We start from the raw sequence: 57671 nt of genomic DNA on the forward strand, positions 1-57671 counted from the left end.
GCTGAAAGAAACGCGCGTACCGGCATTGACACCCAACTTCGCGGCATCCGCCGGGTTGAGCTTGATGTACGGCTGCGGCATACGGGTCTGGAAGACCGGCGCACGCTGGGACATTTCGTCACTGCCAAACAGATGGTAGTACGGCGCGATACGCCACTGACCATCCTGAGCCTGGAAGCTCGCCGGAACGGTAGTGAAGTAATCCATACCATCCGCAGAAGCTTCGATCAGGCGCACGCCCGGATCGCCATGACGCAGTTTACCGCCCACTTCATCCTGGAACTTGTTCCACGCCTGTGGGGAGTTCCAGCCCGGAGCCCAGGCAAACGGAATTTGTGAACGCGGCGCAGACGGCTGGTTGTTCCCTTCCATAGAGAAGGCGAACATGGTGTCTTTGTCCTGCGGTTGGCGCGGTTCGTGTACGCTGATGTTGGCGCGCATTGCGGTACGACCGCTGTAGCGGTGCGGTTCACGCGCCAGCTTCTGTCCACGGATACGGAAGCTTGCGTCCGGCGCGGCATCTTTAATGCCTGCCAGCTGCGGCAACTTCTCAACGACCGCGTCGATAACGTGGTCGAGCTGCGTCCAGTCCACTTCACGGCTCTGCACGGTGCTGTGCAGCGAGTGCAGCCAGCGCCAGCTTTCCAGCATTACGGTGTTGCTGTCGTAGTAGGATGGGTCATAGACCTGGAAGAAACGCTGGGCGCGGCCTTCGTTGTTAATCACCGTACCATCGCTTTCGGCGAAGCTTGCAGCGGAAAGCACCAGATGGGCGTTTTCCATAATTGCCGTACGCTGATGGTCAACGACCAGTACCAGCGGCGCTTTCGCCAGAGCGGCATCAACGCGAGCAGCTGAAGCATGGCGATGCAGGTCATTTTCCAGCACCACAACGGCGTCAGCGCGGCCTGTTTCCAGCTCGGTCAGCGCATCGTCAAGGGAACCACCGCCAATCATGCCGAGGCCCATGCTGTTAACCGAGCGAGCAATCATGGTGATGCCGACATCTGCGCCACGGCCTTTCAGCGCCTTCGCCACGTTGGCAGCCGCCTGAATCACTTCGGCACTACCGGCGTTAGTGCCGGAAATAATCAGTGGTTTCTTCGCCCCGGCCAGTGCCTGAACGATAACGTCAATTTTGTTCTGCAGGTCACGGTCGATACCGTCAACCGCCGGCGCGTTGTTATCCAGCGCATGAGCGATAGCGAAACCTAAACGCGCCTGATCTTCAACCGGTGCACGATAGGTCCAAGCGGCGATATCATCCAGGCGGGTGTTATCGACATTGGTAACGAACAGCGGATGCTTAGCACGCTGGCCGATGTTAAGGATTGCTGCGATCTGCCAGTCAGCCACTTTCTGTGCCGCCGCCATTTCACGCGCTTTACCTTTCACCGCCTGACGCACTGCCAGCGCAACGCGTGCGCCGGTCTGGGTAACATCTTCGCCCAGCACCAGAACCGCATCATAAGATTCGATTTCGCGCAGTGCCGGAGTATGAATCCCGCCGTCACGCAGCACGCTCAGTGCCAGTTGCAGACGTTCCTGCTCGCCCTGGGCTATACCGGTATAGAAGTTATCCGCACCGACCAGTTCACGCAGCGCGAAGTTACTTTCAACGCTGGCGCGCGGGGAGCCGATACCAATCACTTTCTTCGACTGACGCAGAATATCTGCCGCGCCCTGCATCGCCTGCTCGGCGTTCAGCGTGATCAGGTCATCGCCACGACGCTGTACCGGCTGACGTGGACGGTCTTTCAGGTTCACGTAACCATAGCCGAAACGACCACGGTCGCAGAGGAAGTAGTGGTTAACGGTACCGTTGTAGCGGTTTTCGATACGACGCAGTTCACCGTAACGCTCACCCGGGCTGGTGTTACAGCCAATGGAACACTGCTGGCAGATGCTCGGGGCAAACTGCATATCCCATTTACGGTTATAACGCTCGGAGTGCGTTTTGTCGGTAAACACGCCGGTCGGACAAATTTCTACCAGGTTACCGGAGAATTCGCTTTCGAGCGTACCGTCTTCCGGACGACCGAAGTAGACGTTGTCATGTGCGCCATACACGCCCAGATCCGTGCCATCGGCGTAATCTTTGTAGTAACGCACGCAGCGATAGCAGGCGATGCAGCGGTTCATTTCGTGAGAGATGAACGGCCCCAAATCCTGGTTGCGGTGTGTACGCTTCGTGAAGCGGTAGCGACGGAAGCTATGACCTGTCATGACGGTCATATCCTGAAGGTGGCAGTTACCGCCCTCTTCGCAGACCGGGCAGTCGTGCGGGTGGTTGGTCATCAACCACTCGACGACGCTTTCGCGGAACTGCTTCGCTTCTTCGTCATCAATAGAAATAAAGGTGCCTTCGGTGGCCGGTGTCATACAAGACATCACCAGGCGACCACGCGTGTCTTCCGCGTTCTGATATTGCTTCACCGCACACTGGCGGCAAGCACCGACGCTGCCCAGCGCCGGGTGCCAGCAAAAGTATGGAATATCAAGGCCGAGAGACAGACAAGCTTCCAGCAGGTTGTCCGCTCCATTGACCTCATATTCTTTGCCGTCTACATGAATCGTAGCCATAGTCAGCATGCTTCCAGTTGGCTCGGTCGTAACCGAGCGTTAATCGAATTTCTTTTCCGCTTTATCCTTCAAGCTGCCTCGGCGTTGGCTTCCCTCGCCACCCCAGTCACTTACTTTAGTAAGCTCAGGGGTTCTCTCGGTTGCCGCCTTGACGCAGCTTGAATGCTTTCGCGTAAAACGTTTACCAGCGCTCTTTCAGCAGGTTCGGCTGAATACCACCAATAGCGTGGGTATTGCTGAAGGTCTGCTTGATGCCAGCTTCGAATTCTTCGCGGAAATATTTAATGGCGCTCTGTAGCGGTTCCACCGCACCCGGTGCGTGTGCACAGAAGGTTTTACCCGGGCCGAGGAAACGACACAGTTGCTCAAGTGTCTCGATATCCCCAGGCTGGCCTTCGCCACGCTCCAGCGCACGCAGAATTTTCACACTCCACGGCAGACCATCACGGCACGGCGTACACCAGCCACAGGACTCGCGGGCAAAGAACTCTTCGAGGTTACGCACCAGCCCAACCATGCCAATCTCGTGGTCAACCGCCATCGCCAGCGCGGTGCCCAGACGGCTACCGGCTTTACCAATGCTTTCGAATTCCATCGGCAGGTCGAGGTGTGCTTCAGTCAGGAAGTCAGTCCCCGCGCCGCCCGGCTGCCAGGCTTTGAACTTCAGGCCATCGCGCATGCCGCCCGCGTAATCTTCGAGGATTTCACGCGCGGTAGTGCCGAACGGCAGCTCCCACAGTCCAGGATTCTTCACGCGACCAGAGAAGCCCATCAGTTTGGTGCCTGCGTCTTTGCTCTTCGAAATGTTCTGGTACCACTCCACGCCGTTTGCGAGGATAGCCGGTACGTTACACAGGGTTTCGACGTTGTTAACGCAGGTCGGTTTACCCCATGCACCAGAGCTCGCCGGGAACGGCGGCTTGGAGCGCGGGTTCGCACGGCGACCTTCGAGGGAGTTAATCAGTGCAGTTTCTTCACCGCAGATGTAACGCCCTGCCCCGGTGTGCACAAACAGTTCGAAATCGAAACCGGTGCCCATGATGTTTTTGCCAAGCAGACCGGCTTCGGTCGCTTCGGCAATCGCGCGGCGCAGATGCACAGCCGCTTCGATATATTCACCGCGCAGGAAGATGTAACCACGGTACGCTTTCAGCGCAAACGCGGAGATCAGCATGCCTTCCACCAGCAGGTGCGGCAGCTGTTCCATCAACAAGCGGTCTTTATAGGTGCCGGGTTCCATTTCATCGGCGTTACACAGCAGGTAACGGATGTTCATGGATTCGTCTTTCGGCATCAGGCTCCACTTCAGACCAGTAGAAAAGCCCGCGCCGCCGCGCCCTTTCAGGCCAGCGTCTTTTACCTGGTTGACGATTTCATCCGGTGACAGCCCGGTCAGGGCCTTACGCGCACCTTCATAACCGTTTTTGCTACGGTATTCGTCCAGCCATACAGGCTGTTTGTCATCACGCAGACGCCAGGTCAGCGGATGCGTTTCGGGAGTACGGATAATGTCTTTCATTTATACCGCTCCAGCAGTTCGGGAATGCCTTCCGGGGTCAGGTGAGCATGAGTATCTTCATCGATCATCATATTCGGCCCCTTGTCGCAGTTCCCCAGGCAACAGGTCGGCAGCAGCGTAAAGCGACCATCAAAGGTCGTCTGCCCCGGCTTGATGTTGAGTTTTTTCTCAAGCGCAGCCTGGATCCCCTGGTAGCCATTGATATGGCACACGACGCTGTCGCAATAGCGGATCACGTGGCGACCGACCGGCTGACGGAAGATCTGGCTGTAGAATGTCGCAACACCTTCGACGTCGCTTGCCGGGATACCCAGCACGTCAGCGATCGCGTAGATCGCCCCATCCGGCACCCAGCCACGCTGCTTCTGAACGATTTTCAGCGCTTCAATGGACGCCGCACGCGGGTCTTCGTAGTGGTGCTTCTCGTGCTCAATCGCTTCACGCTCAGCCGCACTCAGCTCAAAAGCCTCGGTTTGTGGTTGTTGGTTCTCGTGCATAATTAGCGGTCCACATCTGACATAACAAAATCGATACTACCCAGATGGACGATCAGGTCGGACACCAGGCTGCCACGTACCGCTACCGGGATCTGCTGCAGGTGCGCATAGCTCGGGGTACGGATACGGGTACGATAACTCATGGTGCTGCCATCGCTGGTCAGGTAGTAACTGTTGATACCCTTGGTCGCTTCCACCATCTGGAAGGACTCGTTTGCCGGCATAACCGGTCCCCACGAAACCTGCAGGAAGTGGGTAATCAGGGTTTCGATATGTTGCAGCGTGCGCTCTTTCGGCGGCGGCGTCGTCAGCGGGTGATCCGCTTTGAACGGGCCTTCCGGCATGTTATTGAGGCACTGCTCAAGGATGCGCAGACTCTGGCGCAGCTCTTCAACTTTCAGCATCACGCGGGTATAGCAGTCGGACACACCGCCGCCAATCGGGACTTCAAAGTCAAAGTTTTCGTAGCCAGAGTACGGACGCGCTTTACGCACGTCGAAATCAATACCGGTCGCACGCAGCGCAGCACCGGTACAGCCCCAGTCCAGCGCTTCTTTCTTGCCGTAAGCGGCAACGCCCTGCGAACGGCCTTTCAGGATGGTGTTACGCAGTGCGGCTTTCTCGTAAGAATCCAGACGTTTTGGCATCCAGTCGAGGAAATCACGCAGCAGTTTGTCCCAACCGCGCGGCAGATCGTGTGCCACACCGCCGATACGGAACCAGGCCGGGTGCATACGGAAACCGGTGATCGCTTCCACGACGTCGTAGATTTTCTGACGGTCGGTAAAGGCGAAAAATACCGGAGTCATCGCGCCGACGTCCTGAATGAACGTGGAGATGTACAGCAGGTGGCTGTTGATACGGAACAGTTCAGACAGCATGACGCGAATCACGTTGACGCGATCCGGTACGGTAATACCCGCCAGCTTTTCGACTGCCAGCACGTACGGCATTTCGTTCACGCAGCCGCCGAGGTACTCGATACGGTCAGTGTACGGAATATAGCTGTGCCAGGACTGACGTTCGCCCATCTTTTCAGCGCCACGGTGGTGGTAGCCGATGTCAGGTACGCAGTCGACGATTTCTTCGCCATCAAGCTGCAGGACAATACGGAACGCACCATGGGAAGACGGGTGGTTAGGACCGAGGTTGAGGAACATAAAGTCCTCGTTTTCGGTGCTACGCTTCATGCCCCAGTCTTCAGGTTTGAAGGTCAGCGCTTCCATTTCCAGATCCTGTTTGGCTTTAGTCAGCTCAAACGGATCAAATTCGGTCGCACGCGCCGGGTAGTCTTTACGCAGCGGATGGCCTTCCCAGGTATGCGGCATCAGCAGACGCGTCAGGTGCGGGTGACCTTCGATGTCGATGCCAAACATTTCCCAGGTTTCACGCTCATACCAGTTGGCGTTCGGGAACAGTTTGGTGAAAGTCGGTACGCGCAGATCGTTTTCAGACAAAGCCACCTTGAGCATGATATCGCGATTGCGTTCAATGGAGATCAGGTGATAGAAAACGGAAAAATCCGCGGCGGGTAACCCTTCGCGGTGCGTACGCAGACGTTCGTCCATGCCGTGTAAGTCAAACAGCATGACGTAAGGTTTCGGCAGTCTCTTTAAGAAATCGCCAACTTCGAGTAACTGTTCACGCTTGACCCAGACAACGGGTACCCCGGTGCGAGTCGCCTGAACGGTAAAGGCATCCGGCCCAAAACGGTTGCGCAGTTCGCCAATGACCGGGTCATCAAGGTGATCCCGTGTTTGCCATACGGCGTCTTGCGCGGTTAAGTCGGTCATATTGTTCACCATTGCAAATGGTCCGTGGTGGTCGGCAGTGCTTCGCGCTATTTATGTAGTGGTAAGCGAAGGAAGTGCTGCTGCCGACAGGCGCAAATTAAATCTCGTCTGGTGTACGAAGATTCGTTACAGCAATACGTTCGCCGCGTTTACGCTCGCGTTCTGACTGCATATTGGCGCGATAAACGCCCTGATCGCCAACCACCCAGGAGAGCGGACGGCGTTCTTTGCCAATGGAATCTTGCAGCAGCATCAGTGCCTGCATGTACGCTTCCGGACGCGGCGGGCATCCCGGGATGTACACATCGACCGGAATAAATTTATCAACGCCCTGCACTACCGAGTAGATATCGTACATACCGCCGGAGTTGGCGCAGGCGCCCATGGAAATAACCCATTTCGGTTCCAGCATCTGATCGTAGAGGCGCTGAATAACCGGGGCCATTTTGGTAAAGCAGGTTCCGGCTACAACCATCAGGTCAGCCTGACGCGGCGATGCACGCAATACTTCTGCACCAAAACGGGCCACGTCATGCACGGCGGTAAACGAGGTCACCATCTCTACGTAGCAGCAGGAAAGGCCAAAGTTATATGGCCAAATTGAGTTTTTACGGCCCCAGTTAACCATGTCATGCAGCTTGCCCATGAACACGTTTTTGTTAACTTCCTGCTCCAGGGGGTCGGTTACGATCTCCTGTTTTTGCAGGGGGTAACGGTCGTTCTCACCGTTAGGATCTATGCGGGTGAGCGTATAATCCATCTTAATGCCTCGCGGTTAGCGTTGACGATTAGCGATACTGTTCGTTTCCGGGTTCATACGCTCGCGGCGTGAACGCGCGGGCGTCCAGTCCAGCGCGCCAATACGCACCAGATAAACCAGACCTGCCAGTAACACAAAAATAAAAATTGCAGCTTCCACAAAGCCAATCCAACCGCTTTCACGGATAGAGGTTGACCATGCGAACAGATACAGCGCTTCAACGTCGAAGATAACGAAGAACATGGCTACCAGATAAAACTTGGCAGACAGGCGCAAGCGGGCGGTGCCGACCGAGTCGATACCTGATTCAAACGGCACGTTTTTAGATCTCGCGCGTGCGCGACCACCTAAAAACCAGCCGCCGACGAGCATCAGGCAGCACAGGCCAATGGCGACAATAAGAAAGATAGCGAATGCCCAGTGATGAGCGATGACTTCAGTGGATGTTGACATACTCATTGCTTACTCATCAAAAGTAGCGCCAAATTCTCTGCTCTTTTCGGCAGATGAACGCCACATCGATTCATGGGGAGGAATAAAAAAAACCTTACAATCACTGTGAAAAATCATTTTAGACAGCTAATTGATGGGGTTTTTTACTCCTTTCTATAACCTTTTGTCAACTTTAACAAAAGTTTCCTCACATTATTTTACACAACTCCAACACCATTAACATAAAGTGCTATTTAGACCCATTTCGATCGCGTCATCGGTCATTTTTAATGTTGTTGAATCGTGTCCGTAGTGAAGTAAAAAAATGATACCCGTCTATTTTGACAGGAATTCACACAGATGCCTCCCCCTAAATGGGAGTATTTTCTTGATCTGTGACACGCTTTTGTTAATTCACCATAAAAAACAGCAACAATTTCTCTAGTTTTTTAACATGAAAATGAATAGCGCCTCGAGTGATTGTTTTTTGCACTATTTGTAGGTGATTTTTTTACCTACTGATTTTGTTAAGTTTTGGTATACAAAATGCCATCTCCGACCATTATTTGCATAAAAAAAGAGCCGCTGGATGTTTTTTCATCACCAGCGACTCTTTTTTGCACTTACATTTTATAACGATTATTTATGGTACATCACTCAAAGTCGCCTTCGACAATCAGCGAATCGTCTCCCCCTTCAGGGGTAAACTGGTTGTATTGCCAGGGATTTTGATAGGTCTGCATCGACTTAAAAATCACCTGAGCCAGCTCATTTTGTGATGCAGGGTCGCAGCACAGCAAGTACTCCGTTTCCGGCAACGGTGGCAATCCGTCCGCCGCGCCCAGTACGCGTAAATCCGGGCTCATCATTTCTACAGGACGGGCAGTCACGCCCAACCCCGCCTTCACTGCCGCACGAACAGCCGCTAATGTTGAAGCAACATAGGCCAGACGCCACGGGATCTGTGCAGCGTTCAGCGTTGCCAGTACCATATCGCGGAACGGACTCGGATCATCCAGCAGCACCAGCGGCACTGGCTCACCTTTTTGTAAAATATATTCGGCCGCACAATACCAGTGAGTAGGTGAGGTACGCAGATTCAAACACTCAAAATCGCCTGGCCGGTTGGTTGTCACCACCAGATCAACGTCTTGTGACTTCAGCATATCCACCATGTAAGCGTTGCGTTTCACTCTGACATCCAGCGCAAGCTTCGGATAAACCGAACTTATCCGGTTCAGCAGAAAAGGAAGGATAGTATCCGCTGACTCATCAGAAGCGCCAATAGTTAACACTCCCTGAAGATTGTTAAACATCAATGATGAGCATGCCTCATCATTAAAACGCAATATTTTTCTGGCGTAACCCAGCAACTGAATCCCATGCTCGGTCAGTAGTTTGTTACGTCCATGGCGCGCGAACAACTCTTTCCCCACAAGTTGTTCGAGACGTTGCATTTGCTGACTCACCGCAGACTGAGTGCGACATACCGCAGCTGCCGCAGCCGCGAAGGTATTCAGATCGGCAACGGCAACGAAGGTTCTCAGCAGATCGAGATCGAGGTTAATTATCGGACGATTTGCATTTATCATAATTTTTCACTTACTCGCGGGTCATACCGGGTTAATGCTGTGCATTCAGAAACAAACAACTCCATTTGTAATGGGCCTCCCTCGCAGTTTCACCAGGTGTAACCAGGTGAAAATAAGGATGTATTTGCTTTAACAAACGAAACAATTCCCTTTCAGCGCTATATAATACCCGTGACACTCATCGGAATATAGCAACGAGAAAGAGTCATTTTTTTAGCTGTTGGATGATTCTGACTAATGGAAAACATGTAAATTTTGTAAATTTGAAAAATAGTTAACGAACACTAATTTACACATTAAAAACTAACTTTTCAGTATGTTAGAAACTCTTAACTAACATTAGAATTATCGCAAAACACAAGTTGCGTACCATTTCATGGGACTTATCTTAACCTAAAACCACTATATTTATAAGTGTTATCGCGAATTAATCGAAGCAAAAAGGTGATAACTCAGACTGGCAGTTTTCGTATTATTAACGCGTTCAATAAATACTGTTTAAATATTAAATAATAATTAATTAAGAATGCCACCATTCATTAATTATACTTAACAATAGATTCACACCGCGTCGTTGTCAGATCAGGCCGATAACAGTTTGTCAGGCTCAAACCTCAGTATTTTCGAATTGCGCAATACAGCAGATACTCCCGACCGCGCCCCGTTTTGCACATCTCACTATTTTTACCAAAACAAATCACCATCCCCGAGCCGCCACCTCGAAACATATAACCACAAAATCAAAAATATCAAGATTATAATTCCATATTAATTTCATTATTTAGTTATTAACAGTTAATTATAACATCGCAACTTTCGAAATCTTCTACTAAAGACCCTTCAAAACTCACCGTCGGGGGAGTACATTGTTCTGTGCTGACTTCCACGGCAGGGAGTGGCATTCACAGCTAAAAAGGTCAAGATTCATGTCCCCCATTGAAAAATCCAGCAAATTAGAAAATGTCTGTTATGACATTCGTGGCCCGGTTCTGAAGGAAGCAAAGCGCCTGGAAGAAGAAGGCAATAAAGTTCTGAAACTCAACATCGGCAACCCTGCGCCATTCGGGTTTGAAGCACCAGATGAAATTCTGGTCGATGTGATCCGCAATTTGCCTACCGCACAAGGGTATTGCGATTCAAAAGGTCTTTATTCAGCCCGCAAAGCGATCATGCAGCATTACCAGGCCCGCGGGATGCGCGATGTTACCGTGGAGGACATTTATATCGGTAACGGCGTTTCTGAATTAATCGTTCAGGCGATGCAGGCGTTGCTGAACAGTGGGGACGAAATGCTGGTTCCTGCACCTGATTACCCGCTGTGGACAGCGGCAGTATCGCTCTCTGGCGGTAATGCCGTGCACTACCTGTGTGATGAATCGTCAGACTGGTTCCCGGACCTTGATGATATTCGGGCAAAAATCACCCCGCGCACACGTGGGATCGTCATCATTAACCCAAACAACCCTACCGGCGCCGTTTACTCTAAAGAGCTGCTGATGGAGATTGTTGAGATTGCTCGCCAGAACAACCTCATTATCTTTGCTGACGAGATTTATGACAAAATTCTCTATGATGATGCCGAGCATCACTCAATTGCGGCAATGGCCCCGGATCTGCTGACTATTACCTTCAATGGCCTGTCAAAAACTTATCGTGTTGCGGGGTTCCGCCAGGGTTGGATGGTACTGAACGGACCGAAGAAACATGCCAAAGGGTATATTGAAGGTCTTGAAATGTTGGCCTCCATGCGTTTATGCGCCAACGTTCCAGCGCAACACGCCATTCAAACCGCGCTGGGTGGATACCAGAGCATCAGCGAATTTATCATGCCAGGCGGACGTTTGTATGAACAGCGCAACCGGGCCTGGGAATTACTTAATGATATTCCGGGCGTCTCCTGCGTGAAGCCACGCGGCGCGCTGTATATGTTCCCGAAAATTGATGCCAAACGCTTCAATATTCACGACGACCAGAAGATGGTTCTCGACTTTCTGCTGCAGGAAAAAGTCCTGCTGGTTCAGGGAACGGCTTTCAACTGGCCGTGGCCGGATCATTTCCGTATCGTCACACTGCCGCGTATTGACGATATCGAAATGTCGTTGAGTAAATTTGAGCGTTTCCTGTCAGGGTATCGCCAGCTGTAACCACGCAAAGTGCTACCGGGTTTGCATCCGGTAGCACTCTCTGCGCAAAATACCGTTACTGAAGTCACTGAGTAAGGGTCGTTATGAAGCAGAGCCACTTTTTTGCCCACCTCTCCCGTCTGAAACTCATTAACCGCTGGCCGCTGATGCGCAACGTGCGCACCGAAAACGTGTCTGAACACAGTCTGCAGGTTGCCATGGTTGCTCATGCGCTGGCCGCGATCAAAAACCGTAAATTTGGTGGTCAGGTAAATGCTGAGCGTATTGCCCTGCTGGCGATGTATCACGATGCGTCAGAGGTGTTAACCGGCGATCTCCCTACCCCAGTGAAATATTTCAACTCGCAGATTGCTCAGGAATATAAAGCGATAGAGAAAATTGCCCAGCAAAAACTGGTCGATATGGTTCCCGATGAGTTGCGCGATATTTTTGCACCGCTCATTGATGAACATGCATTAAGTGAAGAAGAAAGATCGATTGTTAAACAGGCCGATGCCCTGTGCGCGTATCTGAAGTGCCTGGAAGAACTCTCAGCCGGTAACAACGAGTTTCTGCTGGCGAAAACACGTCTGGAAAAAACGCTGGAGTCACGACGCAGCGAAGAGATGGACTACTTTATGGACATGTTTGTCCCAAGCTTTCACCTTTCATTAGATGAAATCAGCCAGGATTCACCACTTTAAACGATTTTGCCGGATGGCGGCTAACGCCTTATCCGGCCTACAGGTAGGCGTGATATCCGTAGGCCTGATAAGCGCATCGCCATCAGGCGTTTACTGCGGCGGTCAAAACGGGAACAGCATCGGGATCATCACCACGCACACTGCCATGACAATCACCGTAAACGGTACGCCAATCTTCACGAAGTCGCTAAAGCTGTAGTTACCCGGCCCCAACACCAGCGTGTTAACAGGTGAAGACACCGGTGTCATAAAGGCGGCAGAAGCCGCCATCGCAATCACCATCGCAAAAGGATACGGCGAAACGCCCATCGACTTTGCCGCCGCCAGCGCAATCGGTGCCATCAGCACCGCTGTTGCGGTATTCGAGATAAATAAACCAATGGTCGCACACAGGACAAACAGACAACCCAGCATCATGTACGGGCCATATCCCCCACCGACGTCCATGAGTCCTTTTACCACCAGATCGACACCGCCGGTCTTTTGTAAAGCCAGCGCAAAAGGCATCATCCCGACGATCAAGATAATGCTTGGCCAGTGGATCGCCTTATAGGCGCTCTCTGCATCAATACACCGGAATTTCCCCATCAGCAGGCAGGCGATAATTGCGGCCACCGTATTGGGTATTTCATCCGTCAGCATTAACGCAACCATCAGAACCAAGCAGAAAATCGCGTGCGGTGCCTGGCTGTGCGCCGGAGACGCTTCACTGACTTCGACCGGCATGTTCAACACCACAAAGTCGCGGCCTTTTTTACCCAACGATGTGATAAGTTTCCAGTTACCCACGACCAGAATGATATCGCCCATCAGCAACGGTTCATCCACTACCGCGCCGTCCATCGCCGTACCATCACGCTTCACCCCGACGACATTCAGGCCGTAACGCGTACGAAACGCGATTTCCCTTACCGTTTTACCGATTAATTCTGATTCCGGGATCAACGAAATCTCAGCCATCCCCACATCAAGCGCCTGTTCGGAAAAATACTCGCCGCGCAGCACCATCGGCTCCAGCAATTGTTCACTGCAGAATTCGCGCAGATCAACATCAGCGGCGGACATATCAATGAGCAAAACGTCACGGGCACGGAACTCAGAGACCCCATTAACGTCCACAATCACGCGCCGAAAGCGACGCCAGCGCTCAACACCAATCACGTTCGCCCCGTAGCGCTCACGCAGCTTCAGGTCGTCAAGACGCTGGCCAATCATCGGCGAGCCGGGACGAATAGCCAGGCGGCGGGCGCGCCCCGTCAGACGATACTCTTTGATAAGATCGCGAAAGGTCCGGCGTTTCCAGCCATCCCCCTGTTGCCCGGAGTCCTCACCTTTGAGCATAAAACGCATCAGCAGCATGTAAATGATGCCGAGCACCAGAACAACCAGCCCAAGCGGGGTCACGCTGAAAAAGCTGAAACCGTTGAGTCCCTCGCGCAGTAACTCACTGTTGACGACCAGGTTGGGCGGCGTCGCCACCAGCGTCATCATGCCGCTGATAAGCCCCGCGAAGCTAAGCGGCATCATCAGACGCGAGGGCGAGGTTTGCATGCGCATAGATACGCTTAAAACAACAGGAATAAAAATCGCGACTACGCCAGTGGAACTCATAAAGGCACCGAGCCCGGCGACGGTGATCATCAGCAAAACCAGCATTTTGACTTCACTACTGCCGGCCACCTTCACCAGCCATGCCCCCATCACCGTTGCCACCCCGGTACGCACCAGGCCGTCACCAATGATAAATAAAGCCGCAATCAAAATAACGTTAGGATCGCTGAAACCCGAAAAAGCCTCTGAGATGCTCAGTGTTCCACTCAGAACAAAGGCAATGATGACCAACAGAGCAACTGCATCCATACGCACTCTGCCAGTGGCAAACAAAACGACGGCAATCGCCAACAATGAGAGAACCCATATCAATTCACCGTTCACAACATATCCTTGTTAAATGAGAGGGATAGACTGATTCTGCCATAAAAAAGCCCCAACAATCTGGGGCTAAATCATGATCAGGTATTTCTTACTACGACCACATTTCCGTTGGGTTGCTTGGTCACGGAAATCTGTTCCAGACTGGTCAACGAAAAGTCGACCTCATCCAGGCGCGGCGTGTCCGCAGGCGCATTGACCGCGATCACATGACACCCAGCCGCCAGTCCTGAAAGCACACCAGCGGGCGCATCTTCCACCACTGCACATTCCTGCGGCGCCAGGCCCAGAAGCTGAGCGCCTAACAGATACGCGTCTGGCTCTGGTTTCCCTCTTTTTACCCGCTCGGCGGTGACAAACACTTCTGGAGCAGGAAGCCCAGCAACACGATGGCGCGCCCGTGCGACCGGCATAGAGCCTGAGGTCACAATCGCCCATGGAATACCCGCTTTATTGAGATGGTTGAGTAAATCAACAGCCCCAGGCAGCGCGGTGATCCCAGCGGTTTCCGTCGCTTCGATCTGCTCCAGACGGGTAAACTCCGCGGCGATCTCTGCCTCAGATTTGCCCACCATAAAGTGTCGTAGAGAGGTAATGGCCTGCTTGCCATGAATAAATCCGAGCACCTCGTCGTGATCGAGGCCAAAACGATCGGCCCAGTTGCACCACGCGCGTTCTACTGCGGGTAAGGAATCGACCAGCGTTCCATCCAGATCAAACAGAAAACCTTTGCACTGCACGCTCGCCCCCTCAGGCATTAATGATTTGGTTAATTTCATTCGCGCTCAGGTGATACTGGCGCGGGCAAGAGTGCCAGACGTTCAACATACGCTGATATTTTTCCCACATCGGGGTCTGGGCGTTGAAGCCATGCGTACCCGCATCAAAGTGGGTATAGCGACCTTCCACATTGACCATAAAGCGAACGTATCCGAGGAAACGGGCTTCCGTTGCGGCGTCAAAACCGAGGAAGGTCACGCGGCGTTCATCAATGGCCTGTGCATCCTTAAGATTAGTCCAGGACACATGTAATGCGTGATACATCTCCATAATATCGATAATCGTACGGCAGGTTTCTTCCGTCAGCTCACCAAACTCACGATCCAGCTCGCGCATCTGCAAACCGTAACCGCGTTCAATAATCGTCTGCAAACGACGATAACGCTCGGCGTTAGTGGGATCGAGCATAGTCATCATTTTGTACTGATTCGACAAAATCAGACGTTGAGCGTTGGTCATTTCCATTTGGGACTCCTGTATCACTACTACTGCGATGAAAAAAAAGAAGGCATCTTGTGCCTTCTTTTATATGCGTAATCAGGGGTCAATTACAAATCATCGAGGAAAGTTTTATCCAGTTGTTTGAAGGCACGCTTAAGCGTGTCAGCCAGCGCCTGGTAATCAGGCTTCCCTTCAACCGGCGATAACGCCTGTCCGGCTTCTTGTAATTTCCCCCGAACTTCGTAGAACCAGTTGAGAATTGAAGGCGGCAGCGGTGTCACGGAACGTTTACCCAACCACCACATGCCCTGCATTGGCAGGCTCAGCGCAAATAGCGCCGTTGCCACAGCCGGTCCCAACTGACCACCCAACGCAATTTGCCAGCATAACGTGAAGACGGCGATAGGCGGCATAAAACGGATTGCGTAACGTGTCATACGGATCACGCGGTTCTCTACAAACACGGGCGCGAGGCGCTTTTCCATTGGCCACGTCTTCGCGTAGTGCTGCCCCCGGCGGAACAAGCTAAAAAAATTGACGGAACGATTATCCGGTGTCGACATGGCGGTTACCTCAACTTCACATATAAAAATTAAAAAATTTGTGCAAAACAACAACTACAAAGGACATCGTTCAAAACATTTTGTCTTTGATACCCACATTCAGGTATCCTGTGCCGGCCTGTAAGGCCTTTAGTCCAAAATCATTGAGTCGTCAAATTGACACATAGTATGCCATTGGCTGAAAAATACGCAAAATGACATAGACTCAAAGGTATTTATTCCATCGTGCCCAAAAAGACCCTGGCGCATGATGTTAATCATAAACGTCGGTGTCATCATGCGCTACGCTCTATGACTCCCTGACGTTTTTTTAGCCACGTATCATAAATAGGTACTTCCATGTCGAGTAAGTTAGTACTGGTTCTGAACTGCGGTAGCTCCTCACTGAAATTTGCCATCATCGATGCAGTAAACGGTGAAGAATACCTTTCTGGTTTAGCCGAATGTTTCCATCTCCCAGAAGCACGTATCAAATGGAAAATGGATGGCGGTAAACAAGAAGCGGCTTTAGGTGCAGGCGCCGCTCACAGTGAAGCGCTGAATTTTATCGTTAATACTATTCTGGCACAAAAACCAGAACTGTCTGCTCAGCTGACTGCGATTGGTCACCGTGTTGTTCACGGCGGCGAAAAATACACCGGCTCTGTAGTTATCGACGATTCCGTTATTCAGGGTATCAAAGATGCAGCCTCTTTTGCACCGTTGCACAACCCTGCACACCTGATCGGTATCGCTGAAGCGCTGAAATCCTTCCCGAATCTGAAAGACAAAAACGTGGCCGTATTCGACACCGCGTTCCATCAGACTATGCCGGAAGAATCTTACCTCTATGCCCTGCCGTACAGCCTGTACAAAGAGCATGGCATTCGTCGTTACGGCGCGCACGGTACCAGCCACTTCTTCGTGACTCAGGAAGCGGCAAAAATGCTGAACAAACCGGTTGATGAACTGAACATCATCACTTGCCACCTGGGCAACGGCGGTTCTGTTTCTGCAATCCGTAACGGTAAATGTGTTGATACCTCCATGGGTCTGACCCCGCTGGAAGGTCTGGTGATGGGTACGCGTTCCGGTGACATCGACCCGGCGATCATCTTCCACCTGCACGACACCCTGGGCATGAGCGTTGACCAGATCAACAAAATGCTGACCAAAGAGTCTGGCCTGCTGGGTCTGACCGAAGTCACCAGCGACTGCCGTTATGTTGAAGACAACTACACCACCAAAGAAGACGCTAAACGTGCAATGGACGTTTACTGCCACCGTCTGGCGAAATACATCGGTTCCTACACCGCGCTGATGGATGGTCGTCTGGATGCGGTTGTCTTCACCGGTGGCATTGGTGAAAACGCCGCGATGGTTCGTGAACTGTCTCTGGGCAAACTGGGCGTTCTGGGCTTCGAAGTTGACCACGAACGTAACCTGGCCGCACGTTTCGGCAAATCTGGTTTCATCAACAAAGAAGGTACCCGTCCTGCGGTGGTTATCCCAACCAACGAAGAACTGGTTATCGCGCAAGACGCGAGCCGTCTGACTGCCTGATTTCACACCGCCAGCCTAGCTGGCGGTGCTGTTTTGTAACCCGTCTAAATTGACGGTAACGAAAGAGGATAAACCGTGTCCCGTATTATTATGCTGATCCCTACCGGAACCAGCGTCGGCCTGACCAGCGTCAGCCTTGGCGTGATCCGTGCTATGGAACGCAAAGGCGTTCGTCTGAGCGTCTTTAAGCCTATCGCTCAGCCTCGTGCCGGTGGCGATGCGCCTGACCAGACTACCAGCATCGTGCGTGCTAACTCTTCTCTGCCAGCCGCTGAGCCGCTGAAGATGAGCCACGTTGAATCTCTGCTGTCCAGCAATCAGAAAGATGTGCTGATGGAAGAGATTATCGCGAACTACCACGCGAACACTAAAGACGCTGAAGTTGTACTGGTTGAAGGCCTGGTCCCAACCCGTAAACATCAGTTCGCGCAGTCTCTGAACTACGAAATCGCGAAAACGCTGAACGCGGAAATCGTCTTCGTCATGTCTCAGGGTACCGATACCCCGGAACAGCTGAACGAGCGTATTGAACTGACTCGCAGCAGCTTCGGCGGCGCGAAAAACACCAACATCACCGGCGTAATCGTTAACAAACTGAACGCACCGGTTGATGAGCAGGGCCGTACTCGCCCGGATCTGTCTGAGATTTTCGACGACTCTTCCAAAGCGAAAGTGATCAAAGTTGATCCGGCTAAACTGCAGGAGTCCAGCCCGCTGCCGGTTCTGGGCGCGGTGCCGTGGAGCTTCGATCTGATCGCCACCCGTGCAATCGATATGGCGCGTCACCTGAACGCCACCATCGTGAACGAAGGCGATATCAATACCCGTCGCGTGAAGTCTGTGACTTTCTGCGCACGCAGCATTCCGCACATGCTGGAACACTTCCGCGCAGGTTCTCTGCTGGTGACTTCCGCTGACCGTCCGGACGTGCTGGTTGCTGCATGCCTGGCAGCGATGAACGGCGTGGAAATCGGCGCCCTGCTGCTGACTGGCGGCTATGAAATGGACGCGCGCATCACTAAACTGTGCGAACGTGCATTCGAAACTGGCCTGCCGGTATTCATGGTCAACACCAATACCTGGCAGACCTCTCTGAGCCTGCAGAGCTTCAACCTGGAAGTTCCGGTTGACGATCACGAGCGTATTGAGAAAGTTCAGGAATACGTTGCTAACTACATCAACGCCGACTGGGTTGAATCTCTGACCGCAACGTCTGAGCGCAGCCGTCGTCTGTCTCCACCAGCGTTCCGCTACCAGTTGACCGAACTGGCGCGTAAAGCGGGCAAACGCGTTGTTCTGCCAGAAGGCGACGAACCGCGTACCGTTAAAGCGGCGGCTATCTGTGCTGAACGTGGTATCGCAACCTGCGTACTGTTGGGTAACCCGGATGAGATCACCCGCGTTGCGGCGTCTCAGGGCGTTGAGCTGGGCGCTGGCGTTGAAATCGTTGACCCGGAAGTGGTTCGCGAAAGCTACGTTGCACGCCTGGTTGAGCTGCGTAAGAACAAAGGCATGACCGAAACCGTTGCCCGCGAACAGCTGGAAGACAACGTCGTTCTCGGTACCCTGATGCTGGAACAGGACGACGTTGACGGACTGGTTTCTGGTGCCGTTCACACCACAGCGAACACCATTCGTCCACCGCTGCAGCTGATCAAAACTGCACCGGGCAGTTCTCTGGTATCCTCCGTGTTCTTCATGCTGCTGCCGGATCAGGTTTACGTCTACGGCGACTGCGCGATCAACCCGGATCCAACTGCAGAGCAGCTGGCAGAAATCGCGATTCAGTCCGCTGATTCCGCAACTGCTTTCGGTATCGAACCGCGCGTTGCGATGCTCTCCTACTCCACCGGTACCTCTGGTGCAGGTAGCGACGTAGAGAAAGTACGTGAAGCGACTCGTCTGGCACAGGAAAAACGTCCTGACCTGATGATCGACGGCCCGCTGCAGTATGACGCCGCCGTTATGGCTGATGTAGCAAAATCCAAAGCGCCGAACTCTCCGGTTGCCGGTCGCGCTACCGTGTTCATCTTCCCGGATCTGAACACCGGTAACACCACCTACAAAGCGGTACAGCGTTCTGCCGACCTGATCTCCATCGGGCCGATGCTGCAGGGTATGCGCAAGCCGGTGAACGACCTGTCTCGTGGCGCGCTGGTAGACGATATCGTCTACACCATCGCTCTGACCGCGATCCAGTCTTCCCAGCAGCAGCAGTAATTTGCTGCGTGTGCCGGATGCTTTATCCGGCAACACATCCTGCTTATCAAACCGGAAATAGCTAATATTTCCGGTTTTTTTACATCTGTTTTTCCCGTTCGCATAATCTGAAACATTTGCCAGGATGCGCTGCATCAATGAATAACTATTCTCCTGTTTGCATACTTACCCTCTTTTGCATTGCAACAGGGATAGTCTTTCATGTCAGCAGTAACAGAAACACGGCCAGCCAAAAAGTGGGCGATGCCCGACACGCTGGTGATAATTTTTTTCGTCGCCATTTTAACCAGTCTGGCGACCTGGGTTGTTCCCGTCGGGATGTTCGACAGTCAGGAAGTGCAGTATCAGGTTGATGGGCAAACCAAGACCCGCAAGGTTGTTGATCCCCACTCATTCCGTATTCTGACCAATGAAGCCGGTGAAGAGCAGTATCACCCGGTTAAGTTCTTTACCACCGGTGACGAAAGTCCTGGTCTGATGAACTTCCCGTTTGAAGGGTTAACCTCCGGCTCTAAATTCGGTACTGCCGTTGGCATCATTATGTTTATGCTGGTGATTGGCGGCGCGTTTGGCATCGTGATGCGCACCGGAACCATTGATAACGGCATCCTGGCGCTCATCCGCCATACCCGGGGTAACGAGGTCTTGTTTATCCCGGTGCTGTTTATTCTCTTCTCATTGGGTGGCGCGGTATTTGGCATGGGGGAAGAGGCTGTCGCCTTTGCCATTATCATCGCGCCGCTGATGGTACGCTTAGGTTACGACAGTATCACCACCGTGCTGGTGACCTACATTGCCACCCAAATTGGCTTTGCCAGTTCGTGGATGAACCCATTCTGTGTGGTTGTCGCACAGGGTATTGCCGGTGTCCCTGTGCTCTCGGGTTCGGGTCTGCGCATCGTGGTGTGGGTTGTGGCGACGATGATCGGCCTGACATTCACGCTGGCCTACGCGGCGCGCATCAAAAAGAATCCGCTGCTGTCACGCGTGCATGAATCAGACCGCTTCTTCCGCGAACAGCAGGATGAGGTCATTGAGCGCCGCTTCACGCTCGGCGACTGGCTGGTACTGATGGTGCTGACGGGCGTGATCGTGTGGGTCATTTGGGGCGTTATCGTCCACGCGTGGTTTATCCCGGAGATTGCCAGCCAGTTCTTCACTATGGGCCTGGTGATTGGCATTATCGGCGTCGTCTTTCGGCTCAACGGCATGACGGTTAACATCATGGCGTCCTCATTTACTGAGGGTGCGCGTATGATGATTGCCCCTGCCCTGCTAGTGGGTTTTGCCAAGGGGATATTGCTGCTGGTAGGCAATGGTGAAGCGGGCGATGCCAGCGTACTGAATACCCTGCTGCACAGCATCGCCAACGGCATTAGCGGTCTGGATAACGCCATTGCGGCGTGGTTTATGCTGCTGTTCCAGGCGGTATTTAATTTCTTCGTTACCTCCGGCTCCGGTCAGGCTGCGTTGACCATGCCGCTGCTGGCACCGTTGGGCGATCTGGTTGGCGTCAACCGTCAGGTCACCGTTCTGGCATTCCAGTTTGGTGACGGATTCAGTCATATTATCTATCCTACGTCGGCATCACTGATGGCAACGTTAGGCGTTTGTCGGGTGGATTTTCGTAACTGGCTGAAGGTAGGCGCCACGCTGTTGGGACTGCTGTTTATTATGTCCAGCGTGGTGGTGATTGGCGCGCAGATAATGGGCTACCATTAAACAACAAGGCCGGATAATGCGCATCAGCGGCTTATCCGGCCTACAACGACGCCCGATCCCGTCATCCAGGATCGGCGGTGCTGAATTTACTCAGCTTCTTCGTGTTTTTCGGCTTTCGCACTTTCATTCTTGGCGTTGCGGGTCATCCACAGCGCCAGTGCCTTCAGTGAGTCCGGTGTAAATTCATCACAGCGCGCGGTAATTTCTTCCGGCGTCAGCCAGCACACTTCACTAATTTCTTCTTCCTGCAGCGCAAACGGTCCGTGAGAAACGCAGCTAAACAGCCCGCCCCAGACGCGACAGTTCTGGTCTTCAAAATAAAACTGACCGTGCTCGGCAAACGGGACACCGGCAATGCCCAATTCTTCTTCAGCTTCACGACGCGCGGAGTCCAGAAGCTGCTCATCAGCCTGAACAACCCCCCCCGCGGTAGCATCCAGCATACCGGGCATAAAGTCCTTTGTCTCAGTGCGACGCTGAACCAGAATTTTACCCATACCATCGTGTACAACGATATACGTTGCACGGTGGCGCAAGCATTGTGCCCGCATTTGTTCCCGGCTGGATTGTGCGATGACTTCATTGTCTTCATTCACAATATCCACCCATTCAGTACTTGCCAAACGACGCTGTTCCACCATCAGGAAACCTTCTTTTTTCTAGCGCTCTTACGGCGCGTTTACGTTTGTGGGGTAACTTACGGATTAATCTCGACCTGCGCAATAATACTTTGATCATTGAGTGCCATCACGCTGAGAACATTATCATCCAGAATCCCGTAGCTTGCCGTAAATCCCCCTTTCGGGATGCTTACCGAACCGGGGTTAAACTGGTAGATATCCCCACGTCGCTCTGCCACCGGCAGATGCGTATGTCCATAAACCAGCACATCGCCGGCGTTGAGCGGTGGTAAGTTATCCGGACCAAAAAGATGTCCGTGCGTCAGAAAGAGTCGCTGGCTGTCAGTCAGAATTTGCTGCCACGGCGCGGTTATTGGAAAATGCAGAAGCATCTGATCCACTTCGCTGTCGCAATTACCACGTACCGCAATTATCCGCGACGCCTGCTCATTCAAACGCTCGGCGACCTGCGCTGGCGCGTAGCCCTCTGGCAGCGCATTACGCGGCCCATGGTTCAATACATCGCCCAGTATCACCAGCCATTGCGCACCGCTTTGGGCAAACCGTTCAAGTACGCATTCCGTAGCCGGCAACGAACCATGAATGTCCGATGCGAACATCAGTTTCATCACTCACCCCTCGTTGAAAAATACCTTTCAATGATACTGGATTACGTCCCTACTTTCAGCAGGAACGCTTCGCTGAAAGCGCGATAAAACGTTGTACCGAAGCGCGTTGCCACTGGAAGGTGGCATACTCTGCGAGCTGTTCTGGTACATCATCGCCATTCAGAACCAGTCGATTAAGCATTAGCGCTAAATCGCTGTCTGCGATACACCATTCACCAAACAAATTCTGCTTACCGTGCGCCAGTAAACTGCCCGCCGTGGCAAACAATTTTTCCGCACTGGCCCTTCCTGCTTCCGTCAACGGACCTTTCTTCACGCCAGCAAAAACCACATCCGTCGAACGCTCTTCCCGGATAGGCATCAGATCGCTACGGAGCCAGGCCTGAACCTGGCGGGCGCGAGCCCGTTTTTGTAGATCGTGCGGATAAATGCGCTCCCATTGTGGTGGAGCGAAACGCTCTTCCAGGAACTCGGCAATCGCCGAGGATTCACTCAGTTCAAAACCGTCAATGTCAAGAACCGGTACGCGCCGCGTCAGCGCATACCCTTGCCATGAAGGTTGCAAGTGTTCGCCACTATTGAGGTTGACAGTTTTCAGCGTAAAAGGCAGCCCTTTCTCTTGCAGAGCGACATAAACAGACAGTACATAAGGGGAGAAAAAGTTGGCATCTGACCACAGCGTAATTGCAGGTTTGCTCATAATGTCCTCTGAAGTGTATTGGCTTTCTTTCAAAATATAGAGTCTTTCTCTCGCTGTCACTTGATGAAAACTCACACACGTCGGCAGCTTCTATACTTGTAGTGACCCGGTTCATGACAAAACGGACGCTGAAAATGATCGACCTTTACTACACTCCATCGCCAAACGGGCACAAAATCACACTGTTTCTCGAAGAGGCGCAGTTAAAATACCGTCTGATTCATGTAGATATCAGCAGAGGCAGCCAGTTCCGCCCTGACTTTTTGCTGATTTCACCGAATAATAAAATTCCGGCCATCATCGACTGCGCCCCGGAGGATGGCGGAAAACCCATTAGCCTGTTTGAGTCTGGCGAGATTTTACTCTACCTGGCGGAAAAGAGCGGTAAGCTACTCAGCGGCGAATTACGCGAGCGCCACACCACGCTGCAGTGGCTCTTCTGGCAGGTTAGCGGACTTGGGCCAATGCTGGGACAAAATCATCACTTCAGCCACTTCGCACCGCAGACTATCCCCTACGCCATTGAACGGTATCAGGTGGAAACCCAGCGACTGTACAACGTCATGAATAAACGCCTGGAAATATCACCCTGGCTGGGTGGCGATCATTACAGCATTGCCGACATTGCCTGCTGGCCGTGGATTAATCTCCACCAGCGCCAGCGTATCGACCTCGACAACTATCCGGCGGTCAATAACTGGTACGAACGTATCCGTACTCGTCCCGCAACAGAACGGGCGATGCAGCAAGCGCAGAGCGAGAAAAGTTAACGCGATTCGGTTCTCGTGTATCATGAAAAGGTTCATACATGGAGGAAACCTGCAATGTCACAACCTGACGCAATTATTCGTATAAAAAACCTTCGTCTGCGCACTTTTATCGGCATTAAAGAAGAAGAGATTCTGAACCGACAGGATATCGTCATCAATATTGCCATCCACTATCCAGCAGACAAAGCCCGGACCAGTGAAGATATCAACGATGCGCTGAATTATCGCACCATCACCAAGAGCATCATTTCGCACGTTGAGAGTAACCGCTTCTCATTGTTGGAAAAATTAACGCAAGATGTGCTCGATATCGCACGCGAACATCACTGGGTCACTTATGCTGAAGTGGAGATCGATAAACTTCACGCATTGCGTTACGCCGACTCCGTTTCCATGACATTGAGCTGGCAGCGCTAAACGTAACCCGGGAGGCGACATGCAGATTCTGATTACCGGCGGTACTGGCCTGATTGGACGTCATTTGATCCCCCGCCTGCTGGAACTGGGGCATCAGATTACCGTAGTGACACGTACTCCTGATAAGGCTCGTCAGATTCTGGACTCCCGGGTCACGCTATGGAAAGGGCTGGAAGAGCAGCAAAACCTCGATGGCGTTGATGCTGTCATCAATCTTGCCGGAGAGCCTATCGCCGACAAACGCTGGAGCGCTGAGCAAAAAGAGCGTTTGTGCCAGAGCCGCTGGGGGATTACGCAGAAACTGGTCGATTTAATCAAAGTCAGCAACACGCCGCCTGCCGTACTCATCTCTGGTTCCGCTACGGGATACTACGGCGATCTGGGTGAAGTCGTTGTGACGGAAGAAGAACCGCCACATAATGAATTCACCCATAAGTTGTGCGCCCGCTGGGAACAGATCGCCAGCGCTGCGCAAAGCGACAAAACCCGCGTATGTTTGCTGCGTACTGGCGTTGTATTGGCCTCTACAGGCGGGATCCTCGCAAAGATGGTTCCACCGTTTCGTCTGGGGCTTGGCGGTCCTATCGGCAATGGGCGTCAATACCTGGCCTGGATCCATATTGACGATATGGTCAACGGGATTATCTGGCTGCTGGATAACGATCTGCGCGGTCCCTTCAATATGGTTTCGCCATACCCGGTTCGCAATGAACAGTTCGCCCATGCGCTGGGTCATGCCCTAAACCGCCCGGCGATCCTGCGCGTTCCGGCAGCCGCTATGCGGCTGCTGATGGGCGAATCCTCGGTGCTGGTCCTCGGGGGGCAGCGCGCGTTGCCCAAGCGACTGGAGGGGGCAGGTTTTGCGTTTCGTTGGTACGATTTGGAAGAAGCGCTGGCCGATGTCATCCGATAATGTCTGATATCCCTTCACTGTTGCCATTGTGGTGGTATGGTTAAAAAACCAAATACCACAATGGCGACGTTATGGCGATAATATCAACACCCCGACTTACTCTCTCTTTATACCAACTCGCTGACTGGCCTTTTTTCCAGCGGCTACGAGAAAATCCGGACGTCATGCGTTTCATGGGTGATATCGCCCCAACCAAAGATACTCGCCTGCTCTTCGCCAGACGCCTTTCCGCTCGACATACCTTTGTTATCCGGGAGCACAACAACACGGCGCAGCTGGGCGATATTGGCTTACAGATAAGCCATCTTTATCCTCAGGAAGCTGATATTGGCTATGCCATCACGCCGCGGGCGCAGGGAAAAGGGATTGCCAGCGAAGCCGTACGTGCCGTGTGCGATTATGCCTTTCAACAGGCTGGCGTAACGGCGATAAATGCCTATGTATTAGCCGGAAATACCGGGTCGATACGCATTCTGGAAAAAACAGGATTTATACGCACTCAGGTGCTTGAAAAAGCCTATGAAGTGAACGGCATAGCGTATGACGACTGGGTTTATCGTCTGGAGTACAGCGCGTTAAAGCGGTAGGCCCGGAAAGCGTAACGCCTCCGGGCAACTTACTTATTTCAGCGAGCCCTTGAGAAACTGCTGCAAACGCGGGCTTTGCGGATTACCGAATACCTGCTCCGGGTCGCCCTCTTCCTCAATTTTCCCCTGATGCAGGAAAATCACGTGCGTGGAGACATGTCGAGCGAATCCCATTTCGTGGGTCACGACCACCATGGTTTTACCCTCTTCGGCCAGCTGTTGCATAATACGCAGCACTTCACCCACCAGCTCAGGATCAAGTGCCGACGTGGGTTCATCAAACAGCAACACTTCCGGCTCCATCGCCAGCGCACGGGCAATGGAAACACGCTGCTGCTGACCACCGGACAGATGCACCGGATATTTGCCCTGCGCGCGCTCATCAATGCCCACTTTAGCCAGATACTTCACCGCACGTTCGCGGGCTTCCTGCTTGCTCAGCCCCAGCACCTGAATCGGCGCTTCCATCACGTTTTCCAGCACCGTCATGTGACTCCACAGGTTGAAGTGCTGAAAGACCATCGTCAGTCGCGTGCGTAGCAGACGCAGCTGATTTTTATCTGCAACCTTCAACTGACCGTCTTTGTCGCGCACCAGGCCAATATTCTGACCGCTAACCACAATCGTTCCGGCACTCGGCTTTTCCAGAAAGTTAATGCAGCGCAGGAAGGTACTTTTACCCGAACCTGACGAACCAATAATACTGATAACATCACCCGCATTGGCCTGCAGCGATACCCCTTTCAGCACTTCATGTTCGCCGTAGTGCTTATGTAAATCGATAACGTTTAATTTATTTTCAGACATCGTGTTACTCGAATCATTTAGAGGATACATGCTGCAACCAGCGTTTTTCCGCTTTACGGAACAGGCTAATCAGGACATACGAAATAATCAAATACAGTACGGCGGCAATACCGAAGGCGGTAAACGGCTGATACGTTGCCGAGTTGATATCGCGGGCGATCTTCAACAAATCAGGCACCGTGGCGGTAAATGCCAGCGCTGTGGAGTGCAGCATTAAAATGACTTCATTGCTGTAAGCCGGCAGCGCAATACGCAGCGCGGAAGGTAAAATAATGCAGCGATACAGTTTGAATGACGAGAAACCGTATGCGCGCGCGGCTTCAATCTCACCATGGGGTACGGAACGAATAGCCCCGGCGAAAATCTCCGTCGTGTAGGCACAGGTATTCAGCGTCAATGCCAGCACGGTACAATTCAGCCCACTGCGGAAAAATGCGTTAAGGAAGTCCGTTCCTTTGACGATCTCCAGCGTATACATCCCGGAATAGAACACCAGAAGTTGAACGTACAGCGGCGTGCCACGAAAAATATAGGTGAACAGCCAGATGGGAAACTGGATAAATTTATTACTGGAAACGCGACCAATCGCCAAAAACAGCGCCAGTATCCCGCCCATCACCACCGACGAAATCAGCAGCCAGAGAGTGATAGCAACGCCAGTGTAGCGATATCCGTCAGTCCACAGCAGGGACTTCCAGTATTCCTGAATAATCTCAATCACAGGTCAGCCCTCTTCACACCCACGGAGTAGCGGCGCTCAAGGTACAGCAGCACACCATTAGACACGGTGGTAAACACCAGATAGATGACCCCGCACACCACGGCAAAATAGAACGGCTCCCAGGTACTCTTCCCGGCAAGCTGAGTGGCTTTCACTACGTCTTCAAGTCCAAGCAGTGACACCAGCGCCGTGGCCTTAAGAATGACCTGCCAGTTGTTGCCTATTCCCGGTAAGGCATAGCGCATCATCGCCGGGAACATAATGCGGCGAAATATTTGTGAGCTGGTAAAACCGAATGCCGTCGCGGCCTCAATATGACCTTTTGGCACAGCCATGAACGCACCACGGAACGTTTCGGTAAAATAGGCGCCGTAGATAAACCCAAGCGTAATTATACCCGCGACCATCGGATCGATATCAATCTGGCCGATACCGATGGCATCGGTAATGGTATTCAGCGCAATTTGTAACCCGTAGAAGATGAGCAGCATTAAGACGAGATCGGGAACCCCGCGGATAAGCGTTGTGTACCCTTCGAAAATAAGCCCCATTGCCCGGCTTTGCGACAGCTTAGCTGCCGCGCCGACAAGACCTATCAGAACCGCCAGTACCACCGAGCTGAGTGCCAGCTCAAGCGTAACAATTGCGCCCTGTAAAATAACACCTGAAAAGCCATACAACATGCTGCCTGTCCTGTCGTGTGTGGTGGAGTAGTAAGCCTCTTTTGATTTCAGACTAACCGTTAAATACCGGATGGCGGCTTTGCCTTATCCGGCCTACAAAATCACCGTAGGCCTGATAAGCGCAGCGCCATCAGGCATAAATTCAACGCGTCAAAAATCTACGGGCTTTATCAGCACCTGCGGTGATTAACCGCCGTAAACATCAAAATCGAAATACTTTTTCGCCAGCTTCTCGTAAGTCCCGTCAGCGCGCATTTCAGCAAAGGCTTTGTTCAGCGCTTCGCGCAGCTCGTTATCGTCTTTGCGCAGCCCCATACCAGTACCCACGCCGAATAACTTCTCGTCTTTCACAGACGGGCCGCCGAATTTGTAATCTTTACCGACCGGCTGTTTCAGGAAGCCTTCACTGGCCGCGACTTCATCCTGGAATGCGGCGTCAATACGCCCGGCAGTCAGGTCAGAATAGATATTGTCTTGTCCCTGATAGGAGACAATTTCAATGCCTTTTGGCGCCCAGTGCTCGTTACCGAACGTTTCCTGAGTCGTGCCCTGCAGCACGCCGACACGTTTACCTTTCAGCGACTCAATAGTCGGCTGAATAGCAGAATCTTTAGCGACAACCAGACGCGAGTCGGCTGCATAAAGCTTGTCGGTAAAGGCAATTTCCTGCTGACGTTTTTCAGTAATGGAAAGCGAGGACATGATCGCATCGATTTTTTTCGCTTTTAGCGAAGGGATCAGTGCGTCCAGCGGGTTTTCCACGAAGGTACATTGCGTATTGATACGTTTGCACAGCTCTTTAGCCAGATCGATATCAAAACCGACTAATTCACCCTGCGCATTTTTCGATTCGAACGGCGCATAAGTAGGATCGGTACCGATACGAATTTTTTGCGGAATGGCGGCAAATGCTGCGGTAGCACTGGAGAAAGCCAGAACCAGAGAAAGAGACAACACCAGTTTTTTCATAACTATCCTCAACAGACTGTCTTTTATAGGGGATCTTTACAGGACCAGGTGCAGTTATCGTGCCATTAATCAGGCCGACAAGGCAAAGCATTCTACCCTGTCGGCGGTATTTATTTGCATGAAAAGCGCTTAAGTATGCACTCATGCTTATTAAGCCAACGACAAAAGCACCAAAAAAGTGCACTGAATGTATTATGCACCGTAATGGTTACCCGCAATGGTGCAGTCAATTCCCCGCTGCGGCGTATTAATCGCCGTAGACATTGAAGTTAAAATACTTACTCGCCATTTTGTCGTAAGTGCCGTCTTTGCGCAGTTCACCCAGCGCTTTATCAAAAGCGGCTTTCAGCTCGGTGTCATCTTTGCGCAAACCAATCCCGGTTCCGTCGCCAAAGTATTTTTTATCTTTTACCGAAGGACCTGCAAAGTCGTAGTCTTTACCGGCAGGCTGCTTCAGGAAGCCTTCGCTGGCCGCGACTTCATCCTGCAACGCCGCGTCGAGACGACCCGCCGTCAGGTCAGAATAAATGAGATCCTGGTTCGCATAGGCCACCACATCCACGCCTTTGCTACGCCAGTTGTCATTGGCATAGGCTTCCTGAGTAGAGCCTTGCAGCACGCCAACGTGTTTACCCTTGAGGGAATCCAGAGTCGGTTTAATTGGGGAACCTTTCGCGGCGATCAGACGTGAGTCTGCTGCGTAAAGTTTGTCTGAGAACGCAATCTCTTGCTGACGCTTCTCGGTGATAGAAAGCGAGGAGATAATGGCGTCAATTTTTTTCGCTTTCAGCGACGGGATCAGAGCATCAAAATCGCTGGCAACCCAGGTACATTTGATCTGCATGCGCTTACACATCTCGTTTCCCAGATCGATATCAAAGCCGACAAAGTCGCCTTTGGCATCTTTAGAGGAAAAAGGTGCGTATGTTGTATCTGTACCAATACGAACCGTCTGCGGAAGTGCTGCGTAGCTGGCCGCGGTGGCGGAAAGTCCTACCAGCAAAGACAAAGCAAGAACCGTCTTCTTCATACATAACCCTCAAGTGGCGTAATTTTATTATGTTTTACGTTGTGTTGTGTGTTTGCAGACTTTTTCATGCAGGTCTTATGCCATTTTCGCGTCGATGAGGATATTCGACGTTAAATATGTTAATAAAACGTTGCAATAATGTCCTGATTTTGAAGATAGCAGGTCTGACGGTTGAACCGCAGCGTTTCGTTGAGTTTTAACGAATTAAATGTTGAGGATATGATCGCGGTTACAAAATTGCCCTGAAACAGGGCAACAGATGTTTCTTTGCACGCTAATGGAACGGCTCACGCCCCTCGCCAGCGGGTGAACAGATCCTGTGGAAGGGTAATATCAAACTGGTCAAGCACGCGGTTAACCGTTTGATTAATCACATCATCGAGCGTTTGCGGGCGATGATAGAACGCCGGGACAGGCGGCATAATTACTGCGCCAATTTCTGCCGCCTGGGTCATGAGGCGCAGATGCCCCAAATGCAGCGGCGTTTCGCGCACGCACAGCACCAGCGGGCGGCGTTCTTTCAACACCACATCTGCCGCACGGGTCAGCAGCCCATCGGTATAGCTATGAACGATGCCGGAAAGCGTTTTAATGGAACACGGCAGGATAACCATTCCGGCGGTCTGAAAAGAGCCGGAAGAGATACTGGCGGCGATATCGCGCGTATCGTGAGTCACATTCGCCAGCGCCTGTACGTCACGCACGGTGAGGTCCGTTTCCAGCGCCAGCGTCTGCCGGGCAGCGGCACTCATCACCAGATGGGTTTCCACATCGGTAACGTCACGCAAAACCTGCAGCAGGCGCACGCCGTAAATTGCCCCGCTTGCGCCAGAAATACCAATGATGAGTCGTTTCATGTGTAATCGCCCTTACTTGCTCAGGGCCGACTTTGCAGGAAATTACGGTGAGTTGCAAGCAAGGGTGCAGGTTGCGCCCTTGCTTGCGAGCAAACATTAACCTTCGTTGTGCATCTCAAGGTTTTCCGCTTCGTTCTGACGCAAAATCGCTTTGGCGTCGTCATTACGCAGGGAGTCGAGGAAATCGAGATATTGCTGGTCGACGTCTTTGGTGACGTACACGCCGTTAAACACGGAACATTCAAACTGCTGAATATCCGGGTTCTCAGCACGGACGGCTTCAATCAGATCGTTCAGATCCTGGAAGATAAGACCATCTGCGCCAATTATCTGGCGAATCTCGTCCACTTCGCGACCATGAGCAATCAGCTCCGTCGCCGTAGGCATATCGATACCATAAACGTTCGGGAAGCGAATTTCCGGGGCAGCAGAGGCCAGATACACCTTCTTCGCGCCGGCCTCACGCGCCATCTCGATAATCTGTTCTGAGGTCGTACCGCGCACGATGGAGTCATCCACCAGCAACACGTTTTTATCACGGAATTCCGCACGGTTGGCGTTCAGTTTACGGCGCACGGATTTACGGCGCAGCTGCTGGCCTGGCATGATAAAGGTACGGCCCACGTAGCGGTTTTTCACAAAACCCTGACGGTACGGCTTACCGAGAATACGGGCAATTTCCAGCGCGATATCACAGGAGGTTTCCGGAATCGGGATCACCACGTCAATGTCCAGATCTTCCCATTCACGAGCAATTTTTTCGCCAAGCTTGGTACCCATGTTTACGCGGGCGCTGTAGACGGAAATCTTGTCGATAAAGGAGTCAGGACGTGCGAAGTAGACGTATTCAAACAGGCACGGATTGCTGACCGGGTTATCGGCACACTGGCGGGTAAACAACTGACCTTTTTCGGTGATATAAACCGCTTCGCCAGGGGCAACGTCGCGCAGGAATTCAAAGCCCAGCGTATCCAGCGCTACGCTCTCGGAGGCCACCATGTATTCGGTACGACCATCGCCGATATCACGTTTACCCAGCACCAGCGGGCGGATGCCGTTCGGATCGCGGAAAGCAACCATACCGTGGCCGATAATCATCGCCACGCAGGCATAGGCGCCGCGGATCTGGCGGTTGGTTGCGGCAATAGCAGCAAAAATATTGTCGGCTTCCAGCGGATAGTGGCGGAAATTATCCAGCTCGCTGGCGAAAATATTCAGCAGAATTTCAGAATCTGAAGTGGTATTGATGTGGCGGCGCTTTTCTTCAAACAGCTTTTTACGCAGCTCATGTGCGTTGGTCAGATTGCCATTGTGGGCAAGCGTGATGCCATACGGTGAGTTGACGTAGAAAGGTTGGGCCTCAGAGGCGCTGGAGCTGCCAGCCGTTGGGTAACGCACATGACCAATGCCCATGTTGCCCTGCAAACGCTGCATGTGGCGCGCTTCAAAAATGTCGCTCACCATTCCGTTCGCTTTACGCAAGCGGAAGCAGTTGTTGGCATCAATGGTGATGATGCCAGCGGCATCCTGGCCACGATGCTGGAGCACCGTTAACGCGTCATAAATCGACTGGTTTACCGGCATAACACCGGCGATACCGACAATACCGCACATACGTCTTTTCCTCGTTCAGCAACAACCCAAAGTTTATACTTTGGGCAAGAAACTTGACGAGCTTTGCAGATAGTCAAAGAACCATCTGATGATGAAACTGAACTGCGGGATCAGCTGCGACTTACTCCAGTCTTCACTTTTCGACAGACCGGTAAATGTATCGAGAAAGAACAAGATGGCGGCGACGATCAGCGCCCCTCTCAGAGCTCCGAAGCAAATCCCCAACACCCTGTCGGTACCCGACAGGCCTGTTTTCTCTACCAGCTGGCCTATCACAAAGTTAACGATAGCGCCGACGATAAGTGTCGCGATGAACAGTATCGCGATAGCAATCCCATTTCGAACCAGTTCGTCTTCAAAGCCCGTAAACCAGACAGACAGGTAAGTGTAGTAATGGCTGGCGACAAAGAAAGCACAACCCCAAGTCACCAACGATAATGCTTCACGAACAAAGCCACGGATCAGGCTAACCAGACAGGAAAAACCAATCACCGCGATAATGGCGTAATCAATCCAGACCATATGTGTCCCACGATTTTACGCCCTGTCGTCCTGTTCGGGGCGCATTCTAACAGAAAAAGAAAACGTTTGCGTAGGGATTTCCTTTCCACGCGTAAATAAAAATGGCGCTGAAAAAATCTTCAACGCCATACCGTTTTATGCCTCTTCGGGCACTGCCGGATAGCGATGAAAACACCGAATCCGGCCTGAATAAGAGCTGCGCCGTAAACAGCGCAATCCCTTAATTAGGGGTGTACCCCATCACGACGCCACTCAAACCAGAGATCTTCTGCAACTCGCCCAGCGAGTTCTTCAGCTTATCTTTGGAGGCGTCCGGCCCCACGAGAATGCGGGTTATTTTACCCTGCACCGGCGTTGACGGGGAAGTATATACCCGGAAGCCCGCGCCACGAAGTTTGCCCACGATCTCATTGACCTTATCCGCATTTTTCAGCGCACCGAGTTGTACAACGTACGCTTTCCCGGTCGGCGCTGGCGGTTCCTCAGCAGCCGGTTTAGGCGCTGGGGCTGGCGCAGGAGCAGGCGTCGGAGCGACGGCAACAGGCTGCGGCTTCGGTTTGGGTTTCGGCTGCTCTACGGGCGCTGGGACAGGATCTAACTCCGCGCTGTTTGCCGTCGTCAAACGTGAAGGATCCAACGATGGCGCGGCAGCATCTCCCGCACGAACCTCTTCTGCCGCCCCTTCCGGCGGCTGGGTCGGCAGCGCCTGCGTTGCCGCTGGCATCATATCTGGTTCATCGCGATCGCCGGGTTTCGGCACCAGAGGGATCGCCGCAAACTCATCCTGATAATGTTTTTTCTGCCCGTCAAGCAGCCCAGGGAGCACAATCACCCCCAGCGCGACCAGCACAATTGTGCCGACTAATCGATTCTGAAACTTACTCGCCACCGCTTCTCCCCACGTCTATTACTTCCATGACATGTGCGACAGTGTGAAACGATCCACACACCAACACGGTATCTTCTGGCTTCGCCTCAGCCAGTGCCGCAGACCATGCCTGCGCCACGCTATCGTAGGCGTCGCCTTTGCCCAGATGCTCCAGCAATTGTTCTGCCGTTGCGCCACGCGGCCCTTCCAGGGGCGCACAGTACCAGACGTCAACCACGCTTTTTAACCAGGCTAACGTACCGGCAATGTCTTTATCATGTAGCATACCGATAACCGCAAGTACACGCCCGCTTTTCACTAACTTTTTCAGACGTCCGGTCAGATACTCTGCCGCATGCGGGTTATGGGCAACATCGAAAATAACTCGCGGCGACTCGCTCACAATCTGGAAGCGTCCCGGCAAAATCGCGTGTTCGATGCCGTCACGAATGGCCTGCTCGCTAACGTTCAGCCCGCTTGCGCGCAGCGCGGCCAGTGCGGTAGCAGCGTTAGGTTGTGGAACCTGCGGCAACGGCAGATGCGCCAACGTTCCGTGAGCATCCGTAAACGACCAGTCGTTCTCAGTAACCGCATAGCGCCAGTCCACGCCGCAGCGTTGCAAAATTGCCCCGCACTCTTGCGCGACATCCGCGATGGTGTAAGGCATTTCAGGTTCGCCGACGATAGCCGGTTTCTCAGCGCGGAAAATGCCCGCTTTCTCACGACCAATGCTTTCGCGATCCGGGCCCAGCCAGTCGGTATGATCAAGCGCAATACTGGTGATCACAGCCACATCAGCATCAACGATATTGGTGGCGTCAAGGCGCCCGCCCAGCCCCACTTCCAGAATAACGACATCCATCTGCGCCTGTTTAAACAGCCAGAGCGCCGATAACGTACCGTATTCAAAATAGGTCAGAGAAATATCGCCACGCGCATCTTCGATCTCAGCAAACGATGCGGTATGCGCTGACTCCGGCAGTTCACGCCCCTGCACGCGCACGCGCTCCGTGTAGCGCACCAGATGCGGTGAACTGTACACTCCGACTTTATAGCCTGCTGCGGCCAGCACCGATTCCAGCGTACGACAGGTCGTGCCTTTTCCGTTGGTTCCTGCCACCGTAAACACAAATGGCGCGGGTTTCAACACACCCAGTTTGCGCGCTACCTGGCTTACGCGTTCAAGGCCAAGATCGATGGTTTTACTGTGCAGGTTTTCCAGATAAGAAAGCCACGACGCCAGGGGCGACGCGGCTTGAGGAATACGTTTATTGTCCATGATGCCTGTAATTTTATTACGTAGAAAAAAGCAAAAGGCAGCGCCAGTTGGCCCTGCCCTTTTTTACTCGTCGTCTTTCAAGCTGCAGGTGTGTTGGCTGCTCTCGCTCACCCGAATCACTTGCCTGTGCAGGCTCATCGGGGTTCACTCTCATGCCGCCTTCCTGCAACTCGAAATCCATAGAGTAAGTTATCAGGCCTCTGATTCCTGATCGGGTACCGGAGATACCACCTCGCCTTCACGCGGCTCATCCGGATTCGGCGCAGGAAGATTCATCAGCTTCGCCAGAATGCTTGCCAGTTTCAGGCGCATTTCCGGACGGCGGACAATCATATCGATAGCGCCTTTTTCAATCAGGAACTCGCTGCGCTGGAATCCCGGCGGCAGTTTCTCACGTACGGTTTGCTCGATAACACGCGGACCCGCGAAGCCGATCAGTGCTTTCGGTTCTGCAATGTTGAGATCGCCCAGCATCGCGAAGCTTGCGGAAACACCACCCATTGTTGGGTCGGTCAGTACAGAAATATACGGTAAACCGCGTTCCTGCATTTTCGCCAGCGCAGCAGAGGTTTTTGCCATCTGCATCAGAGACATCAGAGCTTCCTGCATACGCGCCCCGCCAGAAGCGGAGAAGCAGATCAGCGGACAGTTGTCTTCCAGTGCCTGCTCAACGGCACGGACAAAACGCGCGCCGACCACAGAGCCCATGGAGCCGCCCATAAACGCGAACTCGAATGCTGCAGCAACGACCGGCATACCATGCAGCGTGCCTTTCATCACCACCAGCGCATCTTTCTCGCCGGTTTCTTTTTGCGCAGAAGCCAGTCTGTCTTTGTATTTTTTGGAATCACGAAACTTCAGCACGTCTTTCGGCTCAAGCTCGCTACCCAGTTCCACAAGAGAACCTTCATCTAACAGGCTATGCAGGCGATTGCGCGCCGACATGCGCATATGATGGTCACACTTCGGACAGACCTCAAGATTACGTTCCAGCTCAGCACGGTATAAAACCTGACCGCAGCTATCACACTTGGTCCACACCCCTTCAGGAATGCTTGCCTTGCGGGTGGGAGTAATGTTGCTTTTAATTCGTTCAATCCAGCTCATTGGTGACCTTTCTGCCTGAACCCTAGTCAGCTTTGTTATAAGGGGCGCATAATGCCATTTTTGCCCCTAACAGACCATGAATGTTGCACATTAAAACATAACAGCCCGAAACTTTGGATAAAAAAGTGGTCGAACCGCTGAGTTACTTTCTATTTTGCAGCCCGTGACGCAGCACGCTTATGGCGAATCACTTCAATTACGCCCGGCAATACGGAAAGAACGATAATCGCCACAATCAGTAATTTCAGGTTTTCCTGAACGATCGGCAAATCGCCGAACAGGTAGCCTGCGTAGGTGAACAACAATACCCACAGCAGCGCGCCTACGACGTTATACATCGCAAAATGACGGTAGGACATGTGTCCCATACCGGCAACAAACGGCGCAAATGTCCGTACGATAGGAACGAAACGCGCAAGAATAATGGTTTTACCGCCATGACGCTCATAGAACGCATGGGTTTTATCCAGATAGCTGCGGCGGAAAATTTTGGAATTTGGGTTACTGAACAGCTTCTCGCCAAACAATCGCCCGATGGTGTAGTTCACCGCATCGCCCACAATCGCCGCCACTATCATCAACGCCACCATCAGATGAACATTAAGATCGTTCGTTGGCAGCGCAGAAAGCGCACCAGCAACAAACAGCAGCGAATCTCCTGGCAGGAACGGCGTGACCACCAGTCCCGTTTCGCAGAACAGAATCAAAAACAGAATAGCGTATACCCAGATACCGTATTCCGCGACCAGCTCCGCCAGGTGCACATCAATGTGCAGGATAAAATCGATGAGGAAGTAAATCAGATCCATAGTTATGCCTTTATACGACTCAAATTAGTCCGCCAGAAATAGCGGGCCCATAGGCGGTTTTGGCAGGTCGAACCGATCCGGGTAATCTACTGCAACCAGATACAGTCCTTCCGCTTTCGCCGTTGCCGCTGCCAGCGTTCTGTCCTTCGCCGCTAACAGTTCTGCTATCCAGCTCTCCGGCTGGTTGTGGGCACCTACTTCCATCAGGCTGCCGACAATATTCCTGACCATATGATGTACAAAGGCATTCGCTTTAATATCCACCACCACATACGCACCGAAACGTTCAACGTTAATGTGCATCACGTTACGCCACGGTGTGCGCGACTGACACTGCACCGCCCGAAACGAGGTAAAATCATTTTCGCCAATCAGACACTGGGCTGCACGATGCATACGCTCAGCATCCAGCGGCTCATAGTAATGGGTTACCCCTTTACCTAAAATCGCAGGACGCAACCGATGATTGTAGATGATGTAGCGATAACGGCGAGCCGTAGCGCTAAATCGGGCATGAAAATCATCAGGTACAGCTTTCACCCAGCGTACAGCGATGTCACCAGGTAAATTCGCATTTACCCCCAGTGTCCAGGCCGCATCTTTACGCTGTGCCGTCGTTTCAAAGTGAACAACCTGCCCTGTGCCATGAACGCCCGCATCCGTGCGTCCCGCACAAAAGACATTAATGCGTTCATTCGCCACCTGAGAGAGCGCTTTTTCCAGTTTTTCCTGAACGCTACGCACTTCGTTCTGGCGCTGCCAGCCATAATATTTGCTGCCATCGTACTCAATGCCCAGCGCAATTTTATGAGTTGACGGCTGTTGCAGGTCAGACATTAGTACAGGTACTCCTGCACCAGTTTTTCCGCAATTTTCACCGCCATTAACGCGCCGCCAAAGCGCACGTTGTCTGCCACAGACCAGAACTGAACTTGCTCAGGCATGCCGTAATCGTTATGCACGCAGCCAATGGAAAGGTGCGGAGTACCTGACGCGTCGCCAACCTGAGTCGGGAAATCGGTCTCTTCTGACAGAACAATATCTTCACCACGAGAAAAGGCATCACGCGCCTCTTCTGCGGCCAGCGGGCGCAGCGCTTCAAAATTCACCATCTGTGCATGACCGTAGAACACGGGTGACTGCACGATGCTGGCTGAAATTAACAGGCCGTCATCCTGCATAATCTTGCGCACTTCATCAACAATACGACGCTCTTCCCGCACGCTACCTTCGCGATCGGGCAGCAGCGGCAGCATATTGAACGCCAGCTGACGACCAAAGAAATCATCTTCGTCAATCGGGATGCCGTTAAGCAATTTCGCGCTTTGTCCGGCCAGTGCGTCTACGGCTTTTTTACCGTGAGCGGAAGCCGAGATAATGTTGGTTACCGTAATACGTGAGAGGCCACCGTCATCAATCAATGGTTTCAGCGCAGACAGCAGTTGGCTGGTCAGGCTGTTAGGCACCGCAATCACATTGCGGTTACGGTAATCCGCCAGCACGAACGGGTTAACGTCCGGAACCACCAGCGGAACGTCTGGCTCAAGCGCGAACAGACCGCTGCTGTCGATCACCAGGCAACCGGCATTGGTTGCTTCTTCAGCCCATGCCGCGGTGGCTTCAGTGCCCGCAACAAAAAATGCCAGCTGTGCCTGCGTCCAGTCAAAGTCTGCAACGTCCTGCACTATGACCGATTTACCGTTAAAACGCAGATGCTCACCGGCGCTTTCATTACGCGCCAGCGCATAGATTTCACCGACCGGGAACTGGCGTTCAGCCAGCGTATCGAGCAGGGCTTCGCCTACGGCGCCCGTTGCGCCCAGAATGGCAATATTCCAGCCTTCAGACATGGTGATTTACTCCAAGAAATACGTAAGCGTCCCTGTCGCATTATTCGACAGGGAGCATTAAGAAGACATTAATGTGCCGGATGATGAACGGCGTTAAAACCCAGCTTACACAGCAGGGCAGCAGCGGCTGCGTCGTCACACATCACATATAAAGACGACCATTCACGGCGCTCAAGATAATTCTTGCGCAGTTTATCAAATTCACCCGGAATTCCAGCGACTTTGCGCAGCGGCGCATCATCGCGGCGCACATCATACACTAAATGAACCAACCTTTTCAGCGTTGGCTGATCTAACGGGCCATGCAGGGTGATACGACCAAATTCCGGTGCGGGTAACAGGGTACTGAGCGCAACGTGCTGCTCGTGACCAATAAACTTACTATAGGCCTCAAAGACCTGCGTGGTGCCACGCGCTTTTCCTTCGAGGGTATACCCGGCAATGTGCGCCGTGCCAATATCGGCTTTCTCCAGCAACGCCACATTGAGATCCGGCTCTCCTTCCCAGACATCCAGCACAACGCTCAGCGGCTGCCCGGCGTTGAGTCGGTTCAGTAAGGCGGAATTATCCACGACCGGTCCGCGGCAGGCATTAATCAGAATGGTGCCCGGTTTCAGACGGCTAATCAGCGCCTCATCCGCCAGATGCAGCGTTTTGTAGGGTCCATCTTTGAACAGCGGCGTATGGAAAGTCAGCACATCAGCTTGCTCTACCAGTTCGTCCAGCGAGCGGAAATCGCCCTCGTCGCCCCGATCGGCACGCGGTGGATCGCACAGCAAGGTACGGATCCCCAGCGCTTCCAGGCGCGCCTGCAAACGCCCGCCCACGTTGCCCACGCCCACAATACCCACGGTACGATCGCGTAAAGCGAAGCCATCACGCTCCGCCAGCATCAACAATGCTGAAAAAACATATTCCACGACCGCAATCGCGTTACAGCCGGGCGCGGCGGAAAAACCGATCCCCGCCTGTGCAAGCCAGGCGTCATCCACATGGTCTGTACCAGCGGTTGCCGTACCGACAAATTTAACCGGTTTTCCGCCAAGCAGTGATTCATTTACTTTCGTCACCGAGCGCACCATTAAAGCATCCGCATCATCCAGTTCAGCAACGGGAATCGGACGACCGGGAACCGCTTTGACCTCCCCCAAACGACTGAACAGTTCGCGGGCATAGGGCATATTTTCATCAACGAGGATTTTCACGTCTTTCGCACCTGTTTGAGAACGAGAGTTAACCGGGCAAGTGTGCCATAATCTCGCCGCCAGGCATACTGCGAGACCTGGCCAGGACAGATTTAAGGAACAGAGATGATGCAGCCCATTTCAGGTACGCCCGCCCGCCCTCCCGGCGAAGGCCAAAATGCCCCTTCCGCTGCGGGTGAACAACCGTTATCCACACAACAACGTACCGTACTGGAACGACTGATTACCCGTTTGATTTCGCTTACCCAACAGCAAAGCGCTGAGGTGTGGGCTGGAATGAAGCACGATTTGGGCGTTAAAAACGATACACCGCTGCAGTCACGTCACTTCCCCGCAGCAGAACAAAACCTGAATCAGCGTCTGGGGGTTGCTCAGCAGAATCATGCTAACCGTCAGGTTCTGTCGCAGCTCACTGAATTACTGAGTCAGGGAAATAATCGCCAGGCGGTGAGTGATTTCATCCGTCAACAGTACGGGCAGACAGCGCTCAGCCAGCTCACGCCAGAGCAGTTGAAGAACGTGCTCGCGCTGTTGCAGCAGGGGCAGCTTTCAATTCCGCAGCCACAACAGCGGCCGGCAACCGATCGCCCTTTATTACCCGCCGAGCACAATACGCTGAACCAGTTGGTCACTAAGCTGGCGGCCGCCACGGGAGAGTCGGGGAAAATGATCTGGCAGTCGATGCTGGAGCTGTCTGGCGTAAAAAGCGGCGAGCTGATCCCCGCCAAACAATTTACGCATCTGGTGACATGGTTGCAGGCGCGCCAGACGCTCAGCCAGCAAAATGCGCCGACGCTGCAAACGTTACAGGCGGCGCTAAAACTGCCGCTGGAGCCAAATGAGCTAACGGCAATAAAAGAGTACGCACAGCAGACGTATCAGATCCAACCACAATCGATTCTGACCACGGTGCAGGTGCTGGACTTGCTCAATCAAATCTTCCTGCGCCGCGTGGAACGTGACCGGGAGCAGGAATTAAACGATCCGCGTCATCTTCAACCCATTTTCAGCCCGTTCGCACCAGTGATTGAAACGGTAAAAACACTGTCGGCACGACCGGGGCTGATGTTTGTTGCATTGATGATTGCGTTAGCCATTTTCTGGCTGGTCGCTTAACCTTTACGCAGCGTAAGCAACGTTACAATAATCCCCACCACAGCGGATATCGCCCCGGCAAGGAACACTGAGGAATAACCGTACGCAGTGGCCAGAACCCCGGCAACCGGACCGCTTATGCCGTAGGAGATATCCTGAAACGCGGCGTAACCGCCCAGCGCCGTACCACGAACCTGGGCAGGCACTCGCTTCACCACCTCGACGCCCAAGGCCGGGAAGATAAGCGAACACCCGGCCCCGGTTAATGCCGCTCCCAGCAGTGCAACCCAGGCTGTTGGGGCCTGCCACAGCAGAATCAGTCCAGCGGTTTCCACCAGCAAAGAGACAACGGCAACCTTCACGCCGCCGAACCGGTCCGGCATCCAGCCAAACAGAATGCGCATCAGCACAAACGCCCCGCCAAACGCGGTCAGGGTGAACCCCGCCATCGTCCAGCCGTTGCTGACAAAATAGAGTGAAATAAAGGTACCGATTACCGCAAAACCCACGCCCTGCAGCGCCAGGCCCAGGCCCGGTTTCCAGATAAGCCCTACCACGCTCCATAAAGAAGGACGTTCTCCTGCATGTGCAGGCACTTTATGCACGGTGCCGTTGAATGCCCATGCCAGCAGCGGTAATACCATCGTCGTCCCCGCCAGCGCCGCGAAGCCAAAGTGGCTGTGGATCAAAAGCCCCAGCGGCGCACCGGCGGCCAGCGCGCCGTAAATCGCCATTCCGTTCCATGACATCACCTTACCGGAGCGTGTTGGGCCGACAAGCCCCAGCCCCCAGGTCAACGTTCCGGTAAGCAATTGGCTTTCGCCAAAACCGAGGATCAAACGACCGACGATTAGCAACGCAAATTTTACGGGAACAGAAACAGGTAATAGCGCGGCTAAAAGCCACGCCGCACCCGCCAGCGCACAGGCAAACATCCCCTGTAGCGCCGAACGTTTAGCACCATATTGATCGGCTAACCGCCCGGCGTAGCCGCGTGTTAATACCGTCGCCAGAAACTGTACGCCAACGGCGATACCGACCATGGTGTTGCCATAGCCCAGCTCCTGGTGCACAAACAGAGGAATGACGGGCAAAGGTAAACCGACCGTCATATAGGTCAGGAAAACCGCAAAAGCGATACGAAACAGCGAAAAATTCGCCGAAGGTGTTTTTTCTTGTTGGGTTACAGCTGTCATGCGTTACTCCAAAATGCAGAGTAAGGCGAGGAATGTCCACGCCCCCTCTACCTGACTATCAGGATTAAGGTGCGTTGGATAACGTTAAACGCTTACGCATTATCAAGAGGATAATGTTGAAGCTGGAGTCTGCCTGCGAGTGGCCCTGGCTGTCAACTGTGAAAGCATAGCAGTGCGTTTCAAAGCGATGACTTCTCTACGAACAAAAAGGGAAATACCGCTTCAACGCCTTTCGTTCTGAACCGCCCGGTTACCTGTTCACGCTGCTGCGGCGTCAGGAGCAGGAACATCATATCCCAAATCTCTTTGGGTCCTGCTTCCTGCACGATGTTGCAATCTGGTGCTTCTGTTTTCTCATTTTCATTCAGATACGAGCGTACATACAGTGGGAACACAGAAATATGAAATTCCTCGGCCTTAGATTTCGCTCGCTTGCGCTTAACGCCCTCTTTCCCTTCACTGTAGGTATTTAAGCGCAGGCGTACAGCGGGTGCGCTTCCAGGAAACCCCGGTAATTCAAGACACTCCTTGACCGTGAACCACTCTTTTACCATCAGTTTCTTTCCTTTCTGCTGATGAAATAAAAATATTTTTTCTTTTTCGCGAAATTTCAAATTAATTCTGGCAATATTCCTACGACAAAAAGAAAGTAACGTTCTTTTGTCTTTCTAATTTATAACCTGAAAAATATCGGTGCCGATAACACATCTTCTTAGGATTACAGAATGGAACAAAAAAGCCAAGACTGGCATCGTGCAGATATTAAAAGTGCACTGGAAAAAAGAGGTATTACACTCAGAGAGTTGTCACGTTCGGCAGGTTTATCTCCTGACTCGCTGCGTAATGTATTTACCCGCAACTGGCCCCGAGCAGAACAGATCATCGCACAGGCGCTGGAAACCACGCCGGACGTGATTTGGCCGTCACGTTATCTCTCAAAATCAGCAAAAAAAAGCCGTTGCAAAGAATAATCATTAATTATAAATACATCTTCAAGAATTTACCCAGCAAATTGATTAATATCTCAATTAAATATATTTATGATATTAATAGCACTATCGGCTATTCCCATCGGATTAAATCCTGTTAAAGCAATACACGAACTTATTACATATTCCATTAACAGGAGTCATGATGAGCTGGAATAAAACAACAGCAGTTAATCACGCTAAATCACACGCGAGTTCACATTCTCAAGGACGCTGCGCGGAATTTACCCGCAAAGCCATTCAGGCAGGAGGTATCACTCTTGGGCATACTTATCATGCTAAAGATTATGGCCCCATGCTAAAAAGTGCCGGTTTCAGCCCTATCGGCACATTTGAACAACCCCGGGAAGGCGATGTCGTCATCATTCAGCCTTATGAAGGAGGAAACCCAAGCGGGCATATGGCGATATTTGACGGTCAGGCGTGGTACTCCGATTTTAGACAACGCGATATGTGGGCCGGACCTGGCTATCGGGCGGCAAAACCGTCATACACTATTTACAGGAAGCAGTAATGAAAGCATTCTCGTTGATTGCTCTGGTGCTGTTACTTTGCGGCTGCTCTACACCGCGCCACGATAGCTCCCGGGATGTAAAACAATTCTATCTCGCGTGGATGTCCGCCTACACACAAGAGCGGGATACATCCGCACTCATGCAACGCTATGTGGCGAAAGACGTTATCAATCGTCTGGCGCTGATTGACGGCCTTTATGAGCAGGAAATTCTGGACTCGGACTACTTTATGTACGTACAGGATTACGACCCGGAGTGGATCCCGCTGTTACGGGTTGGGCCGGCTCAACCCTTTCTCGGTGGCGAAAAGGTGGAAGTACAATTAGGTGGGCCGACAGGCGCCCCCCCCATGCTGCTGGAAGTGTATACGCGTTGGGAAGACAGGCGCTGGAAAATTTATCGCGTTCGCAATATTAGCGATCGTTATGAACAGCCCATCTACAGTGCCGGGGATATTACCCGTGCGAAAGCTTGGTCTGCGGAGATCGCACCGGAGTACGAAAAGATGAATAAGTAAAAAAGGGAGCCTGACGGCTCCCTTTCGTGTACTGCATTAGCCGAGACTTATGCTTTCAGCTTACGCATAACCAGCGTGGCGTTGGTGCCGCCAAAACCGAAGCTGTTAGACATAACAGTCGTCAACGCTTGCTCGGTCGGTTTAGTCACGATGTTCAGACCTGCAGCCTGCTCGTCCAGCTCTTCAATGTTGATGCTCGGCGCGATAAAACCGTGTTCCAGCATCAGCAGAGAGTAGATAGCTTCCTGAACGCCAGCCGCACCCAGTGAGTGACCGGTCATGGCTTTGGTTGCAGAAATGGCCGGGCTGTTATCGCCAAAGACTTCGCGGATTGCGCCCAGTTCCTTCACGTCGCCTACCGGAGTAGAAGTACCGTGGGAGTTCAGGTAGTCGATCGGCGTGTCTACGCCGTGCATCGCCATCTGCATGCAACGTACTGCGCCTTCGCCAGACGGAGCAACCATGTCTGCGCCATCGGACGTTGCGCCGTAACCGACGATTTCCGCATAGATGTGCGCGCCACGGGCCAGAGCGTGTTCCAGCTCTTCGACCACCACCATACCGCCGCCGCCTGCGATAACAAAACCGTCACGGTGTGCATCATAAGTACGGGAAGCTTGAGACGGGTTGTCGTTATATTTGGTAGACAGCGCGCCCATTGCGTCGAACTCGCACGCCATTTCCCAGCACAACTCTTCGCCGCCGCCAGCAAAAACGATGTCCTGCTTGCCCAACTGAATTTGTTCAACAGCGTTGCCGATACAGTGTGCAGAAGTTGCACAGGCGGAGCTGATGGAGTAGTTGACGCCGTGGATTTTGAACGGTGTCGCGAGGCAGGCAGAAACGCCGGATGCCATCGCTTTGGTGACCACATACGGGCCAACCGCTTTCAGACCACGCGGGCTACGCATTGCGTCAGCGCCGAATACCTGAAAACGCGGGGAGCCGCCGCCGGAACCTGCAATCAGGCCAACGCGCGGATTGTTCTGATAATCTTCTGCAGCCAGGCCGGCATCAGCCACTGCCTGCTCCATAGAAAGGAAAGCATAGATGGATGCGTCGCTCATAAAGCGCACTACTTTGCGGTCAATGAGGCCAGTGGTATCCAGTTTTACGTTGCCCCAAACGTGGCTACGCATGCCGGAGTCCTTCAGCTCCTGAGAGAAAGTGATCCCTGAACGTCCTTCACGCAGAGATGCCAGGACTTCCTGCTGGTTATTACCGATGCTGGAAACGATGCCCAAGCCAGTAATCACTGCACGTTTCATTCAATACCTCTGTAAGTCGCACTATTTTAAAGTTTCGAGTGGCACAATAGCGTACACTTGTACGCCGAACAAGTCCGATCAGCCATTTTGTGTGGAAATTTGCGCAGCCAGGCACTCCTCGTTAAGATCGGGGCACAGCCTGTCAGACGAGTAACTTACGTGAAACAATACGCTATACAACCTGCCAACCTTGAATTCAACGCTGAGGGTACACCTGTTTCCCGAGATTTTGACGATGTCTATTTTTCCAATGATAACGGGCTGGAAGAGACACGTTACGTCTTCCTTGGCGGCAACCACCTCGCCGAACGTTTTCCTGTGCACCCACGCCCGGTGTTCGTGGTGGCAGAAAGTGGCTTTGGTACCGGGCTAAACTTCCTCACGCTCTGGCAGGCATTCGCCACCTTTCGCAACGCACACCCTGACGCTACCCTGGAAAGATTACATTTCATCAGTTTTGAAAAATTTCCGCTGACGCGTGAGGATCTGACACTAGCGCATCAGCGCTGGCCGGAACTGGCGTCGTGGGCAGAGCAACTCCAGGCACAGTGGCCACTGCCGCTGGCGGGTTGCCATCGTCTAGTGCTTGATGAGGGGCGGGTTACTCTGGATCTGTGGTTCGGCGACATCAACGAACTCACCAGTAAGCTGGACGAGTCTCTGAACCAACAGGTTGATGCCTGGTTCCTGGACGGCTTCGCCCCGGCCAAAAATCCGGATATGTGGACGCCAACACTCTTTAACGCCATGGCCAGACTGGCCCGACCAGGCGGTACGCTGGCGACCTTCACTTCGGCTGGTTTTGTACGCCGGGGATTGCAGGAAGCCGGATTTACGATGCAAAAATGCAAAGGTTTTGGTCGCAAACGTGAAATGCTCTGTGGCGTAATGGAACAAACTCAGGCGCTGCCTTCCGCAGCCCCCTGGTTTGCACGTACGGGAACTGAGAAGCGCGAAGCCGCCATTATTGGCGGCGGTATTGCCAGCGCATTGCTGTCTCTGGCGCTACTGCGTAGAGGCTGGCAGGTCACACTCTATTGCGCGGACGATAAACCTGCGCAGGGCGCATCCGGTAATCGCCAGGGCGCGCTCTATCCGTTACTCAGCAAGCATGACGCGGCTATTAATCTCTTTTTCCCCACCGCGTTTACCTTCGCCCGTCGACTGTATGACACCCTCCCCGTTGAGTTCGCGCATGACTGGTGCGGCGTAACGCAACTCGCATGGGACGAAAAAAGCCAGCAAAAAATCGCCCAGATGTTGTCCCTTGAACTGCCCGAAGCGCTCGCCGTCGGCGTGGACGCAGAGCAGGTTTTACAAACGACCGGCGTAAAAACCGGATGCGGCGGGATTCAGTACCCGGCCGGCGGATGGCTGTGTCCGGCGCAGCTTACCACTGCCGTTCTCGAGTATGCGACAACGCTTGGGTTACGTACTTACTACCAACACACACTGACCTCACTTGCTCATCAAACCGATAGCTGGCAGTTGCAGTTCGCCAGCGGGGAAGCGGCAACACATGAGGTCGTGGTTCTGGCTAACGGGCATTGCATTAACGGCGTTGAACAGACGCAGTCGCTACCGGTGTACTCCGTAGGCGGTCAGGTGAGTCACATTCCTACTACGCCTTCGCTTTCAGCGCTGCATCAGGTGCTGTGCTATGACGGCTACCTCACGCCGCACAACCCGCAAAATCAGCAGCACTGCATTGGCGCCAGTTATCATCGCGGAAGTGAAGAAACGGTGTATCGTGCTGACGATCAGCAGCAAAACCGTCAGCGCTTAATAGATTGTTTCCCGAATGCCGCGTGGGCAAAAGAAGTAGACGTTAGTGGCAATGCCGCACGTTGTGGAGTGCGCTGCGCCACGCGCGATCACATGCCGATGGTCGGTAATGTGCCGGACTATAACGCCACACTCAGCCAGTACGCCACGCTTGCCGAAGACAAAGAGCATGCTTTAAGCGCACCGGTATACCCGGATTTGTTCATGTTTGGCGCGCTGGGGTCACGTGGGTTATGTTCTGCCCCGCTATGTGCAGAAATTCTGGCCGCGCAAATGAGTGATGAACCGATCCCAATGGATGCCAGCACGCTGGCGGCGCTGAATCCGAATCGTCTGTGGGTACGGAAGTTATTGAAGGGTAAAACGGTGAAATAAAAGGATGGGGTGTCAGCCGATCATTGCCTGATGGCGCTACGCTTATCAGGCCTACAAACACCCGCCCACATAGGCCGGATAAGACACCTCAGTGTCGCCATCCGGCACACGCTACTGTACTTATTGTTTTGTCGCCTTCAGGAACAAGGTGTCCCACATCTCTTTCACTAACGCCTGGTCACGCGGCGAGAGTTCGCCCGCGCTGATGGCTTTCTCCAGACTGCTGGTCACATTGGCGTACAATGCCTCAGCGGAATGGTCCTCGCCAGCATCCAGCTCAGCAACGGCCAGCGTCAGGTGTCCACGCAAATAACCACTGGCAAACAACTCATCATCGCTGGCGTGCTCTACCATATCGTCGATTAATGCCAGAATGCGTGATTCAAACTCCGCGATCATCTTCTTTCCTCATTGTAAACGTGGCAGCGGCGTCAGTTGAGCGCTTCGGGCCACGGGAATTGTTCCGCCTTAAGTTCAGGCGTGTGATAATAATTCTGTAACGCGTTAATGAAACGCGCCGGGCGTTCAGGGATCCCCTTGTCCAGATACTCCATCACCTGAGCATGAACACGGCGCTGGAATACCACGCGATCCGGTTCAAAGTCCCCTTCCAGGTTGTCGCAACTGACGTTAAACGGGTAGCCCGCCGCCATGCAAAACAGCCAGTCAAACGCCTGCGGCTTCACTTCTACATCTTCAAACTGGCATTGCGTCTTCGCGTCGCGTCCGTCCGGACAGTACCAGTAACCGAAGTCGACCAGTTCACGACGCGCCTTTCCCGCAATACACCAGTGTGAAATTTCGTGTAACGCACTGGCGTAATAGCCATGCGCAAAAACGATACGGTGATACGGTAATTCCGCATCCGCAGGAAGATAGATCGGTTCGTCGTCACCTTTAATCAGACGGGTATTAAATTCATCGGCAAAGCAGCCGTTAAAAATCTCAATTAACTGTTCGTAGTGATGGGTATTATTCATTAGTTCATCCCCAGCCAGTGGAGAATCTCCTGTCCATGATTATCATAAAGTAGCTTGGCGCTCATCACGGCGGAGACAATAACGATCATTGGCCGAATGAGTTTTTGTCCTTTGCTGAGCACCAGCCGTGAGCCCATCCGTGCGCCAATAAACTGGCCAATAAGCATCACAAATCCGGTCGCCCAAATCACTTTGCCGCCGAGGGCAAACAGCAATAGCCCACCTATATTCGAGGTAGCATTTAATACTTTGGCGTGGGCCGTCGATTTCGCCAGGTTGTAGCCGCACAGCATGACAAAGGCCAGCGCGTAGAACGACCCCGCCGCCGGGCCAAAAAAGCCATCGTAAAAACCGACGCAGCCTCCGGCCACCAGCGCGAAAGGCAGCCCGTGCAATCGACGCTGCCGGTCCTCTTCCCCCACTTTCGGCATTAACAGAAAGTAAAGGCCAATACAGATAACCAGAACCGGCAGGATCTGGCGCAAAATGTCTGACTGCACATGCTGAACCAGCAGCGCGCCGCTCATTGACCCAATAAAGGTCATGAAGATATTGAGCTTCTGATCTGCCAGGTTAACCACTCCCCGGCGAATGAAATAGAGGGAGGAAGAGATAGATCCCCCGCAGGCCTGCAATTTATTGGTGGCCAGAGCTTGCGCAGGTGGCATCCCGGCCGCCATCAATGCCGGGATGGTGAGTAAACCACCGCCTCCAGCCAGAGAATCAATAAAACCTGCCAGCATCGCCACAAAAAAAAGCACACCTAACAGCAGTGGCGTCACCATAAACAGAGAGGCAAAATGATCCATTAGAGTACATGCTCGTCCAGTAGCGCCTGGCAGGAAGGCGGCAACGGCGGCGGTGTCTTCTTCTCAGGCTTGGTGGTTCCAGGTTTCGGAGGTTCGAACCAGCTTTGCAGCTCTGCGCCACAGCCGTCACCCGGTGGCGGTAACGGTTGATCTTCGCACTCAAGGCTGTCGGCAGGGCAACGTAACCGGACGTGCATATGCGCACGGTGCTGGAACCACGGCCGCACTTTACGCAACCAGTCCCTGTCGGTTCCTGCATCCAGACAAAGTTGCTGCTTAATCGCCGGATTCACGAAAATACGCGTTACTTCATTATCTTTTGCAGCCAGCCTTACCAGGCTGAAAATCTCCGGCTTCCACAGGGACGGTACAACACGTTTACCATCCTGCGAGACCAGATCTAACGCCTGTGGCCGCAGCAGTTGTGACTGGGTCCAGCGCGTTTTCGGCAGCTGCAGGAAAATATCCACATCCAGCCCGGTCTGGTGACTGGCATGACCGCCATTAAATCGCCCACCGGCCGGCATACCCATATCGCCGATTAACACCGTGCCCAGCCCCTGACTATTAGCCTGATTACTCAGACGCTGGATAAACCTCACCAGATCCGGATGGCCAAAGTAACGACGCTGATCGGTGCGCATTACCTGATAGTGTTCTGACTGTACAGGCAGCGTCTCTGCGCCAACTATACAGCCATTGGAAAACGCGCCGATAGACTGCGCGCTGCCTGCAACCGGATGGGTAATTTTCTGCCAGGGCGTCGCCGCCAGACAGGCGGTACTGGCAAACAGAGCCAGCGCCGCAAGTGCCGTTTTTTTCATTTTTACCAGCGTGGAATATCGGTCTTCACATCCGCATTTTGCGCCCGCTGACGCAGCAAGTGATCCATCAACACGATCGCCAGCATTGCTTCAGCGATCGGCACTGCGCGGATCCCAACGCACGGATCGTGACGACCTTTAGTGATCATGTCGACTTCTTCACCAAAGCGATTAATGGTACGCCCTGGTACGGTAATACTGGACGTCGGTTTCAGCGCCATATGGGCAATAATTTGTTGCCCGCTGCTGATCCCGCCCAAAATGCCGCCCGCATGGTTGCTCTGAAAACCGTCTTTGGTGATTTCATCGCGGTTCTGACTGCCGCGCAGCGCTACAACGTCAAATCCGTCGCCAATCTCAACGCCCTTAACAGCATTAATGCTCATCAGCGCATGGGCGATGTCGGCATCCAGACGGTCGAATACAGGTTCGCCGAGACCCGCAGGTACGCCGCTTGCAACAACGGTTACTTTCGCCCCGATGGAGTCGCCCTCTTTCTTCAGCCCGCGCATCAGTTCATCCAGCGCTTCAATTTTATCCGGGTCCGGGCAAAAGAAGGGATTCAATTCGACCTGAGACCAGTCTTTGATCTCCAGCGGAATATCACCCATCTGCGTCAGGCAACCGCGAATCTCAACGCCGAACTTTTCCGCCAGATATTTTTTGGCAATCGCGCCAGCCGCAACGCGCATCGCCGTTTCACGTGCGGATGAACGTCCGCCGCCACGGTAATCGCGCAGGCCATATTTCTGCTCATAGGTATAGTCGGCGTGTCCTGGACGGAAAACATCCTTGATCGCGCCATAATCCTGTGAACGTTGATCGGTATTTTCGATTAGCAGGCCAATGCTGGTGCCGGTAGTAACGCCCTCGAATACGCCGGAGAGGATTTTCACCTGATCCGGCTCACGGCGCTGCGTAGTGTAACGCGAAGTGCCAGGACGACGTCTGTCGAGATCGTGCTGCAGGTCAGCTTCTGTCAGAGAAATGCCCGGCGGAACACCATCGACAATACAACCGAGCGCCAGCCCGTGTGATTCGCCGAAGGTGGTTACGCGAAAGAGTTGCCCAATTGTATTTCCTGCCATCACGGCTCCGTTATGCGTGTTGTGTATGTGCGCGTGTATTTAGTCTTTGTAAATGCTGAAGTGCTCACGAGCGGCGATCAACTGCTCTTTGGTCAGCATGAATACGCCGTCACCGCCGTTATCGAACTCCAGCCAGGTGAACGGTACATCCGGATATTGCTCTATCAGATGTACCATGCTGTTTCCGACTTCACAAATCAGAATACCGTTATCTGACAGGTAGTCCGGGGCGTTACCCAGAATGCGGCGGGTAAGTTTCAGCCCATCGCTACCGGAGGCCAGGCCCAGCTCAGGCTCATGGCGGTATTCGTTTGGCAGATCGGACATATCTTCTGCATCGACATACGGCGGATTGGTCACAATCAGGTCATACTGAACCTTCAGCAGATCGCGGAACAGATCGGAGCGGATCGGCGTAACATGATGGATCAGGCCGTGCTCTTCAATGTTGTGCTCGGTCACCGCCAGCGCATCAGTGGAAATGTCCACCGCATCGACTTCGGCTTCCGGGAAGGCATAGGCGCAGGCAATGGCAATACAGCCGCTGCCGGTACACATATCGAGGATATGCTGCGGCTGCTCATTAATCAGGCCCGCAAAGCGGTTATTGATAAGCTCGCCGATCGGTGAACGTGGAACCAGCACGCGTTCATCGACATAAAATTCATGCCCGCAGAACCAGGCTTTGTTGGTCAGATAAGCCACCGGAATGCGCTCGTTGACGCGGCGAATCACGCGTTCAACAATACGATGGCGTTCGCTGGAAGTCAGACGCGCAGTGCGCATATCTTCTGGGATATCCAGCGGCAAATAAAGCGACGGCAGCACCAGCTGTACGGCCTCGTCCCATGGGTTATCCGTGCCATGGCCATACCAGATATTCGCCGCGCTAAAACGGCTGACCGCCCAACGCAACATGTCCTGAATGGTATGCAGTTCACTCACGGCTTCATCGACGAAAATTTTATCCACGTATTTCTCCAGGGCATGCTCGTATTAATTTCGGCGGCTAGTTTGCCACGAAGACGGCGATAAATCAGCATTCACGCGGAGCCTGAGCGCGAAAATTGCGTTTTAAGCGATCGGATGCCCGCCGAGTCGGGTTAAACTAACGGAAAATAAAAGATGAGACGCTCGAATGAAAAAGAAAACATCGCTCAGCGAGGAGGATCAGACGCTGTTTCGCCAGCTGATGACCGGCACGCGTAAAATTAAACAGGACACCATTGTTCACCGACCGCCACGTAAAAAAATCACCGAGGTTCCGGTTAAAAAGCTGCTGCAGGAACAGGCGGATGCCAGCCACTATTTCTCGGACGAATTTCAGCCGCTACTGAATACGGACGGCCCGGTAAGATACCTGCGTGCCGACGTCAGCCATTTCGAACTGAAGAAAATGCGCCGTGGCGATTACTCCCCGGAGCTGTTTCTCGATCTGCACGGGCTGACCCAGCAGCAGGCCAAACAGGAGTTAGGCGCGCTGATCGCCGCCTGCCGTCGTGAGCACGTGTTTTGCGCCTGCGTGATGCACGGCCACGGGAAGCATATTCTTAAGCAGCAAACGCCGCTCTGGCTGGCACAACATCCGCATGTGATGGCCTTTCATCAGGCGCCGAAAGAGTACGGTGGTGACGCCGCGCTGCTGGTGCTGATTGAAGTGGAAGAGTGGCTGCCGCCCGAACTTCCCTGATGCAGAAAACAGAAAGAGCCGCATTTGCGGCTCTTTGATTTTCCGGATAGCGGCTGTGCCTTATCCGGACGATGAAACGTGGCACGGGTTCGATTAAATCGCCTTTGCCATTTTCAAATTACACGGGCTCATCTGCCAGTTGAAAATGCCCTTTCCGCTCTCATCAAGCGTTACGCTGGCAATCGCAGATGTGGTAAACATCGGCGGCGTTTCACCCGGGCAAAGCTCAGACACCAGATATCCCACTAACGGTAAGTGAGAAATTACCAGTGCCGTGGCGATACCTTCATTGGCCAGAGCCTGTAAATAGGCGCTGACCAGACCGACATCGCCGCAGGGAGTCAGCTCCGGCAAAACATCCACACCGGCTGGCAGGTTCATACACTCTCCCACCACATCCAGCGTCTGTTCGGCTCGTAGGAACGGGCTCACCAGAACACGTTCGATATCCACTTTTTGACCTTTAAGCCAGTTCGCCATCAGGCGAGATTCGTCACAACCACAAGAGGTTAAAGGACGAACCGAATCACTGGCGGCATCGAGGGCCGCGTCGCCGTGACGCATGATAAAAACTTGCATATTGCACCGCTTTTGTTAACCAGGATCACCAACACCTTTATTCACCGCCCCTATTGACCGTGGTAACGATGTGGTGGCCGGCATTGTGCCTTATCCATTCACCGAATGAAACGCTGTTTTTTACCTCAACGGCGTAAGTATAGTCAATCTCTGTTTACATTTTGAGCGAGACCCATACATTCGGTGCGGATTCATCCTACCTTTGACCTCATGAATTCAGGTCAGTTTCCCCGATATCCCAGAATCTTTCACCACGTTCCGCCATCTGCAATAACTGTTCACACGGCGTAAACCGTGAACCATATTGCGTGGACAGTCGTTGCAGAACCGCAACCACTTCACCCGTACCGAGATAATCCATATACCGGAACGGGCCGCCGAGGAATGGCGGAAAACCAATACCAAATACAGCGCCGATATCGCCATCACGTGCGCTACGGACGACCTGCTCACCAAAACAGCGTGCTGCTTCGTTAAGCATTAACATGACACACCGCTCTGCAATTTGCGGGGCTGTGAGTTGGCCCTGACCCTGGACGCCAATAAGCGTATAAATTGCAGGGTCGACCTGTTTTTTGCTTTTACGCCCTTTCGCGCCATAAAGATAGAAACCCCGACCATTTTTTCTACCTTTGCGATCATCATTCAAAATTGAAGCAACAACATTTGCAGGTGCGCTAAAACGTTCTCCATAGGCGGCCTCAAGCACTGGTATAATTTTAGTGCCCGTATCAATTCCGACCTCATCCAAAAGTTGGATTGGCCCTACCGGAAAACCAAACTTAACCAGCGCGGCATCAATCGTCTCGACGCGCTCGCCTTCGGTCAGCATACGAATCGCTTCGTTGATGTAAGGCGCTAAAATACGGTTAACGTAAAAGCCAGCCTTATCCTGGACAACAATCGGCGTTTTGCCCTGCTTTTTCGCTAACTTAACGGTTGTGGCAATCGTCTGCTCAGAGGTTGTTGCATGCGGAATCACTTCCACCAGTGGCATTTTTTCTACCGGGCTAAAGAAGTGCAGACCAATTACCTGTTCAGGTCTGGTAGCATTAGCCGCAATATCGCCAATCGGTAAAGATGAGGTGTTTGACGCAAAAATAGTATGAGGGGCACAATTCTGCTCAACTTCTGCCACCATCTGTTGTTTTAACGACAGATCTTCGAATACCGCTTCAATAATCAGATCGCGATGCGCAAAACCGCGATAATCGGTGGTTCCCGAAATCAACGCCAGCTGTTTATCACGCTCGCTGGCTTTGATATGACGGCGGCGAACCTTCGTTTCAAGCTGCTCCCAACTGTACTTCAGCGCGTGGTTGATTCCCTTAGCATTAATATCTTTGATGCGCACCGGCAAGCCACCTTTACAGGCTGTGACGTAAGCAATACCGCCGCCCATCAGGCCACCGCCCAAAATACCGACGCTATTCAGCGGGCCGGGCTTCGCTTCACTACCGGGATCTTTTTTTACATCGGTATTGGCAAAAAAGATGTTCCGTAGCGCCTTAGACTGCGAAGTCATCGCCAGCTCGCCAAACGCGCGGGCTTCCGCCTCATAGCCGCTGCTGCTGCCCTGCGCGAGACCGGTTTCGATCACCTCAAGAATGCGGTCCGTCGCAGGGTAGTTGCCCTGCGTTTTTTGCGCCGTCTTTTTGCTGACCATACGAAACAGCAGCGCACGTCCCAGCGGCCCCGCCAGCACGCGTTCACGTACGGGCAGAACCCGGTGTGCCGAGCTGTCTTTTTTGGCCAGTTCAACCGCGGCTTCCAGCAAAATGGTCTGTGGTACAACTTCATCCACCAACCCCACTTTTAGCGCCTGTTTTGCCCGGAGCTGTTTTCCTGTCAGGATCATATCCAGCGCAGTACTGACACCAATAAGACGGGGTAATCGCTGGGTGCCCCCGGAACCGGGAAGCAGGCCTAACTGTACTTCCGGCAACCCCAGTACGGTTTTAGCATCATCGGTACAAATACGGTTGTGGCACGCCAGCGCCATCTCCAGCCCACCGCCCAAACAGGCACCATGAATAGCGGCAACAACCGGGATCGGCAATGCATTAATTTCTGCCATGATCTGCTGCCCCTGACGGGCCAGCGTTTCGGCTTCCTGCGCGCTGCGACAGCTACCAATCATGTTGATATCCGCCCCGGCAATGAAGTTATCGGGTTTAGCCGAAATAAACACCACACCACGCAATGCTTTGTTATCGCGGATTTGTTTCAGAATAGCCCGCACCTGAGAAGCAAACTCTGCTTTAAGGGTGTTCATTTTCTCTCCGGGCACATCAATGGAGACAACGGCGACGTTATCCAGACGCACGTTGAGTGTAAAAGCCGATGTCATTTCCATTATTCCGCCTCCAGAACCATTGCCGCACCCAGACCACCAGCTGCACAGGCTGTCACTAAACCAAAACCGCCGCCACGACGACGCAGCTCATGGAGGGTTTGAGTGATCATGCGCGCACCGGTGGCAGCAAAGGGGTGTCCATAGGCAATTGAGCCACCCAGCACGTTAAATTTACTGTCATCGACTTCGCCAGTGGCGTGGGAGCGCCCCAGCACTTCGCGGGCAAAACGCTCGCTGCCCAGCAACTGGAGGTTCGCCAGCGTTTGTGCGGCAAAGGCTTCATGCATATCAATAAGCGTTAAATCCGCCATGGTTAAGCCTGCACGCTCCAGGGCAAGCGGCGTTGACCACGCCGGCCCCAACAGCATGTCCTGCCAGACATCAATGGCGGTAAAGGCAAAACTACGCAGATATCCCAGCGGTACCAGCCCTAACTCTTTCGCACGCGACTCCGTCATCATAATCACGGCGGCTGCGCCATCCGTCAGCGGAGTGCTGTTAGCCGCCGTAACGGTACCGTGTTTTCTGTCAAATGCCGGACGCAACCTCGCGTAATCCGCCATCGTCGAGTTACCGCGAATATTGTTATCTTCTGAAAAAGGATCTTTAAAGGGGGGAGTGTAGGTCGTCATCACCTCATCTGCGAGTTTTCCTTCAGACCAGGCCTGAGCTGCGCGCTGATGAGAGCGGTGCGCCAGCGCATCCTGCTGCTCACGCGTGATGCCATAGGTTTTGGCCATTTGCTCGGCGGTATCTCCCATGCGTAAACCAGTGGAATATTCAGCCACTGCAGGTGGCACAGGCATCAGGTCGCGCAAGCGTAGTCGGGAAAAGAGCTTCAGACGTTGCCCGGTTGTGCGGGCTTTATTAACATCCACCAGTACTCGCGCCAGCTTTTTGCTGACACCAATAGGCAGAACGGAAGAGGAGTCTGCACCACCGGCAATCCCAGCACGAATAGTTCCGGCCATCAGGCTTTCCGCGACATTTGCCACGGCCTGAAAGCTGGTTGCACAAGCCCGGCTTACGCTGTAAGCATCTGTATGCACATTCATCCCGGTTCCCAGAACGATTTCCCGGGCAATGTTGGGGGCTTCTGGCATTTGCACCACCTGGCCAAAAACCAGCTGTTCAATCACTTCAGCAGGTATTTCGCTGCGGGCCAGCAATTCACCAACAACCATTTTTCCCAAATCAACGGCGGGAATGCCATGAAACGCGGTAGCCTGACGGGCAAATGGCGTACGCAATCCGCTCACGATGGCGATACGGTCGCCCTGGCGGGTAACCAGCGATAAAGCCTGACTCATAACACTCCCCTGTAAAAAATAAAAATAAGTGGTCTGACCTGATCACAGTCTTAACCAATTTTTTACATTTAGCCAAGCGAGGAGAAAAGAAAGTGAGAGCTATGACACAGTGAATAGTCACTGACTGTTACGAAA

Annotated in this window: 56 protein-coding genes (1 of these 56 cut by a window edge); 15 read left to right on the forward strand and 41 right to left on the reverse strand. The window is 53.0% G+C overall.

Annotated elements, in window-relative coordinates; genetic code table 11:
• From nuoG to lrhA, 7 genes are all read right to left on the reverse strand, one after another.
• Positions 1-2583: the 5' portion of an NADH-quinone oxidoreductase subunit NuoG gene (nuoG, locus tag AL515_RS16660; protein WP_061068842.1), read on the reverse strand. The gene continues 144 nt to the left of window position 1, outside the view; the window shows 2583 of its 2727 coding nt (coding positions 1-2583); the start codon lies at positions 2581-2583; the stop codon falls past the left edge of the window.
• A 181-nt stretch (positions 2584-2764) separates the two neighbouring features.
• The gene (nuoF, locus tag AL515_RS16665; protein ID WP_005129472.1) at positions 2765-4102 is read right to left on the reverse strand and encodes an NADH-quinone oxidoreductase subunit NuoF; all 1338 of its coding nucleotides are present in this window, start codon (positions 4100-4102) and stop codon (positions 2765-2767) included.
• Positions 4099-4599 carry an NADH-quinone oxidoreductase subunit NuoE gene (gene nuoE / locus AL515_RS16670; RefSeq protein ID WP_003028069.1) on the reverse strand — a complete coding sequence of 167 codons (501 nt, stop codon included), beginning with the start codon at positions 4597-4599 and terminating at the stop codon, positions 4099-4101. The genes nuoF and nuoE overlap by 4 nt, the downstream gene beginning before the upstream one ends.
• A gap of 2 nt (positions 4600-4601) precedes the next feature.
• Entirely contained in the window at positions 4602-6404 is a 1803-nt protein-coding gene (gene nuoC, locus AL515_RS16675) for an NADH-quinone oxidoreductase subunit C/D (protein WP_082759586.1), read from the reverse strand.
• Positions 6405-6489: 85 nt separating this feature from the next.
• Positions 6490-7152 (reverse strand): NADH-quinone oxidoreductase subunit NuoB, encoded by a 663-nt coding sequence (gene nuoB, locus AL515_RS16680; protein ID WP_003028075.1) that lies wholly within the window; start codon positions 7150-7152, stop codon positions 6490-6492.
• 15 nt (positions 7153-7167) lie between these two features.
• The gene (gene nuoA, locus AL515_RS16685; protein ID WP_040230134.1) at positions 7168-7611 is read right to left on the reverse strand and encodes an NADH-quinone oxidoreductase subunit NuoA; all 444 of its coding nucleotides are present in this window, start codon (positions 7609-7611) and stop codon (positions 7168-7170) included.
• A gap of 626 nt (positions 7612-8237) precedes the next feature.
• The gene (gene lrhA, locus AL515_RS16690) at positions 8238-9176 is read right to left on the reverse strand and encodes a transcriptional regulator LrhA (RefSeq protein ID WP_005129482.1); all 939 of its coding nucleotides are present in this window, start codon (positions 9174-9176) and stop codon (positions 8238-8240) included.
• Between the two features lie 926 nt (positions 9177-10102).
• On the opposite strand from lrhA, the gene alaA reads away from it, so the two are divergent.
• Both alaA and yfbR read left to right on the forward strand, forming a co-directional pair.
• Positions 10103-11320, forward strand: a complete 1218-nt coding sequence (gene alaA / locus AL515_RS16695; protein ID WP_003028082.1) for an alanine transaminase AlaA — start codon at positions 10103-10105, stop codon at positions 11318-11320.
• A gap of 83 nt (positions 11321-11403) precedes the next feature.
• On the forward strand, positions 11404-12003 hold the full coding sequence (gene yfbR, locus AL515_RS16700; RefSeq protein ID WP_061068221.1) for a 5'-deoxynucleotidase: 600 nt from the start codon (positions 11404-11406) through the stop codon (positions 12001-12003).
• A 102-nt stretch (positions 12004-12105) separates the two neighbouring features.
• Here the strand turns inward: yfbR and AL515_RS16705 are convergent, their stop codons facing one another.
• The 4 genes from AL515_RS16705 to yfbV form a co-directional block, all read right to left on the reverse strand.
• On the reverse strand, positions 12106-13938 hold the full coding sequence (locus tag AL515_RS16705) for an SLC13 family permease (protein WP_048211069.1): 1833 nt from the start codon (positions 13936-13938) through the stop codon (positions 12106-12108).
• Positions 13939-14015: 77 nt separating this feature from the next.
• Positions 14016-14693 (reverse strand): sugar phosphatase, encoded by a 678-nt coding sequence (locus tag AL515_RS16710; protein WP_105242181.1) that lies wholly within the window; start codon positions 14691-14693, stop codon positions 14016-14018.
• A complete protein-coding gene (locus AL515_RS16715) occupies positions 14686-15180 on the reverse strand; it encodes a YfbU family protein (protein WP_003028086.1) in 495 nt (164 codons plus the stop codon). Before AL515_RS16715 ends, AL515_RS16710 begins: the two co-directional genes overlap by 8 nt.
• Positions 15181-15263: 83 nt before the next feature.
• Complete coding sequence (gene yfbV / locus AL515_RS16720) at positions 15264-15719, reverse strand: terminus macrodomain insulation protein YfbV (protein WP_003028087.1); 456 nt, start codon at positions 15717-15719, stop codon at positions 15264-15266.
• A gap of 339 nt (positions 15720-16058) precedes the next feature.
• On the opposite strand from yfbV, the gene ackA reads away from it, so the two are divergent.
• From ackA to yfcC, 3 genes are all read left to right on the forward strand, one after another.
• A complete protein-coding gene (gene ackA / locus AL515_RS16725) occupies positions 16059-17261 on the forward strand; it encodes an acetate kinase (protein WP_061068223.1) in 1203 nt (400 codons plus the stop codon).
• A 75-nt stretch (positions 17262-17336) separates the two neighbouring features.
• Positions 17337-19481, forward strand: a complete 2145-nt coding sequence (pta, locus tag AL515_RS16730) for a phosphate acetyltransferase (protein WP_061068224.1) — start codon at positions 17337-17339, stop codon at positions 19479-19481.
• 201 nt (positions 19482-19682) lie between these two features.
• Positions 19683-21203: a putative basic amino acid antiporter YfcC gene (gene yfcC / locus AL515_RS16735; protein ID WP_048211065.1), complete on the forward strand. Its 1521-nt coding sequence runs from the start codon at positions 19683-19685 to the stop codon at positions 21201-21203.
• Positions 21204-21289: 86 nt separating this feature from the next.
• Here yfcC and yfcD read toward each other — a convergent pair whose 3' ends face one another.
• From yfcD to yfcF, 3 genes are read right to left on the reverse strand one after another with little or no spacing between them, the layout of a single operon-like run.
• Positions 21290-21844 carry an NUDIX hydrolase YfcD gene (gene yfcD, locus AL515_RS16740; protein ID WP_048211064.1) on the reverse strand — a complete coding sequence of 185 codons (555 nt, stop codon included), beginning with the start codon at positions 21842-21844 and terminating at the stop codon, positions 21290-21292.
• Positions 21845-21900: 56 nt separating this feature from the next.
• A complete protein-coding gene (gene yfcE / locus AL515_RS16745) occupies positions 21901-22452 on the reverse strand; it encodes a phosphodiesterase (RefSeq protein WP_048211063.1) in 552 nt (183 codons plus the stop codon).
• Between the two features lie 55 nt (positions 22453-22507).
• Entirely contained in the window at positions 22508-23152 is a 645-nt protein-coding gene (gene yfcF, locus AL515_RS16750) for a glutathione transferase (RefSeq protein ID WP_048211062.1), read from the reverse strand.
• Positions 23153-23286: 134 nt separating this feature from the next.
• Between yfcF and yfcG the strand changes: the two genes are divergently transcribed.
• The 4 genes from yfcG to AL515_RS16770 all read left to right on the forward strand — a co-directional run bounded on the left by yfcG (position 23287) and on the right by AL515_RS16770 (position 25839).
• Positions 23287-23922: a GSH-dependent disulfide bond oxidoreductase gene (gene yfcG / locus AL515_RS16755; RefSeq protein ID WP_048211061.1), complete on the forward strand. Its 636-nt coding sequence runs from the start codon at positions 23287-23289 to the stop codon at positions 23920-23922.
• Positions 23923-23976: 54 nt separating this feature from the next.
• Complete coding sequence (gene folX, locus AL515_RS16760) at positions 23977-24339, forward strand: dihydroneopterin triphosphate 2'-epimerase (RefSeq protein ID WP_005129505.1); 363 nt, start codon at positions 23977-23979, stop codon at positions 24337-24339.
• Positions 24340-24358: 19 nt separating this feature from the next.
• The gene (locus tag AL515_RS16765; protein WP_105242182.1) at positions 24359-25252 is read left to right on the forward strand and encodes a TIGR01777 family oxidoreductase; all 894 of its coding nucleotides are present in this window, start codon (positions 24359-24361) and stop codon (positions 25250-25252) included.
• Positions 25253-25323: 71 nt separating this feature from the next.
• Positions 25324-25839 (forward strand): GNAT family N-acetyltransferase, encoded by a 516-nt coding sequence (locus tag AL515_RS16770; RefSeq protein WP_071887365.1) that lies wholly within the window; start codon positions 25324-25326, stop codon positions 25837-25839.
• Positions 25840-25872: 33 nt separating this feature from the next.
• On the opposite strand, the gene hisP is transcribed toward AL515_RS16770, so the two are convergent.
• The 15 genes from hisP to pdxB form a co-directional block, all read right to left on the reverse strand.
• The gene (gene hisP, locus AL515_RS16775) at positions 25873-26646 is read right to left on the reverse strand and encodes a histidine ABC transporter ATP-binding protein HisP (protein WP_061068225.1); all 774 of its coding nucleotides are present in this window, start codon (positions 26644-26646) and stop codon (positions 25873-25875) included.
• A gap of 13 nt (positions 26647-26659) precedes the next feature.
• The gene (hisM, locus tag AL515_RS16780; protein ID WP_003028116.1) at positions 26660-27367 is read right to left on the reverse strand and encodes a histidine ABC transporter permease HisM; all 708 of its coding nucleotides are present in this window, start codon (positions 27365-27367) and stop codon (positions 26660-26662) included.
• Positions 27364-28050, reverse strand: a complete 687-nt coding sequence (locus tag AL515_RS16785; RefSeq protein ID WP_003028118.1) for a histidine ABC transporter permease HisQ — start codon at positions 28048-28050, stop codon at positions 27364-27366. The genes hisM and AL515_RS16785 overlap by 4 nt, the downstream gene beginning before the upstream one ends.
• Positions 28051-28236: 186 nt before the next feature.
• Positions 28237-29019 (reverse strand): histidine ABC transporter substrate-binding protein HisJ, encoded by a 783-nt coding sequence (hisJ, locus tag AL515_RS16790; RefSeq protein WP_003028120.1) that lies wholly within the window; start codon positions 29017-29019, stop codon positions 28237-28239.
• A gap of 247 nt (positions 29020-29266) precedes the next feature.
• Positions 29267-30049 (reverse strand): lysine/arginine/ornithine ABC transporter substrate-binding protein ArgT, encoded by a 783-nt coding sequence (argT, locus tag AL515_RS16795; RefSeq protein WP_003028123.1) that lies wholly within the window; start codon positions 30047-30049, stop codon positions 29267-29269.
• 287 nt (positions 30050-30336) lie between these two features.
• On the reverse strand, positions 30337-30906 hold the full coding sequence (locus AL515_RS16800) for a UbiX family flavin prenyltransferase (protein WP_061068226.1): 570 nt from the start codon (positions 30904-30906) through the stop codon (positions 30337-30339).
• A gap of 96 nt (positions 30907-31002) precedes the next feature.
• The gene (purF, locus tag AL515_RS16805) at positions 31003-32520 is read right to left on the reverse strand and encodes an amidophosphoribosyltransferase (RefSeq protein ID WP_005129677.1); all 1518 of its coding nucleotides are present in this window, start codon (positions 32518-32520) and stop codon (positions 31003-31005) included.
• Between the two features lie 33 nt (positions 32521-32553).
• Complete coding sequence (gene cvpA / locus AL515_RS16810; protein WP_005129678.1) at positions 32554-33042, reverse strand: colicin V production protein; 489 nt, start codon at positions 33040-33042, stop codon at positions 32554-32556.
• Between the two features lie 220 nt (positions 33043-33262).
• Complete coding sequence (gene dedD / locus AL515_RS16815; RefSeq protein WP_061068227.1) at positions 33263-33931, reverse strand: cell division protein DedD; 669 nt, start codon at positions 33929-33931, stop codon at positions 33263-33265.
• Entirely contained in the window at positions 33921-35189 is a 1269-nt protein-coding gene (gene folC / locus AL515_RS16820; RefSeq protein ID WP_061068228.1) for a bifunctional tetrahydrofolate synthase/dihydrofolate synthase, read from the reverse strand. The genes dedD and folC overlap by 11 nt, the downstream gene beginning before the upstream one ends.
• 192 nt (positions 35190-35381) lie before the next feature.
• Positions 35382-36296 carry an acetyl-CoA carboxylase, carboxyltransferase subunit beta gene (gene accD, locus AL515_RS16830; protein WP_003839317.1) on the reverse strand — a complete coding sequence of 305 codons (915 nt, stop codon included), beginning with the start codon at positions 36294-36296 and terminating at the stop codon, positions 35382-35384.
• Between the two features lie 149 nt (positions 36297-36445).
• Positions 36446-37105, reverse strand: a complete 660-nt coding sequence (locus AL515_RS16835) for a DedA family protein (protein WP_003028140.1) — start codon at positions 37103-37105, stop codon at positions 36446-36448.
• Between the two features lie 24 nt (positions 37106-37129).
• Complete coding sequence (truA, locus tag AL515_RS16840; RefSeq protein ID WP_061068229.1) at positions 37130-37942, reverse strand: tRNA pseudouridine(38-40) synthase TruA; 813 nt, start codon at positions 37940-37942, stop codon at positions 37130-37132.
• Complete coding sequence (locus tag AL515_RS16845) at positions 37942-38955, reverse strand: aspartate-semialdehyde dehydrogenase (protein WP_048211052.1); 1014 nt, start codon at positions 38953-38955, stop codon at positions 37942-37944. Before AL515_RS16845 ends, truA begins: the two co-directional genes overlap by 1 nt.
• A 68-nt stretch (positions 38956-39023) precedes the next feature.
• Entirely contained in the window at positions 39024-40160 is a 1137-nt protein-coding gene (gene pdxB / locus AL515_RS16850; RefSeq protein WP_061068230.1) for a 4-phosphoerythronate dehydrogenase PdxB, read from the reverse strand.
• A gap of 108 nt (positions 40161-40268) precedes the next feature.
• Here pdxB and flk point away from each other — a divergent pair, with 108 nt between their 5' ends.
• Positions 40269-41276 (forward strand): flagella biosynthesis regulator Flk, encoded by a 1008-nt coding sequence (gene flk, locus AL515_RS16855; protein ID WP_061068844.1) that lies wholly within the window; start codon positions 40269-40271, stop codon positions 41274-41276.
• Here the strand turns inward: flk and AL515_RS16860 are convergent.
• Together AL515_RS16860 and AL515_RS16865 are read right to left on the reverse strand one after the other, a co-directional pair.
• Positions 41273-42451: an MFS transporter gene (locus AL515_RS16860; protein WP_061068231.1), complete on the reverse strand. Its 1179-nt coding sequence runs from the start codon at positions 42449-42451 to the stop codon at positions 41273-41275. The genes flk and AL515_RS16860 overlap by 4 nt on opposite strands.
• Before the next feature lie 179 nt (positions 42452-42630).
• Positions 42631-43005: a hypothetical protein gene (locus tag AL515_RS16865; protein ID WP_048212552.1), complete on the reverse strand. Its 375-nt coding sequence runs from the start codon at positions 43003-43005 to the stop codon at positions 42631-42633.
• A gap of 171 nt (positions 43006-43176) precedes the next feature.
• Between AL515_RS16865 and AL515_RS16870 the strand changes: the two genes are divergently transcribed.
• From AL515_RS16870 to AL515_RS16880, 3 genes are all read left to right on the forward strand, one after another.
• The gene (locus AL515_RS16870; RefSeq protein WP_061068232.1) at positions 43177-43422 is read left to right on the forward strand and encodes a helix-turn-helix domain-containing protein; all 246 of its coding nucleotides are present in this window, start codon (positions 43177-43179) and stop codon (positions 43420-43422) included.
• A 163-nt stretch (positions 43423-43585) separates the two neighbouring features.
• The gene (locus tag AL515_RS16875; protein ID WP_061068233.1) at positions 43586-43954 is read left to right on the forward strand and encodes a hypothetical protein; all 369 of its coding nucleotides are present in this window, start codon (positions 43586-43588) and stop codon (positions 43952-43954) included.
• Entirely contained in the window at positions 43954-44472 is a 519-nt protein-coding gene (locus AL515_RS16880) for a YbjP/YqhG family protein (protein WP_061068234.1), read from the forward strand. The genes AL515_RS16875 and AL515_RS16880 overlap by 1 nt, the downstream gene beginning before the upstream one ends.
• Before the next feature lie 47 nt (positions 44473-44519).
• Here the strand turns inward: AL515_RS16880 and fabB are convergent, their stop codons facing one another.
• Positions 44520-45740, reverse strand: coding sequence for a beta-ketoacyl-ACP synthase I (fabB, locus tag AL515_RS16885; RefSeq protein WP_005129715.1), 1221 nt, complete (start codon positions 45738-45740; stop codon positions 44520-44522).
• Between the two features lie 159 nt (positions 45741-45899).
• On the opposite strand from fabB, the gene mnmC reads away from it, so the two are divergent.
• On the forward strand, positions 45900-47900 hold the full coding sequence (gene mnmC, locus AL515_RS16890; protein WP_061068235.1) for a bifunctional tRNA (5-methylaminomethyl-2-thiouridine)(34)-methyltransferase MnmD/FAD-dependent 5-carboxymethylaminomethyl-2-thiouridine(34) oxidoreductase MnmC: 2001 nt from the start codon (positions 45900-45902) through the stop codon (positions 47898-47900).
• Positions 47901-48020: 120 nt separating this feature from the next.
• On the opposite strand, the gene AL515_RS16895 is transcribed toward mnmC, so the two are convergent.
• The 6 genes from AL515_RS16895 to prmB are packed head-to-tail and all read right to left on the reverse strand — an operon-like array spanning position 48021 to position 52573.
• The gene (locus AL515_RS16895; RefSeq protein ID WP_048211045.1) at positions 48021-48299 is read right to left on the reverse strand and encodes a YfcL family protein; all 279 of its coding nucleotides are present in this window, start codon (positions 48297-48299) and stop codon (positions 48021-48023) included.
• 32 nt (positions 48300-48331) lie between these two features.
• Positions 48332-48880 carry an elongation factor P hydroxylase gene (locus tag AL515_RS16900; protein ID WP_005129723.1) on the reverse strand — a complete coding sequence of 183 codons (549 nt, stop codon included), beginning with the start codon at positions 48878-48880 and terminating at the stop codon, positions 48332-48334.
• Complete coding sequence (locus AL515_RS16905) at positions 48880-49689, reverse strand: sulfite exporter TauE/SafE family protein (RefSeq protein ID WP_048211044.1); 810 nt, start codon at positions 49687-49689, stop codon at positions 48880-48882. The genes AL515_RS16900 and AL515_RS16905 overlap by 1 nt, the downstream gene beginning before the upstream one ends.
• Entirely contained in the window at positions 49689-50513 is an 825-nt protein-coding gene (mepA, locus tag AL515_RS16910) for a penicillin-insensitive murein endopeptidase (protein ID WP_061068236.1), read from the reverse strand. The genes AL515_RS16905 and mepA overlap by 1 nt, the downstream gene beginning before the upstream one ends.
• Before the next feature lie 2 nt (positions 50514-50515).
• Positions 50516-51601 (reverse strand): chorismate synthase, encoded by a 1086-nt coding sequence (gene aroC / locus AL515_RS16915; RefSeq protein WP_048211043.1) that lies wholly within the window; start codon positions 51599-51601, stop codon positions 50516-50518.
• A gap of 39 nt (positions 51602-51640) precedes the next feature.
• Entirely contained in the window at positions 51641-52573 is a 933-nt protein-coding gene (gene prmB / locus AL515_RS16920; RefSeq protein WP_043017082.1) for a 50S ribosomal protein L3 N(5)-glutamine methyltransferase, read from the reverse strand.
• Positions 52574-52739: 166 nt separating this feature from the next.
• On the opposite strand from prmB, the gene smrB reads away from it, so the two are divergent.
• On the forward strand, positions 52740-53291 hold the full coding sequence (gene smrB / locus AL515_RS16925) for an endonuclease SmrB (protein ID WP_048211042.1): 552 nt from the start codon (positions 52740-52742) through the stop codon (positions 53289-53291).
• A gap of 93 nt (positions 53292-53384) precedes the next feature.
• Here smrB and sixA read toward each other — a convergent pair whose 3' ends face one another.
• The 3 genes from sixA to fadI form a co-directional block, all read right to left on the reverse strand.
• On the reverse strand, positions 53385-53870 hold the full coding sequence (sixA, locus tag AL515_RS16930) for a phosphohistidine phosphatase SixA (RefSeq protein WP_048211041.1): 486 nt from the start codon (positions 53868-53870) through the stop codon (positions 53385-53387).
• 208 nt (positions 53871-54078) lie between these two features.
• Positions 54079-56226 carry a fatty acid oxidation complex subunit alpha FadJ gene (gene fadJ, locus AL515_RS16935; RefSeq protein ID WP_105242184.1) on the reverse strand — a complete coding sequence of 716 codons (2148 nt, stop codon included), beginning with the start codon at positions 56224-56226 and terminating at the stop codon, positions 54079-54081.
• Positions 56226-57536, reverse strand: a complete 1311-nt coding sequence (fadI, locus tag AL515_RS16940) for an acetyl-CoA C-acyltransferase FadI (protein ID WP_061068237.1) — start codon at positions 57534-57536, stop codon at positions 56226-56228. Before fadI ends, fadJ begins: the two co-directional genes overlap by 1 nt.
• Positions 57537-57671: the final 135 nt, after the last annotated feature.

The organism is Citrobacter sp. FDAARGOS_156, assembly GCF_001559235.2.
GTDB classification, from domain to species: Bacteria; Pseudomonadota; Gammaproteobacteria; order Enterobacterales; family Enterobacteriaceae; genus Citrobacter; species Citrobacter youngae.

What these genes read in the sequence shown, in the direction of transcription:
- nuoF (WP_005129472.1), bottom strand. Translation starts at nt 4,102, where the DNA reads ATGAAAGACATTATCCGTACTCCCGAAACGCATCCGCTGACCTGGCGT.
- nuoE (WP_003028069.1), bottom strand. Translation starts at nt 4,599, where the DNA reads ATGCACGAGAACCAACAACCACAAACCGAGGCTTTTGAGCTGAGTGCG.
- nuoC (WP_082759586.1), bottom strand. Translation starts at nt 6,404, where the DNA reads ATGGTGAACAATATGACCGACTTAACCGCGCAAGACGCCGTATGGCAA.
- nuoB (WP_003028075.1), bottom strand. Translation starts at nt 7,152, where the DNA reads ATGGATTATACGCTCACCCGCATAGATCCTAACGGTGAGAACGACCGT.
- nuoA (WP_040230134.1), bottom strand. Translation starts at nt 7,611, where the DNA reads ATGAGTATGTCAACATCCACTGAAGTCATCGCTCATCACTGGGCATTC.
- lrhA (WP_005129482.1), bottom strand. Translation starts at nt 9,176, where the DNA reads ATGATAAATGCAAATCGTCCGATAATTAACCTCGATCTCGATCTGCTG.
- alaA (WP_003028082.1), top strand. Translation starts at nt 10,103, where the DNA reads ATGTCCCCCATTGAAAAATCCAGCAAATTAGAAAATGTCTGTTATGAC.
- yfbR (WP_061068221.1), top strand. Translation starts at nt 11,404, where the DNA reads ATGAAGCAGAGCCACTTTTTTGCCCACCTCTCCCGTCTGAAACTCATT.
- AL515_RS16710 (WP_105242181.1), bottom strand. Translation starts at nt 14,693, where the DNA reads ATGCCTGAGGGGGCGAGCGTGCAGTGCAAAGGTTTTCTGTTTGATCTG.
- AL515_RS16715 (WP_003028086.1), bottom strand. Translation starts at nt 15,180, where the DNA reads ATGGAAATGACCAACGCTCAACGTCTGATTTTGTCGAATCAGTACAAA.
- yfbV (WP_003028087.1), bottom strand. Translation starts at nt 15,719, where the DNA reads ATGTCGACACCGGATAATCGTTCCGTCAATTTTTTTAGCTTGTTCCGC.
- ackA (WP_061068223.1), top strand. Translation starts at nt 16,059, where the DNA reads ATGTCGAGTAAGTTAGTACTGGTTCTGAACTGCGGTAGCTCCTCACTG.
- yfcC (WP_048211065.1), top strand. Translation starts at nt 19,683, where the DNA reads ATGTCAGCAGTAACAGAAACACGGCCAGCCAAAAAGTGGGCGATGCCC.
- yfcD (WP_048211064.1), bottom strand. Translation starts at nt 21,844, where the DNA reads ATGGTGGAACAGCGTCGTTTGGCAAGTACTGAATGGGTGGATATTGTG.
- yfcE (WP_048211063.1), bottom strand. Translation starts at nt 22,452, where the DNA reads ATGAAACTGATGTTCGCATCGGACATTCATGGTTCGTTGCCGGCTACG.
- yfcF (WP_048211062.1), bottom strand. Translation starts at nt 23,152, where the DNA reads ATGAGCAAACCTGCAATTACGCTGTGGTCAGATGCCAACTTTTTCTCC.
- yfcG (WP_048211061.1), top strand. Translation starts at nt 23,287, where the DNA reads ATGATCGACCTTTACTACACTCCATCGCCAAACGGGCACAAAATCACA.
- folX (WP_005129505.1), top strand. Translation starts at nt 23,977, where the DNA reads ATGTCACAACCTGACGCAATTATTCGTATAAAAAACCTTCGTCTGCGC.
- AL515_RS16765 (WP_105242182.1), top strand. Translation starts at nt 24,359, where the DNA reads ATGCAGATTCTGATTACCGGCGGTACTGGCCTGATTGGACGTCATTTG.
- AL515_RS16770 (WP_071887365.1), top strand. Translation starts at nt 25,324, where the DNA reads ATGGCGATAATATCAACACCCCGACTTACTCTCTCTTTATACCAACTC.
- hisP (WP_061068225.1), bottom strand. Translation starts at nt 26,646, where the DNA reads ATGTCTGAAAATAAATTAAACGTTATCGATTTACATAAGCACTACGGC.
- AL515_RS16785 (WP_003028118.1), bottom strand. Translation starts at nt 28,050, where the DNA reads ATGTTGTATGGCTTTTCAGGTGTTATTTTACAGGGCGCAATTGTTACG.
- hisJ (WP_003028120.1), bottom strand. Translation starts at nt 29,019, where the DNA reads ATGAAAAAACTGGTGTTGTCTCTTTCTCTGGTTCTGGCTTTCTCCAGT.
- argT (WP_003028123.1), bottom strand. Translation starts at nt 30,049, where the DNA reads ATGAAGAAGACGGTTCTTGCTTTGTCTTTGCTGGTAGGACTTTCCGCC.
- AL515_RS16800 (WP_061068226.1), bottom strand. Translation starts at nt 30,906, where the DNA reads ATGAAACGACTCATCATTGGTATTTCTGGCGCAAGCGGGGCAATTTAC.
- purF (WP_005129677.1), bottom strand. Translation starts at nt 32,520, where the DNA reads ATGTGCGGTATTGTCGGTATCGCCGGTGTTATGCCGGTAAACCAGTCG.
- cvpA (WP_005129678.1), bottom strand. Translation starts at nt 33,042, where the DNA reads ATGGTCTGGATTGATTACGCCATTATCGCGGTGATTGGTTTTTCCTGT.
- folC (WP_061068228.1), bottom strand. Translation starts at nt 35,189, where the DNA reads ATGGACAATAAACGTATTCCTCAAGCCGCGTCGCCCCTGGCGTCGTGG.
- accD (WP_003839317.1), bottom strand. Translation starts at nt 36,296, where the DNA reads ATGAGCTGGATTGAACGAATTAAAAGCAACATTACTCCCACCCGCAAG.
- AL515_RS16835 (WP_003028140.1), bottom strand. Translation starts at nt 37,105, where the DNA reads ATGGATCTGATTTACTTCCTCATCGATTTTATCCTGCACATTGATGTG.
- truA (WP_061068229.1), bottom strand. Translation starts at nt 37,942, where the DNA reads ATGTCTGACCTGCAACAGCCGTCAACTCATAAAATTGCGCTGGGCATT.
- AL515_RS16845 (WP_048211052.1), bottom strand. Translation starts at nt 38,955, where the DNA reads ATGTCTGAAGGCTGGAATATTGCCATTCTGGGCGCAACGGGCGCCGTA.
- flk (WP_061068844.1), top strand. Translation starts at nt 40,269, where the DNA reads ATGCAGCCCATTTCAGGTACGCCCGCCCGCCCTCCCGGCGAAGGCCAA.
- AL515_RS16860 (WP_061068231.1), bottom strand. Translation starts at nt 42,451, where the DNA reads ATGACAGCTGTAACCCAACAAGAAAAAACACCTTCGGCGAATTTTTCG.
- AL515_RS16865 (WP_048212552.1), bottom strand. Translation starts at nt 43,005, where the DNA reads ATGGTAAAAGAGTGGTTCACGGTCAAGGAGTGTCTTGAATTACCGGGG.
- AL515_RS16870 (WP_061068232.1), top strand. Translation starts at nt 43,177, where the DNA reads ATGGAACAAAAAAGCCAAGACTGGCATCGTGCAGATATTAAAAGTGCA.
- AL515_RS16875 (WP_061068233.1), top strand. Translation starts at nt 43,586, where the DNA reads ATGAGCTGGAATAAAACAACAGCAGTTAATCACGCTAAATCACACGCG.
- AL515_RS16880 (WP_061068234.1), top strand. Translation starts at nt 43,954, where the DNA reads ATGAAAGCATTCTCGTTGATTGCTCTGGTGCTGTTACTTTGCGGCTGC.
- fabB (WP_005129715.1), bottom strand. Translation starts at nt 45,740, where the DNA reads ATGAAACGTGCAGTGATTACTGGCTTGGGCATCGTTTCCAGCATCGGT.
- AL515_RS16895 (WP_048211045.1), bottom strand. Translation starts at nt 48,299, where the DNA reads ATGATCGCGGAGTTTGAATCACGCATTCTGGCATTAATCGACGATATG.
- AL515_RS16900 (WP_005129723.1), bottom strand. Translation starts at nt 48,880, where the DNA reads ATGAATAATACCCATCACTACGAACAGTTAATTGAGATTTTTAACGGC.
- AL515_RS16905 (WP_048211044.1), bottom strand. Translation starts at nt 49,689, where the DNA reads ATGGATCATTTTGCCTCTCTGTTTATGGTGACGCCACTGCTGTTAGGT.
- mepA (WP_061068236.1), bottom strand. Translation starts at nt 50,513, where the DNA reads ATGAAAAAAACGGCACTTGCGGCGCTGGCTCTGTTTGCCAGTACCGCC.
- aroC (WP_048211043.1), bottom strand. Translation starts at nt 51,601, where the DNA reads ATGGCAGGAAATACAATTGGGCAACTCTTTCGCGTAACCACCTTCGGC.
- smrB (WP_048211042.1), top strand. Translation starts at nt 52,740, where the DNA reads ATGAAAAAGAAAACATCGCTCAGCGAGGAGGATCAGACGCTGTTTCGC.
- sixA (WP_048211041.1), bottom strand. Translation starts at nt 53,870, where the DNA reads ATGCAAGTTTTTATCATGCGTCACGGCGACGCGGCCCTCGATGCCGCC.
- fadJ (WP_105242184.1), bottom strand. Translation starts at nt 56,226, where the DNA reads ATGGAAATGACATCGGCTTTTACACTCAACGTGCGTCTGGATAACGTC.
- fadI (WP_061068237.1), bottom strand. Translation starts at nt 57,536, where the DNA reads ATGAGTCAGGCTTTATCGCTGGTTACCCGCCAGGGCGACCGTATCGCC.